Source organism: Streptomyces canus, assembly GCF_030815415.1.
GTDB lineage: Bacteria > Actinomycetota > Actinomycetes > Streptomycetales > Streptomycetaceae > Streptomyces > Streptomyces canus_F.
On the sequence record NZ_JAUSWW010000001.1, the window covers coordinates 4,497,201 to 4,552,300 of the forward strand.

Sequence of the window (55,100 nt, forward strand, 5' to 3'; positions counted from 1 at the left end):
GCACGACCGGCCCTTCGGCCATGACGTGATCCTCGACTTCCAACGGCGGCGGCCGGAGGCGATCGTGGAACTGCTGGAGGCGGCCGGGCTCGCGATGGTCTCGAGGACGGTGCGCGAACCCGGCCACGAGTGGGAGTCCACGCAGCAGGCATTCCTGATCGCCCGCAGACCTGCCTGAGCGCTCCGCTGGAGGTGCCACGAATGCCGTCGGCCGTCTGCGGGTCCGTCGTGGCTGGTCGCGCCCACGCGGCGGTAGCCGCATATCGATACAGCCCCGCGCCCCTTCAGGGCGCTGCCGAACCGCAGTCGACTCCACCCGGCCCGCTTAGAGATCCCTGGCCGCGATGTAGCCGAAGGTCATCGCCGGGCCGATCGTCGAGCCGGCGCCGGCGTAACTGCGGCCCATGACCGCCGCGCTGGCGTTCCCGGCGGCGTACAGGCCGGGGATGACCGAGCCGTCCTCCCTCAGCACCCGCGCCCGGGCGTCCGTGCGCAGGCCGCCCTTCGTGCCGAGGTCGCCGGGGACGATACGGAAGGCGTAGTAGGGAGGCAGCCAGAGGGGGGCGAGGCAGGAGTTGGGGAGGACGGAGGGGTCGGCGTAGTAGTGGTCGTAGGCGCTGTCGCCGCGGTGGAAGTCGGTGTCCGTGCCTTGCCGGGCAAGGGAGTTGAAGCGGTCGACGGTCGTGCGCAGCGCCGTCGGCGGGACGCCGATGGCGGTGGCGAGGGCATCGAGACTCCAGGCCTTCTTGGCGGCGCCCGAGCTGTACCAGTCGTCGGGGAGGACGAAGGTCGGCGCGACGTCCTTGAAGAGGTACCGGTTGCGGTAGTTCTGGTCGGTGATCAGCCAGGCCGGGATGTCCGGGTCGGTGGGGTTGCGCTCGTACATCGTGTGGACGACGTCGCTGTAGGGACCGGCCTCGTTGACGAAGCGACGGCCGGCGGCGTTGACGAGGAGGGTGCCCGGGAGGGTGCGTTCGGCGAGACAGAAGTACGGCCGGCCCGGGAGCCGGATGGCGGGCCCCCACCAGGCGTCGTCCATGAGCGCGACACCCGCGCCGACGCGCTGCCCCGCCCGTATCCCGTCCCCCGTGTTCTCCTTGGCGCCGACGGTCCAGTCGACGCCGATGGGCTGCTGCTGGTACTGGGTGCGCATGGCGAGGTTGTGCTCGAACCCGCCGGAACCGACGATGACGCCTCGGCGCGCCCGGTAGAGACCGCCGGGGACCACCGCCCCGGCCACGGTGCCGTTCTCGACGAGGAGGTCGGTGAGCGGGGTGTTCAGCCTGACCGGCACGCCCGCGTCCAGCAGCCCCTTGCGCAGTCCGGCGGCGAGCGACTGCCCCATGGTGAGGGGCGTCTGCCCGAGCGTGAGCGCCTTGGTGCCGCGGGCCAGACACTCCGTGGCGACGGCGAGGCCCTTGGCGCTCACCGCGGAGAGGGCGAGCCACTTGTAGTCGGCGCTGAAGACCACCATGCCGTCCGGGACGGCCATGTACGGCGGGTTCAGACGGACGAGTTCGGCGCCCAGGATGTTGCCGTCGAGGTAGTCGGGCTCGATGGAACGCCCGTTGGGCAGACCGCCCGGCAGTTCCGGGTAGTAGTCGCTGTACCCCTCCATCCAGCGGAACCGCAGCGGGCTGTTGGCCATGACGAAGGAGATCATGGCGGGGCCGTTGGCGAGGAAGGCCCGCTGCCGGTCCGCGGGGATCTCGGGTCCGACGACCGTGGCGAGGTAGGCGGCGGCCTTCGCGGGGGTGTCCGGTACACCGGCGGCGAGGATCACGGAGTTGTTGGGGATCCAGATCCCGGCACCGGAACGGGCCGCGGACCCGCCGAAGGTGGCCGCCTTCTCCAGGACGACACAGCTCAGACCCCGCTTGGCGGCGGTGAGGGCGGCGGTCATGCCGGCGGCGCCGGAGCCGATGACGACGACGTCGTACGTCCCGAGCAGGGGCAGGTCGGCGGCGCGGGCGCTCTGCTGCACTCCGGCCGCGACGGCCAGTCCGGCGGCCGCGGTGGTACCGAGGAGCTGCCTGCGGGTGGGTCTCGGTCCTGCGGGGTCCGCGCTCGTGGTCGTCATGGTCGCTCCCGCCCGATATCGGGTTTTCTGAGGCTGTGTCAGAAAGGAGAATGTGACGCGGGGACCATGTGAAGTCAAGGGCCGTGCAAGGCGGTTGGGCCGAGCAGTACGGAGAGACAGTCCTCGTGTGCGGGTCGGCTCAGGAGTGCGCGGAAGCGGGTGAAGAGGGCGAGCAGGCCGGGGCCGTGGCGGTTTCGGAAGGCCGGGTCCTCGGCGGCGAGGTCGATTTCGTTGGCGGCGGTGAGTTCGGCGAAGTCCTGGCGCAGGGCGGGGCCGGGGGCGTATGCGCGCCCGGTGAAACGGTCGTGGAACGGCGAGCCGGGAACCGCGAGCGTCGGATACGTGGCCTCGCGGTCGCAGCTCGCGTAGAAGTACACGATCGCCTCCGCCTCCTCCCCGATCGCCGCCACGAGATCGGAACGCCGGTCGAGCGGGAGCAGTACCCGCGGGAAGCCGTCGGTGCCGTAGAAGGCATGGCACAGGCCCGCGAGTTGGAGGGCGGGGCGGGCGTTCCAGGTGGCGAGGCGGGTGCGGACGCGATGGAGGTGGGCGAGGAGCGTACCGCCGGGGTGGGGGATGCTCTCGGCGCCCAACTGCCGGAGAAGTGCGTCGGCTTCAGCCATCGGGTCGTAGGCCATGGGGGCGTCCCTTCAGCCGGGTGGGTCGGCACCCGCTCCGTCCCGGGGTGGAGCGGGTTGCCGCCCGTGGGGCCCTGGGTTGATCGTGGTACACCTGCTGAGTCCAGTCAATCCTTGGGATTTGTCGCTGGACCCCAGTGTTAGCTTGGGTCTCATGACCCTCGACGACCTGCGGGTGTTCGTGGCGGTGTGCCGGGCCGGGAGCCTGAGCGCGGTCGCCCGGGAGCTCGGGTGTACGCAGTCCGCGGTGAGTCAGCATGTGAAGCGGCTCGAGCGGGAGACGGGGGTCGCGCTGCTGGAGCGGCAACCGCGGGGCGTCTCGCCGACACCGGCGGGCCGTCTGCTGGAGGCGGCGGCCGCGGAGGGCATCTCCGGACTGGATCTCGCCGTACGGCAGTTGCGCGACCTGGCCGACGGACAGAGCGGGTTCGTGCGGGTGGCCACGGGTGCGACGACCGTACGGCACTTCATGGGGGCCGCGGTCGTGGAGTACCGGCGCCGGTATCCGCGCGTGAACCTGGAGTTCCGTACGGTGAGTTCGGGGCGCGGCAGCTTCGACGCGCTGGCGGACGGCACGCTGGACCTGGCGTGGATCACGCTCGGACCGCCGGTGCGGGGCATCGAACAGCGCATGGTGGCGGAGCTGCCGTGGGTGCTGGCGGTGCGTTCCGACGATCCGCTGGCGGAGCACGGGCGGGTGAAGGCGGCCGCCGACCTCACGGACGTACGCCTGACAGGGCTGCCGCCGAACTCCGCCTCCGCCGCCCATCTGGACGCGGCCTGCGCGGAGTTGGGGGTGCGGTTCGCCTACGACACGAGCGTCGCCGACTGGGACACGGCCTTGCTGCTGGCCGAGCTGGGGGTGGGGCGGGCGGTCGTGCCGGTGCTGCCGGGGCCGGCGGAGACCGGTTCGGGTGAGCTGAGGCTGATCCCGTTGCCGGATCTGCCTCCGCTGCCCGTGGGGTGGGCCGTACGGCGGTGGGATGCGCTGAGTCCGCCGGCGCGGGCGTTCGCGGACACGGTGGTGGAGTGGCGGGGGCGGCGGGTGAGCGGGGGTTCCTGAGCCGGTCGTGAGGGGGTTCCTGAGCTGACCGTACGGGCGGTGGTGCTCTCGTCCGCGAGAACACCACCGCCGTCAGCCGTCCGCTCCGTTCGTCACTGCGGGAACGCGGCCACCACGTTCAGGTCCTTGGCGCCGGTGGCCGTGATGCCGGTGGCCGTACCGGGCAGCAGGACGCTCGGGTCGTAGTAGTTGCTCGACACCAGCAGGTCCTTGTCGCCGTCGCGGTCGATGTCGCGCAGGCGGACGAGGGAGCCGAAGGTCTCGTACTCGGTGGGGGCACCCGGGACGCCGGCGGAAGCGCGGGTGAACCACTGGGAGTTCGTGCCGGTGAGGCCGGACTTGGAGCCGCGCAGGATGTGGACGCCACCCGCGTACTTCACCGAGCCGACCTGCTCCTCCCGTACGCCCACCGCCAGGTCCGCGTAGCCGTCGCCGTCGGTGTCCGCGGCGGAGAGGTCCGAGCCGAAGTAGTCGTTCTTGGTGGCGGCCGTCGCGACACCCGAAGTGCTCTGGGTCAGCCGGTACTTGGTCGTCGGCCCGGTGCTGCCACCACGCCACACGACCACCGAACCGGCGTAGTTGTTGTACCGGGTGTCGCTGACCGCGAGGTCCCCGTAGCCGTCCTTGTTGAAGTCGGCGATGACGCCGGTCGGGCTGTAGTCGGGCTTGGAGCTGTTGACGACCGTCCGCTTGCCCGGCTTGACCGTGGAGCCGCCGCGCAGGAACCAGGCGTCCTGGGTCATCTTGTCGTCGTGGTAGCCCTGACCGAGGAGGTACAGATCGGTCGCCTTGTCCTTGGTGACCTTGCCGGCGACCATGCCGGTGGGTTCGAGGATGTCGCCCGCGACATGCTTGGTGACCGAGCCCGTGGAGCCCGACTTGGCGAACCCTCCCCGGTAGATGTAGACGGTGTCGATGCCGTTGGCTACCGCCAGGTCGGCCTTGCCGTCGCCGTTGAAGTCGCCGGTCTCGATCTCCTTGCCGAAGCCGTAGCGGGCGTGGGCGGTGACCTTGAGGCGGATGGCGGCGGTGCCGGAGAGACCGGTCTTGGCACCCCACAGGATGGTGACCGCGCCCGCGCCCACCTTGGAACCGATCTTCTCGGTGAAGTCGGTGACGGCGAGGTCGGCGTATCCGTCACGGTTGAGGTCGGCGGTGGCCATGTCCTCGCCGAAGCCGTCGACGTAGCCGCCCGCGTCACCCGGCGTGCCGGGGATCCCGGCGCTCGCCTGGGTGAAGGTCTTCGTCGTGGTGCCGGGGCCGGTCGCCGTCCCGTACGTCACGGCGACTCCGCCGCTGAAGTCGCTGACGGCGAAGTCGCGGTAGCCGTCCCCGTTGAAGTCGTCGGCGTACTTCGCCGGGGTGGCGGCGGTGGCGGCGCCCACGGAGAGGGTGAGCAGCCCGCCGGTCAGGGACACGGCGGTGGCCGTGGCGAGCGCCAGCCGAAGGTTGGTGCGCGTGAACATGCGTCTCCTGCGTGATCTAAGTCAGTGGGTAGGAGACTCACGGTGGCCGCTGATGGTTGTGCCCGAGGTGCCCTTGTGTGACTCGGGTTCCTTGAGGGGGAGTTCCGCCCAGACCGTCTTGCCCACGACCCGTTCCGTGACGCCCCAGGCCCGGCTGAGCAGCGTCACGAGAAGCAGGCCTCGGCCCCCCTCGGCGTCCGGGTCGGTGACGTAGCGGAGTTGGCGGTCGGCTCTGGGGTCGCTCACTTCGATACGGAGCGTGGGCTCGGACTCGGAGTGGCGGAGTCCGAGACGGAGCTCGAAGTCACGGCCGGGGAGTCTGGCGTGGATGACGGCGTTGGCGGCGAGTTCGGCGACGACCTGCTGGGCGGTGACGTTCACGTCGCTGTCGTAGGGGTGGCCCCAGGCGTCGAGTTGCTGCGCGGTGAGTCGGCGGGCGAGACGTGCGCCGCGGGGCGTGGCGCTGAGGCGGGTGGAGATTTCGGCGTTCACGTGACTGAGCGTGGTGGGTTGTCTCTACGCTGACCAGGTACGACCCGGCGACGTTGGGTAACTGTACGGGTGCGGTGAGTTGAGTGTACGGGTTGTCGGGTGGGAGGGGTGAGGCATGTGAGCGAGCGGAGGCCTGAGACGCCTGCGGAGGCGGAGGGGACGGCGGGGTTGTTCGTCGCGCTGGGCAAGATGCTCCGGTTCCTGCGCGAGGGGAAGGGGCTGACCCAGACGGAGTTCGGGGAACTGGTGGGGTACGGCCCGGACGCGATCTCCGCCATGGAACGGGGCGTACGGAGGCTTCGACCCGAGGTCCTGATCAAGGCGGAGGAACTGCTGGACGCCGGGGGTCTGTTCAAGGAGGTGATCCCGGAGGTCGAGGAGGCGTTGGCGAAGGCTCGGACTCGACATCCGGAGTGGTATCGGAGTTATGCGGGGTTGGAGGCGGAGGCGGTCGAGCTGCACTTCTATGCCAACCACGCGGTGCACGGGCTGCTTCAGACCGAGGATCACGCGCGAGCCGTGTTCAGCAGACGGCGACCGTTCCTCGACGAGGAGACAATCGAGAGGCGGGTCACGGATCGACTCTCCCGGCAGCAGGTCTTCGAGCGTTGGCCTGCGCCGGTCGTGAGTTACATCCTCGAAGAGGTCGTACTGGACCGGCCGATCGGCGGGCGGCGCGTGCACGCGGATCAGCTTCGGCGCATGCTGCAAGTTGGACAGATGCAGAACGTCGAGATCCAGGTGATGCCCACCAGGGTGGAGGAACACCCCAGCCTGGGCAGCGCATTCAACCTGTTGGCGCCCAAGGGGCACGGGCAGGTGGCGTACACGGAAGCCCAGGGGTATCCCCGATTGATCACCGAACTGGAAGAGGTCCGGAGGATCGCAGACCGCTATGGGATCATGCGGGCGATGGCACTCTCTCCCTCGGAGTCCCGCAAGTTGATCGAGAGCAAGCTGGAGGAGCTATGAACACCGAGCAGCTCACCTGGTTCAAGTCCAGCTACAGCGACGGCGAGGGCGGCGACTGCCTGGAGGTCGCCCTCACTCCCGCCACGGTCCACCTCCGCGACTCCAAGCACCCCGCCGGACCTCACCTCACCCTCTCCCCCACCACTTGGTCCGCCTTCCTCTCAGGGGAGTTACTCGGCTAGGGGCGCCAGCGCCTCGGCCGCCGCCAAGGCGCGGGCGGCCTCCTCCCGTACGCTCTCGTCCTCGTCCTCCTCCGCGCGGGCCCGCAGCAACGGCATCGTCGCCGGGTCCGCGGGCCAGCCGAAGGCGAGGACCCAGAGCGCGGCGGTACGACCGTCGTGGTGCGGGTCGGTCACCGCAACGCCGCGAGCCAGCTCCGCCGCGGCCTCTTCCGGCTCGTGCAGGGCGCACCACCGCAGCGCGGAGACCCGGGCGCGGACCTCCGGATCGGTGAGCGCCCGGTCCCGGAGCAGGGCGGGGGAAGCCGGTTCCTCGATCCAGTACGTGGCGACCATGTCCAGGGCCGCGCAGCGCACCCGGACCTCGTCGTCCAGCACGGCGCGCTGCCGGATGAAGTCCCTGGTGTCCGGGGACTCGCCCCACTGCCTGGCGAGGATCTGGAGCGCGGAGTGGCGTACGTGGGCGCTGGGGTCGTGCAGACAGCGGTCCACCACCGCCTCCCGAGTTCCGGGAAGGTCGCCGCGGTGGCCGCCGAGCAGCCGTACGGCGACGGCACGGATCGATTCGTCGGGGTCGTCATCGAGGAAGCCCATGACCCGGGTCCAGGTGGCGGGGTCGTCGGCCCGGTCGCGTACGAGTTGCTGGAGACCCTGTCGGCGCAGCTGGACATCGGCGTCCTCGGCCCGGTCCGGGTCGTCCGTGAACGACTCGTCCGGCTCGCTCGGCTCGATGGCCACGCTCTTGTCCCCCGCGTGGTGGCGGAGCAGCAGGGCCGCCGTTCTGCGCACGGCCCGGCTGGGGTCGTCGGCGGCACGTTCCCGAACCAGTTCCCATGTGCTGTCCGAACTGCCGCGGTTCACCAGCCTGCGCAGGGCGAAGTCACGGACCTGGGGGTCGGGATCGCCCACGGCGCGGTCGCGGAGCAGGGGTTCGACGGCCGTCGACTCGGCGAAGTGACCCGTCACGCTGCGCAACGCCAGCACCCGGAACTCCGGGGCGGGGTCGGCCACGGCCTGCTCGAAGGCCAGCCGCCGGGTGCCGGCCCGGCCGGGCCACAGTCGGCACAGCACTTGCAGGGCCCGGCTCCGTACCTCCTCGGCGCTGTCGTTGACCAGGCGGTCGGCGACCAGCTCCCAGAGGCCCTTGGTGCGGTCGCCGTGCTGCCCGAGCAGGTACAAGGCGGCCCGGCGGCAGCCCGCGCTGCGGTCGGCGGTGACCCGTTCCCGCAGCAGTTCCCAGGTGTCGGGCTCGCCGGCCCAGCGCGCGGCCAGCAGTTCCATGGCCTCGGCACGGGCGATCGCCGAGCGGTAGTGGACGACGACGACCCGGGTCAGCTCCCGGGTCTGGTGCAGGGAGTAGGCGAGCGCGGAGGAGGCTGCCACGCTCCAGGTGAACTGGGCCCTCAGATGGAACCACCGCAGCAGCGGGCGCCGGCCGCTCCAGTGGGCGCCGAAGCTGCCCAGGACCGGGTGCACGGTACGGAGTTCCACGGGAAAGCGGCCTTTGGGAGCGCCCTCGGAGAAGAGGGCGATCAGCTCGCCCACCACCTCCCTGCTCTGCCGCGCCAGCACTCCGATCTTGCGCACCTCGCCCAGGGCACGCAACGCGAGGACCAGCTGACCGGTGTCGCCAGGATCGACACGGCGGCGGTGCAGGGCGAGGAAGCGGTCGATGGCGGCACCGGCCTCGCGTTCGCCGATCTGCCCGACGAGGAGGAGCAGCACCTCCCGCCAGGCGGGCTCGGCGGCCCTCCGTACGAAGATCTGGTCGACCAACTCGTCCTGGTTCCACTCGCGTTCACGGGTGTAGCGGCGTTCGATGTCCTCCGCCGCCAGATACTCCAGGAACGCCCGGTGCACGAATCCGTACACGCCGCCGCCGTAGTGGCTCAGGATGAAGTTCCGCTCCCGGAACTGCCGGACCATCGTGCGGGCCGCCGAGACGGCCTGGGCGAGGGGCAGTTCGTACTGTTCGCGCAGGGACTCGGCGAACGTCGACAGGAGTTCGTCGCTGTGGATGTGGTTGCCGCCCAGGCCGCCCCGGCCTTCCTGCATGCGGCGGGCCACCAGTCTGAGCAGTTCGTGCCGGTCCTCGTCCCCGAGGTAGGAGAGAGCCTCCGCGTCAGCCGGAGCCCGCAGATGCTTGGCGTGCTCGTCCCAGTGGGCGACCAGGACCGCGACCGCGTGCCGGTACACCCCGTGCCGGTCACGCGGGAGCTCCCGACGGCGGCCGATGATGGCGAGGATCGTCAACAGCAGCGGGTTGCCGGCGAGTTCGCCGACGGGGCGGGAGTGAGTGACGGCCTCCGTGAGGCGGCGGGTGAGGCGGTCGGCGCGCTCGGGGTCGTGCGGGCAGGCGACCTCGTACCACTGCGTGGCGAACTGGCGGATCTGCGGCCGGCTCAGGTCCTGGATCATGTAGTGCCCGAAGCCGGCGTTCTCCAGGACGCCTCGCCGGTAGCCGATCACCCGTGAGGTGACCACGACCCGGCATCCGGTGGACCGGTATCGGCCCGCGAAGTCCGCTATCCGATGGCCGACCTGCTCGCGCGCGGCCGGGTCGAAGAGTTCGTCGAGGCCGTCGAAGAGAACGATCGCGCGCCCCTCGGCCAGGAGCGCCTCGGTGAGCGCGCGGGGCGGCGCCATGCCCTTCACCGTGTGCAGATGGTCCAGGAAGTCCTCGAAGGTGCGCTCCCGCCACTGGCCCGCCGCGTACTCCCGCAGTTCCACCACCAGGGGCACCCGCCCCCCGAGCGGGTCGAGCCCGTCCAGGGGGCCGCCACCGGCCAGGGCCAGCGCGAGACGTCGTACCAGCGTCGACTTCCCGGCGCCCGGGTCGCCGAGCAGCACGACACGATCCGCGTCCGGTGCCGCCAGCATCTGGAGAACATCGCGCAGCGGCCGCTCCATGTATGCCTGCCGGATCCGCTCCAGGGTGTCCGGCTCCAGCGGCAGCTCGCCGGGCCAGTCCCCGCTGTCCACCAGCCGGTTGAGGATGTCCCGCGGCAGTTCGACGGGTGGCGGGTCCTCCCGGACCTTCGGCGGCACGAACACCTCGTTCAGCTCGACCGGCGGGTGCTCCCCCTCCTCCATGGGGATCAGCACCTCCAGGTCGAGGCGCCCGTAGCACTCGTGGACGCGCCGCGCGTACCGCCGTAAGGCCTCGCCGTCCTCCTCGTCCGAGGACCCGGCCAGCTCGGTCGGCGCCTGCTGCACGTACTGGTTCTCGATGTACGTCGCACTGCTGCCGTCCCCGGTCACCACGGCCCTGGCATCACCCGCCGCCCCGACCGCCCGCACCCCATCCGTCGCGACCCGCTCCGATTCCCGCCCCATGGCAGGACGGTAACGGCGCGCCTCGATCCCGGGTGCGCTCTTGAGAATTCCGCGCTGCGGACCCAGAGTGCGTATACGCCACCGTATACTCCTCCCATGTCCGACGCCATGATCCGAGTCCCCACAGAGGTCCGCGACCGCCTCGCGGTCATCGCCGAGTCGCGCGGCACGTCGATCCGCTCTCTCGTTCAGGAACTCGCGGAGACGACACTCACCGCCGAGGAGCGTCACGAGCGTGCCGAGCGGACCCGGGCCTACCTCGCCGAGCACTTCGGAGTCGACGTGACGGACGAGGAGAGTGCCGCCATGAGGCGCAAGCTGCGTAGCGCCTTCGCGGATCGGCCGGATTCCGCCGCGTGATCCAGCAGCATCTCGTACTGGACACTCCCACGCTTCTCGCTCTATCGGGCAACAGGCAAGTGTCCGCGCTCGTCCACGCGGCGCACTACGAACCCGAGGTCCGGCTGTGGGCGCCCGTGCTGTCCGTCCTGGAAGCCGACGCCGAGTACCTGGGCCTCGCCGAGCACATCGGCCAGCTCGAAGTGATCCACACACTCGACCTGGACTATCCCGCCGCTCTCGCCATCGCCCAGCTGCGCCGGGACGGCGTCCCTCCCGGCGTCGGGGCCGCCATCCATGCCGTACGGCATCTGCCCGACTGGGGCGCGGGCGCACTGGTCGCCACGGTGGCCTCCAAAGCGTACGACGGTAGAGGCGTGCCGGTCCTCGACCTCACTCGCTGAGAGGACCGGCACCCCGAGACACCGGGTCGCGGGAGACCGGCGCGCCGTGCACGGACAAGGAGGCGAACAGTCCCCCCACGGCACGCGTGCTCTGGCCATGGGCCCGGGTGGCTCGGACCCAGGCTGGCCACGCAGCGCTCAGCGGGCGTACAACCCCTCGATCTCCGCCGCGAAATCCCCCATCACCGTCTCCCGCCTCAGTTTCATCGACGGGGTCAAGTGGCCGTCCGTTTCCGTGAAGTCCCTCGGCAGTACCGTGAAGCGGCGGATCGACTCGGGTCTCGAGACGAGTTTGTTCGCCTCGTCCACCGCGCGCTGGAGGATGGCTCGCAACTCCTCGTCGTCGGCGAGGAGTTCCGCCGGGACGGGGTGTTTGCCGTTCATGCGGCGCCAGTGGGTGATGCCCTCCATGTCGAGGGTGATGAGGGCGGCGACGTAGGGGCGGCGGTCGCCGACGACCATGCACTGGGAGACCAGGGGGTGCTGGCGCAGCCAGTTCTCCAGGGGGGCCGGGGCGACCGTCTTGCCGCCCGCTGTGATCAGCAGTTCCTTCTTGCGGCCGGTGATGGTGAGGTAGCCCTCGTCGTCCAGGCTGCCGATGTCGCCGGTCGGGAACCAGCCGTCGGAGGACGCCGGGGTGACGCCGCCCGCGTTCGGGTCCCAGTAGCCCCGGAATATCTGGCCGCCCGCCAGCAGGATCTCGCCGTCCGCGGCGATGCGGACCCGGGTGCCCGGCAGGGGCCAGCCCACCGTGCCCAAGCGGGACTTGAGGGGCGGGGTCACCGTTGCCGCGCCCGTGGACTCGGTCAGGCCGTACCCCTCGTAGATCTCCATGCCCGCGCCCGCGAAGAACGCGTGGAGGCTGCGACCCAGCGGTGAGCCGCCGCTGATGATGTGGCGGACGCGGCCGCCCATGGCGTTGCGGATCCGGCGGTAGACGAGGGGGTCGTAGAAGGTGCGGGCAGCCTTGAGCGCGGTGCCGGGGCCGCTGCCGGTGCCCGCCTGGCGGGCCTCCGTCGCCTCGCCGTAGCGGACGGCGACGTTCACCGCGCGGTCGAAGGCCGAGACCCTGCCGCCGGTCTCCGCCTTGGCCCGGGCGCTGTTGAAGACCTTCTCCAGCATGTACGGGATGACCAGGAGGAAGGTGGGCTTGAAGGTGGCCAGGTCCCCCAGCAGGTCCTCCGACTTCAGACTCGGCGCGTGGCCCAGCCGGACCCGGGCCCGGACGCACGCGATGGCCACCATGCGGCCGAAGACGTGGGACATGGGGAGGAAGAGGAGGGTCGCCAGCTCCTCGTCCGAGCGGGACCTGAAGACCGGGTGGAGGATCTCGATCGCGTTGTCGACCTCCGCCAGGAAGTTGCCGTGCGAGATCGCGCAGCCCTTGGGGCGGCCGGTGGTGCCCGAGGTGTAGACGACCGTGGCCAGGGTGTCGGGGCCCAGCATGCCCCGGCGTACGTCGATCTCCGCTTCGGGGACCAGCCGGCCGAGCTCCGCCAGCCGCTCCACGTGGCCCTTCTCCACGACCCACAGGTGGCGCAGGTCGGGCAGGCGGTTGAGTTCGGGGCCGAGGGCCGAGGCCTGGGCGACGGTCTCCGTCACCAGGGCCACCGCGCCCGAGTCCTGGAGGATCCAGCGGGTCTGGAAGACCGAGGAGGTCGGGTAGACGGGGACCGTCACCAGGCCTGCCGCCCATGCGGCGAAGTCCAGCAGGGTCCACTCGTAGATCGTCCGGGCCATGACGGCGATACGGTCGCCCGGCTGGAGCCCCTCCGCCACCAGGCCCCTGGCCAGCGCCTGGACCTGGGCGGCGAACTCCGCCGTCGTCACATCCGACCAACTGCCGTCCTCGGCACGGCGGCTGAGCACCCGGTCCTCGGGAGCGGCGGCCGCGTTGTCGAAGGGCAGGTCGGCCAGCGAGCCGTGTGTCACGGGCGGCACGACCGGCGGCACGGAGACCTCCCGGACCTCGCCGTCCAGTCGCTTGATCTCCGGCTCCACGAGCACGGGCGCGCCGTCGTAGTCGGTCGCGGAGACATAGGGGATGGACGACGACATGGGGCAGCTCCTGAGGCGCGCAGCTGGATACCGCTCTGCTGCATAGGTACGCGCCGTGCGTACCTGGGCGTTCACCGGTGGTGGGCGGGTATGGGGGGTTACCGGCAGTTAGATCGGCGATCTTAGGAGGTGCAGGTGGCGAGTTCGTGTGGGTTCGGGGATGCTCCGGGGCCGGGTCTGTGCAACCTCTCCCGCAATATGAAGCTTTGTCAGCTATGGGCGGGGGAGCGGATCGGCCATTCGTCGATCACGACGGTCGGCTCCCCGTCACGGCGTCCGGCGCCCCGTCACGGCCGTTCCAGCACCGCCGTCACCCCCTGCCCGCCCGCCGCGCACACCGAGATCAGCCCCCGGCCCGAACCCCCGCGCTCCGCCAGCGACTTCGCCAGCGTCGCGACGATCCGCGCCCCGGTCGCCGCGAAGGGGTGCCCCGTGGCCAGGGACGAACCCGTCACGTTCAGCCGCTCCCGGTCCACCGGGTCCAGCCCGGCCTTCTCCCACGCCTCCAGCGTGGCCAGCACCTGTGACGCGAAGGCCTCGTGGACTTCCACGAGGTCGAAGTCGGCCATGCCCAGACCGGCCCGTTCCAGCATGCGCGGCACCGCGTAGGCCGGCGCCATGAGCAGGCCGTCCTCGCCGTTCACGAAGTCGACGGCCGCCGTCTCGTACGTCGACAGGTACGCCAGCGGCTCCAGCCCGCGCGCCGCCGCCCACTCCTGTGAGGCCAGCAGCACGACCGCCGCTCCGTCGGTGAGCGGGGTCGAGTTCCCTGCGGTCATCGTCGGCTCGGGTGCGTCGAGGCCGAACACCGGCTTCAGGGCGGCCAGTTTCTCCGCAGTCGAGTCCGGGCGCAGGTTCTGGTCGCGGGTCAGGCCCCGGAACGGCACCACCAGGTCCTCGAAGAAGCCGCGTTCGTACGCCGCCGCCAGCCGCTGGTGACTCCGCACCGCCAGTTCGTCCTGGGCCTCGCGCGAGACGCCCCAGGTGCGGGCCGTCACCGCCGCGTGCTCGCCCATCGACAGGCCGGTGCGGGGCTCGGCGTTGCGCGGGATGTCGGGGACCAGATGGCCCGGGCGGATGCGGGCCAGCGCCTTGAGCCGGCCGCCCGGCGACTTCGCCCTGCGCGCCGCCAGCAGGATCCGACGCAGGCCGTCGTTCACGCCCAGGGGTGCGTCGCTCGCGGTGTCCGCGCCGCCCGCGATCGCCGAGTCGGTCTGGCCGAGCGCGATCTTGTTGGCGGCGGCGATGACGGCCTGGAGTCCGGTGCCGCAGGCCTGCTGGATGTCGTACGCCGGGGTCGTGGGGGCCAGCCGGGAGCCGAGGACGGTCTCGCGGGCCAGGTTGAAGTCGCGGCTGTGCTTGAGCACCGCACCGGCGACGAACTCGCCCACCGCGCCCGGCTCCTGGAGGCCGTGGCGCTCCACCAAGGCGTCCACGACCGCCGTCAGCATCTCCTGGTTCGAGGCGGTGGCGTACGGGCCGTCCGAGCGGGCGAAGGGCACGCGCGTGCCGCCGATGATCGCGACCCGCCGGGCCACGGGCACCTGTAGGGGGCTCATCTCGACCTGCTCCTCATGCGTGACATAGGCTTACCTGCGGTAACCTTACTCCAGAGTAAGAAGACTGATAAGAGGTGGGACCGAGTGGGGAGACGGCAATGGCCGACCGTTATCTGAGCTTCACCGGCAGCGCGCCCGGCCGCTTCCTGACCCGCCGGCTGGGACTGCCGCAGCCCTCGGCACTGCGCCGCTGGTCACCCGAGCGGCCCGGGCTCGCGGAGGGCGAGGTCCTTCACCTCACCGCGGGCAAGCCCGCCCCCTCCGCCGCCGGCAGCCCCTGCGCCGTCGTCCTCGACGCCACCGGCGTACGGGACGTCGACGGCCTCGCGGGCGTCCACGCGGCCCTCCACCCCGTGGTGCGGTCGGTCGCCACGAGCGGCCGTGTCGTCGTGCTCGGCGCGCCCCTCGACCTCGCCGACCACCACCAGGCCGCCGCCCAGCAGGCACTGGAGGGCTTCACGCGCTCGCTCGGCAAGGAGATCGGGCGGGGCAGGACCGTGAACCTCGTACGGCTCACCGACCGGGACGCCGCCGAGTCCACCCTGCGCTTCCTCCTCTCCCCCAAGTCCGCCTACGTCAGCGGGCAGGTCATCGAGGTCAGGGGGACGGCTCTGGAGGTGCCCGTCGACCGGGACCGGCCCCTCGCCGGCCGCACCGCCCTCGTCACCGGCGCCGCCCGCGGCATCGGCGCGGCGGTCGCCGAGACGTTGGCCAGGGACGGGGCCCAGGTCGTCGTACTCGACGTACCGCAGGCCGAGGAGGACGCGCGAAAGCTCGCGGAGACGCTCGGCGGCAGGGCCCTCGCGCTCGACATCACCGCCGCCGACGCGGGTGAGCGGATCGCCGCCGAACTCCCGGACGGGCTCGACGTGTTGATCCACAACGCCGGGATCACCCGGGACCGCCGCCTGGTCAACATGCCCGCGGACCGGTGGAGTTCGGTCCTCGACGTGAACCTCGCGAGTGTGCTGCGCACGACGGACGCGCTGCTGGCCGCCGGGACTCTCCGGCCAGGCGGCCGGATCGTCGCCACCGCCTCCATCGCCGGGCTCGCCGGGAACGCGGGGCAGACCAACTACGGCGCCAGCAAGGCGGGAATCGTCGGTCTGGTGCGGTCGCTCGCCCCCCGCGCCCTTGCCGAGCACGGGGTGACCGTGAACGCCGTCGCGCCCGGGTTCATCGAGACGAAGATGACCGCCGCCGTACCGCTCCTCATCCGTGAGGCGGGCCGCCGGATGAACTCCCTCGCCCAGGGCGGGCTGCCCGTCGATGTCGCCGAGACGACCGCGTGGCTCGCGCACCCGGCGTCGGGTGCGGTGAACGGGCAGGTCGTACGGATCTGCGGCCAGAGTCTGCTGGGGGCGTAGTGACCGTCGTCCTCACCCGGTCCCCCGCGCTCGCGCCCCTGTTCGCCCGCGGCGCCCTGCTCTCCGCCGTCAAACGGCCCCGCCCGGACGCCGAGTTCCCGCGCACCCGGCTGCTCCTGCCCGCGCTGCGGGTGGACCTGGCTCGGCTGGCGGCGTACGAGCGGGTGTGCGGGTTCGCCACCGGCGACGACGCGCTGCCGGTGACATATCCGCATGTGCTCGGCTTTCCGCTGGCCATGCGGCTGATGAGCGCGCGGGACTTCCCGCTGCCGCTGCTCGGTCTCGTCCACACGTCGATCGCGATCACCCAGCGCCGGGCGCTCGCCGCCACCGCGGAACACGAACTCACCGTGTACGTCGACGGGTTGGCTCCGCACCGGCGCGGCACGGAGGCGGGGGTCGTCACCGAGGTGCGGGCGGGCGGCGAGGTCGTATGGGAGTCGCGGAGCACGTATCTGGCGCGGCACGGCTCGACGTTCGGTGGAGCCAACAGCCCTGCCGAGAAGGGCGCTTCGCTCCCCTCGGTCGCCGAGTGGCGTCTCGCCGGGGACGTCGGCCGGCGTTACGCGTCCGCGTCCGGTGACCGCAATCCCATCCACCTCCACCCGCTCACCGCCCGCCTCTTCGGCTTCCCGCGGGCCATCGCGCACGGCATGTGGACGGTGGCCCGGTGTCTCGCCGCGCACGGTGTGCCCCGGGCGGCGCTGGTGCGGGCGGAGTTCAGGGCGCCGGTGCTGCTGCCGGGGGCGGTGACGTACGCGGCGGAGGGCGAGCGCTTCGAGCTGCGAGGCGGCGGAGACCGGCTCCACGTCACCGGAAGCGTCTATCCGCTGGCGCCCTGACGGGCCCAGGGCCGGCCCTCCATCAGATCCCCCAGCCCGGCCCACGCGAAGTTCATCAGCGTCGCCGCCGCCTGTTTGGCGGTGACGCCCGGGGTGGCGTTGGCCCACGCGGCGAGGGACTCGGCGGCGCCCACCAGGGCCTCGGCGAGCCCGGCGACCTCGCGTTCGGGCAGGTCGGGGTCGCGGTGGGCCTCCCGCGCGGCGACGACGATCAGCTGCGTCACGAACGCGACGATCTCCTCGCGCATCGCGGCGACCTCGGCGGCGAAGGGTTCGCCGTGCGTACGGGCCTGGAGGTGCAGCACGGACCAGGCGTCCGGCTTCTGCCCGGTGTGCGTGAAGAACGCCAGCAGCCCGTCCCAGAGTTGGCGGTCCGCGGGCTGGTCGGTACGGACCCCGGAGCGCACCGCCTCGGTCAGCGCGGCCGCCTCCCGGCGGATGCAGGCGGTGAAGAGGTCTTCCTTGGAGTTCAGGTACAGATAGACCAACGGCTTGGAGACACCCGCCAGTTCGGCGATCTCATCCATCGAGGCGGCCATGTACCCACGCCGCCCGAAAGTCTCCACGGCAGCGTCCAGCATCTGCTGTTCACGGACCGCGCGCGGCATCCGCTTGGTCTTCACTGCACCCATAGGGGCAAGACTAGGGCCTGCCCGGCGGATCAGGTCGGCTCCAGGAAACGGATACTGGCGACCAAGTCGAGCCCGCGACGCCGACATGGTCCGCTGGGCAGGCCCTAAGTCGTCTGCCCCTGCGCACGTGCCGTGTCGTCGGCTACGTCTTCCTGGTTGCGGTTGGCTTCCAGGTTCGCCTTGGCGCGGTCGACCTTCTGGACGATCTGGACGGAGGCCCGGTCGCGCTCCTTGCGGAGGGCGACGAAGCTGATGGGCGCGGAGATCACCAGGGAGAGCAGGACGATCCACATGCCGTTGGAGTCGCCGAGGCCGCGCGGGGCGACACCGGCGTAGACGAGGCCCCAGATGACCACGAGGCAGCCCACGAAGATCCCGAGGCGCATCAGTGTGTAGCGGAGCATCTCAATCCACTCTTCCGTTCCGGCTGAAAGTTCCCCAAAGGTGCCTTCCAGTGAAGCACGCCCGGTACCCGATCTTGCAGGGGGTGTCAGGTCAGCGGGAGCCACATCATGATGTCGTCCCGGTAGTCGTCCGCGGACACCCGCAGCCCGCCCGGCACCCGGCCGACCTCCTTGTACCCGGCGGACGCGTAGAACCGCTCGAGGCCGAGGCCGCCCCGGCAGGTCAGCTTCAGCGCCTCCAGGCCGAAACCGCGGGCGTGCGTCTCGACCTCCGCCAGCAGGGACCGGCCGTGGCCGCCGCCCTGGAGAGCCGGGTCGATCATGACCGTGTAGAGCCAGGCGTAGTGGCTCTGGAGCCGGTGCGCGTTGAAGCCGAAGAAGGCGGTCGCCCGCAGCCGGCCCGCCGGGTCGAACCCGGCGAGAAGACGGTGGCGTCCCGCCGCGGTCGACTCCGCGTAACGCTCCACGTCCGGACGTACGTCGTCATACGTCGTCGTACCGACGAACCCGACCGCCCCACCCGTGTTGTTCACGGCCACCCACAGGTGGGTCAGCTCGTCGAGGAGGCCGGGGGTGAGGTCGGGGTCCAGGCGGTACGTGAGCTCCATGGGCCACGAGTCTAAAACGGCGGCCGGTCACCCCAGAGCGCGGGCCGCCACCCGCAGATCGGAGACGAGCCCCTGGTAGGCGGCCTCGCGATCATCGGAGCGCAAGACGGAGGAGGGGTGCACGGTGGCGACCAGCCGCTCCTCGCGGCCGTGGATCTCCCGCTCCAGCACGGCCCCCCGCTCCTGCGTGACCCGGAACGACGAACCGAGCAGCGCCTTGCCCGCGGTGGCGCCGAGAACCACGATCAACTCCGGTTCCACAAGGCTCAGTTCGGCTTTCAGCCACGGGCCGCAGGCGGTCATCTCGCGGAGGGTGGGGGCCTTGTGGATACGCCGCTTGCGGGGCTCGGCCTGCGTGAACTTGAAGTGCTTCACGGCGTTGGTGACATACGCGTCCGCCGGGTCGATACCGGCTTCCGCGAGGGCCCGGTCCAGGAGTTTCCCGGCAGGGCCGACGAAGGGCCTGCCCTGGAGGTCCTCCTGGTCGCCGGGTTGTTCGCCCACGAGCATGACGCGGGCGTCCGCGGTGCCCTCGCCGAAGACGGTCTGGGTGGCGTCCCGGTGCAGGGGGCAGCCTTGGCAGTCGGCTGCCGCCCGGCGCAGGGCGGTGAGCGTCGCCTTCTCCGGGTTCTCAGGGAGGAAGGGCTCGGCGGTGAATTTGTCCTCGGACGCCATGAGGGCCGGGTACCCGTCGGGGGGCGATCGGACTCATGCCGGGTGCGGGTGCGCGGGGGCCGGTCGCGCAGTTCCCGCGCCCCCAGGTCGGTACAGCTGATCGCGCTTCGACTGTTCCCACCCCAGGGGCGCGGGGAACTGCGCGACCAGCCACCCACCACCCGCAGCCGACGGTCACACCCGCATCGCCTGCGGCGACTCCCTGCGTGCCGGGTCCGGACCCTCGTACTCCCGGATGATCTCGTACCGCGTGTTCCGCTCCACCGGCCGGAACCCGGCGTCCCGGATCAGGTCCAGGAGATCCTCACGCGTCAGCTTGTTCGGCGTGCCGTAGTTGTCCGCGTCGTGGGTGATCTTGTACTCGACGACCGAGCCGTCCATGTCGTCCGCACCGTGCTGGAGGGCCAGCTGGGCGGTCTGGACGCCGTGCATGACCCAGAAGACCTTGACGTGCGGAACGTTGTCGAAGAGCAGCCGGGAGACCGCGAACGTCTTCAGGGCCTCCGCGCCGGTCGCCATCTGCGTGCGTGCCTGGAGGCGGTTCCTGACCTTGCCGTCCTTCACGTCGACGAAGTCGTGCTGGTAGCGCAGCGGGATGAAGACCTGGAAGCCGCCGGTCTCGTCCTGGAGCTCACGCAGCCGCAGGACGTGGTCCACCCGGTGCCTGGGCTCCTCGATGTGGCCGTAGAGCATGGTGGACGGGGTCTTGAGCCCCTTCTCGTGCGCCAGGCGGTGGATGCGCGACCAGTCCTCCCAGTGCGTCCGGTGGTCCACGATGTGCTGGCGGACCTCCCAGTCGAAGATCTCCGCGCCACCGCCGGTGAGGGACTCGAGGCCGGCGTCGATGAGCTCGTCGAGGATCTCGCTCGCGCTCAGCCCGCTGATCGTCTCGAAGTGGTGGATCTCGGTCGCCGTGAACGCCTTCAGCGAGACGTTCGGCAGAGCGGCCTTCAGCTCCCGCAGGGACCGCGGGTAGTAGCGCCACGGCAGGTTCGGGTGCAGCCCGTTGACGATGTGGAGCTCGGTGAGGTTCTCGCCCTCCATCGCCTTGGCGAGCTTCACCGCCTCCTCGATGCGCATCGTGTACGCGTCCTTCTCGCCCGGCTTGCGCTGGAAGGAGCAGTAGGCGCAGGACGCCGTGCACACGTTGGTCATGTTGAGGTGGCGGTTGACGTTGAAGTGGACGACGTCACCGTTCTTCCGCGTCCGCACCTCGTGCGCGAGTCCGCCGAGCCAGGCCAGGTCGTCCGACTCGTAGAGCGCGATGCCGTCCTCCCGGCTCAGGCGAACGCCCGCCCGTACCTTCTCCTCCAGCTCGCGCCTGAGCCCGACGTCCATGCCACAACCTTTCTACGACGACCTGTCCCACCGTACGTCTACGCCTCTTCGGGAAGCTCTCCGACCCGGTTCTCCCACTTCGTGGAGAGCACGATGGTGGTACGGGTCCGCGAGACGCCCTGCGTGCCGCTGAGCCGCCGGATGGTCTTCTCCAGGCCGTCGACGTCGGCGGCCCGCACCTTGAGCATGTACGAGTCGTCGCCGGCGATGAACCAGCAGTCCTCGATCTCGCCGAGGTCCTTGAGCCGGCGGGCCACGTCCTCGTGGTCGACGGCATCGGAGAGGGAGATGCCGATCAGCGCGGTGACGCCGAGGCCGAGCGAGGCGGAGTCGACGGTGGCGCGGTAACCGGTGATGACGCCGGCCGCCTCCAGCCGGTTGATGCGGTCGGTGACGCTGGGTCCCGACAGACCGACGAGGCGCCCCAGCTCCGCGTAGGAGGCCCGGCCGTTCTCCCTCAGGGCCTGGATGAGCTGCCTGTCCACCGCGTCCATGCGATCGAAGCCTTCCGCTGAAAAGTTCCCGAAGTGATGAGAGGTACTGCTGATGTACTGCGACGTGCTCGGACGGCGTTCACGTCGTGCGGGTTCCGCCGCCGAGTTCGCCCTTCCAGCGGCGGTAGAGCCGGTGCTCGACGCCCGCCGCGTCGAGGACCCGTCCGGCGACGAAGTCCACCAGGTCCTGGATGTGCGTCGCCCCCGCGTAGAAGGCGGGCGAGGCGGGGACCACGGTGGCGCCCGCGTCGTCCAGGGTCACCAGGTGCCGGAGCGTCTGACCGTTCAGCGGGGTCTCCCGAACGGCTACCACCAGCTTGCGGCCCTCCTTGAGGGTCACGCTCGCCGCACGCTGCAGCAGGTCCTTGGAGAGCCCGAGGGCGACACCGGCGACACAGGCGGTCGAGGCGGGCACGATCAGCATCCCCTTGACGGGATACGACCCCGAGGACGGCCCCGCGGCCAGGTCCCCGGCGGGCCAGTACCGCACCCGCTCGATGCCGGCGCCGATGCCAAAGCTGCCCGGCTTGCCGTCGGCCCCCCTGGCCAGCCATTCCCGCAGGTCGTCCTGCCAGTGCGCGTCCCTGAAGGAGATCCCCGTCTCGTCCAGCAGTGTGAGCCGCGAGGCCCGGCTGACGACCAGGTCGACGCTCTCCCCGGCATCGAGGAGCGCGCGCAGCACGGACGCGGCATACGGGGTGCCGGAAGCGCCGGACACCCCTACGATCCAAGGCGCACGCCGTGTCTCTCCTGGCTTGACTGGGTTCACATCCCCGAGCCTATCCGGCGTCGCAGGGTGGGAACCGGCCAAGGGGGTCCGGGCGTTCTCCGGAGGGGAAGGGGGGTTGCCATGTCCGGTGCCGGGCTGGAGCAGTCACGAGGCGACCGTGCGCGGGCCGCGGCCAAGCTGATGCTGGGCTGGGTCGCGCTGCTGTGGCTGCTGGAAGTGGTGGACGCGGTGAGCGGCCACGCGCTGGACGACTTCGGCATCGTGCCGCGCGAACCCTCGGAACTGATCGACGTGGTCCCGGCCGCGTTCATCCACTTCGGCTGGGCCCATGTCGCCGCGAACACCGTCCCGCTGCTGGTCATGGGCTTCCTCGCGGCCCTCGGCGGCATCCGCCGCTTCCTCGCGGTCTGCGCGCTGGTCATCGTGGCCGACGGGCTGGGCGTCTGGCTCATAGCCCCCGACCGCACCAACACCGCCGGCGCCTCGGGCCTGATCTTCGGCCTCTTCGGCTTCCTGCTGGTCAGCGGTTTCGTGGAGCGGCGGCTGCTGGGCGTCATGGCCGGCCTGCTCGTCGGCGCCGTCTGGGGCAGTTCGATCCTGACGGGCCTGGCGCCGACGCAGACGGGCGTCAGCTGGCAGGGACACCTGCTGGGCCTGGTCGCGGGGGTGGCGGCGGCGTTCGTGTTCCGCCGCCGGGTCGCGAGTGGTGTCGCTCAGCTCTGAGGGCGGGCCTTCGGGCCGACGGGGAGGTGGGCGGTGGGGATCGTCAGCGACCCGGGCCGCGACACCATCCCGTACGGCACCGAACTGACCGTCGACTCCCCGTGGACCGTACTCAGACCGTCAGTCCCCGAACCAGAAGATCCAGCAGCGCACAGACGAACAGGGCGATCCCGATGAACCCGTTGACGCTGAAGAAGGCCCTGTTCAGCCGGGACAGATCGGTCGGCCGGACGATGTTGTGCTCGTACACGAACGCGGCCGCGACGATCATCAGGCCGACCCAGAAGAACCCGCCCGCGTCCGTGGCCACCGCGTACCAGAGCAGCAGCGCCGTCGTCAGCGCGTGGCACACCCGGGCGCCCCAGATCGACGCCGGGATGCCGAAGCGGGCCGGGACCGACCTGACACCGGTCTCGCGGTCGGTCTCCACGTCCTGGCAGGCGTAGATCAGGTCGAAGCCGCCGATCCAGATGCCGACCGCGAGGCCGAGGATCACCGCGTCCCAGGACCACTCGCCGGTGATGGCCAGCCAGCCGCCGATCGGACCCATGGCCTGGGCGAGGCCCAGGATGGCCTGCGGGAAGTTCGTGAACCGTTTGCCGTAGGGGTAGACCACCATCGGGATCACCGCGACGGGGGCCAGGGCCAGGCAGAGCGGGTTCAGCAGGGCCGCCGAGCCCAGGAAGACCACGACCGCGACCAGCGCGCCCGTCCAGGCGTGGCGCACCGACATCGCGCCGGTCACCAGCTCACGGTGGGCCGTCCGGGGGTTCCGCGCGTCGATCTCGCGATCGATGATCCGGTTCACGGCCATCGCGAAGGTGCGCAGGCCCACCATGCAGATCGTCACCAGGAGCAGCCGGCCCCAGTGGATGTTCCTGTCCATCTGGAACATCGCGGTGAGCGCGGCGATGTACGCGAAGGGCAGCGCGAAGACCGAGTGCTCGATCATCACGAGGCGCAGGAACGCCTTGGTGCGTCCCGGCTGCGGGATCGCGGCTGAAGCTGAACTCACAGGCCGTATTCCTTCCAGCGTCGGTCGACCGTCGCCGCCGTCTCCGGGTCGGACAACACCATGTCGGGCCAGCCTCCGTCACGGGTGTAGCCCTCCTCGGGCCACTTCTTCGTCGCGTCGATCCCCGCCTTGCCGCCCCAGAACTGCTGGTAGGAGGCGTGGTCGAGATGGTCGACGGGGCCCTCGACGACGGAGAGGTCGCGCGCGTAGTCGGTGTTGCCGAGCGCGCGCCACGCGACCTCGTGGAGGTCGTGGACATCGCAGTCGGAGTCGACCACCACGATCAGCTTGGTGAGGGACATCATGTGGGCACCCCAGATCGCGTGCATCACCTTCTGGGCGTGCTTGGGGTACTTCTTGTCGATCGAGACGATCGCGCAGTTGTGGAAGCCGCCCGCCTCGGGCAGGTGGTAGTCCACGATGTCCGGGACGATGATCTTCAGCAGGGGGAGGAAGAAGCGCTCCGTCGCCTTGCCCAGCGGGCCGTCCTCCGTCGGAGGCCTGCCCACCACGATCGACTGGAGCAACGGCCGCTTCCGCATCGTCACGCAGTCGATCTTCAGCGCCGGGAACGGCTCCTGCGGGGTGTAGAACCCCGTGTGGTCGCCGAAGGGGCCCTCGGGCAGCATCTCGCCCGGCTCCAGCCAGCCCTCGATCACGACCTCCGCCTGCGCCGGCACCTGGAGCGGCACCGTCTTGCAGTCGACCATCTCGATCCGCTTGCCCGCGAGGAAGCCGGCGAAGAGGTACTCGTCGATGTCGCCGGGCAGCGGCGCGGTGGAGGCGTACGACACGGCCGGCGGGCACCCGAAGGCGATCGCGACCGGGAGGCGCTCGCCCCGCCTCGCCGCGACCTGGTAGTGGTTGCGGCTGTCCTTGTGGATCTGCCAGTGCATGCCGATCGTGCGCTTGTCGTGGCGCTGGAGCCGGTACAGACCGAGGTTGCGGATCCCGGACTCCGGGTCCTTGGTGTGGGTCAGGCCGAGGTTGAAGAAGGAGCCGCCGTCCTGGGGCCAGGTGAAGAGGGCGGGGAGCTGGTAGAGGTCGACGTCGTCGCCGGTGAGGACGACCTCCTGCACCGGCGCGTCCCCGGACTTCACCTTCTTCGGCGGGACGTGCGTCATCGCGCCGAGCTTCCCGAAGGCCTCGCGCACGCCCACGAAGCCGTGCGGCAGCTCGGGCCGCAGCAGGCCGCCGATCTTCTCCGAGATCTCGGCGTACGACTTCAGACCCAGCGCCTTCAGCAGCCGGCGGTCGGTCCCGAAGACGTTCATCGCGAGGGGCATCGCGGAGCCCTTCACGTTCTCGAAGAGCAGCGCCGGACCCCCGGACTTCTGCACCCGGTCGACGATCTCCCCGACCTCCAAGTACGGATCCACCTCGGCCTTGATGCGCTTGAGGTCGCCCTCGCGCTCCAGGGCCCTGAGCAGCGAGCGAAGATCGTCGTAAGCCATGGGGTCAAGTATCCCCGAGCGGCTACCCTGGGCCTGAACCCGGGGGCCGTGCCTCCGGCCCGTCGACCGTTTCGCTGGAGAGGACCCATGCTCCGGGTGCTGATGTTCCTCGTCCCACTGGCGCTGAGCGTGTATACGTTCATCGACTGCATCAGCACGAAGGAGGAGGACGTCCGCCACATGCCCAAGCCGCTGTGGGCCATCCTCGTGCTGCTGTTCCCCCTCGTCGGCTCGATCTCGTGGCTGATCGCGGGCAAGAAGCGCAGTCCTGCGGCCGAGGGCTGGTCCGGTGTGCGGGAGCGCGGCGGGCGCGGCCAGTGGGTCGCCCCCGACGACAACCCCGACTTCCTGAAGTCCCTCAACGAGGACAAGAAGGAGCGCGGCGAGGACGGCCCCAAGGAGGGCTGATGGAGCTGCGGCTGCTCGTCACCTTCGAGAAGGTCGCGACCGTCCTGAGCTTCACCCGGGCCGCGGCCGAGCTGAGCTACGCGCAGTCCAGCGTGACCAGCCAGATCCGCGCCCTGGAGGACTCCCTGGGCACCCCGCTGTTCGACCGGCTCGGCAGCCGCATCCGGCTGACGGAGGCCGGGGAGCGGCTGCTGCCGTACGCGCGGCAGATCATCGAGCTGAGCGCGGAGGCCCGCGCGGCGGTCGTCGACGCGGAGGAACCCTCGGGCACGCTCGCCGTCGGCACGATGGAGTCGCTGACCTCCTACCGGCTGCCGCCGCTCCTGGAGCTCTTCCACCACCGCCATCCCAAGGTCCGGCTCTCGCTGCGCACGACGCTGGGCGACGAGACCCGGCAAGCGCTGCGGCAGGGCACGTACGACGTGGGCTTCCTGATGGAGCCGGAGACCGAGCATCCGGGGCTGGAGAGCAGGGTGCTCGCGCCGGAGCCGCTGGTCCTGGTCGCCGCGCCCGGTCATCCCCTCGCCGTGAAGAGCCCCGCGCTCAAGACGGAGGACCTCACCGAGGTCCAGCTCGTCGGCACCGAACCCGGTTGCCCCTACCGCGACCTCTTCGAGTCCGAGCTCGTCCACCGCACCGGATCGCCGCCGCCCTTCATGGAGTTCGGCACGATCGAGGCGACCAAGCGGGGTGTGGCGGGCGGTCTCGGCGTGGCGCTGCTGCCCCGGGTGACGGTGGGCGCGGAGCTGGCGTCGGGGGTCTTGGTGGAGCTGCCGTGGGAGCCGCCGTTCCAGCTGTACACGCAGGTGGCGTGGCGGGCGGGGAAGCGCCTGCCACGCCATCTGACGCTGTTCATCGAGGCTGCGGTGCGACTGGTGCGGGAGCAGACGTCGTACGACGGGACGTGACGACCCGGGGGTTGCGGGCCAGCGTCACCTTGAGGCTCGCCAGCACGATCAGCGGGACGCCCAGCGCCTGCACGAGGCCGATGTGGTGGCCGTACACCGCCCAGTCCATGATCATCGCGACGGCCGGGTAGACGAAGGCGAGTACGGCGATCTTCGAGACCGGCAGCTGGGCGTAGGCGGCGTACATCAGGACGTACATGACGCCCGTGTGGATGAACCCGAGCCCGACCAGCCAGCCCCAGTCCGCGCCCGTGCCGGCCATCGCGCCGAAGTCGGCGAAGGGGAGCAACAGAGGGATGCCGACGAGGACCTGGACCAGGGCGATGAGGTGGGGGCGGACGCCGGTGATCCGCTTGGTGACCAGGGTGGACAGCCCGTAGAGGAGCGCGGCGAGCAACGCCTGCCCGACACCGAGGAGATAGGTGCCGCCGCTGGTGAAGTCCCCTGGCGTCACGCCGGATACGAGGGTCAGGCCCGCGAAGGCCAGGGCGATCCAGCCGACCTTGGCGGCCGTCAGCCGCTCGCGGAAGAGCAGGGCGCCCAGCAGCACGACGTAGAACGGCTGGGTGTGGTAAACCACCGTCGCGACGGAGATCGACGTGTTCTCGTACGACTGGAAGAGGAACACCCAGTTGAAGACGATGAACACCCCGCCCAGGACGGCGAGTCCGAGGGTGCGCGGGGTGAAGCCGTGGTCGCGGAGCCAGCCGCGGGCGATGACATAGCCGCCGAGCGCGAGGGCGCCGAACAGGACGCGGAAGAAGACGACGTTGAACGGCGAGGCGCCCGACTCGACGACGAAGACGCCGAGGGTGCCGGACAGCACCATCGCGGTCGTCAGCTGGGCGATGCCCCTGGTCTCTGTGCCCTTGCTCTCTGAGGTCATGTCCCCGACGCTACGAGCGGGCATCGGTGCTGGTCCACGCGCCAGTGGGGCGTCCTGCCGATGCCCCCATCGGTCCCGCCGATGCGTGCAGGTTGTACGCCGGTGAGGCTTCCGAAGCGGACAGTGCGCCTCTGGGCCGCGACCGCCCGGAACCGGACACTTGGCTCGCATGACGACTGCTCCGGCCGGGTCCGCCACGGCCATCGCCCCCGCATACGGTGACAAGGTCATCGCCGTCGAGACGGCCGGCTCGGAACCGATCCCGGACTCCGAGCGCCACGGCGGCCCGCTCCAGCTGCTGTGGACGTGGGCCTCTCCGAACATCGAGTTCGCGACCGTCTACATCGGCGTGATCTCGGTCCTCTTCTTCGGCCTGAGCTTCTGGCAGGCAACCGCGGCCCTGCTCCTGGGCACGGCGCTGGGCGCGCTGACGCACGGGATCCTGTCGCTGGACGGTCCGCGGTTCGGTGTTCCGCAGATGGCGATCGGCCGCTTCTCCTTCGGTTACCGGGGGAATCTGCTGCCGTCGGGGGTCAACGCCCTTGTCGCGGGCGTCGGTTGGTTCGCGGTGAACAGTGTGAGCGCGGCCTTCGCCCTGAACACGCTGACGGATCTGCGGCCGCTCCCCTCGCTGTTGATCGTGGTCGCGGCCGAGGTCGTGATCGGTTTCATCGGCCACAACTTCGTCCACGCCTTCGAGAAGTACGCCTTCCCGGCCCTGGCGGTGGTCTTCCTGCTGGCCGGGGTGTGGACCTTCAAGGAGGCCGACCTGGGCGGCTCCGGCGCGGGCGGCGGCATCGGCGGCTTCCTGCTGGCCTTCAGCACGGCCTGGGGTTACGCGGCGGGCTGGAACCCGGGCGCCTCGGACTACTCCCGCTATCTGCCGCGCACGGCGAACCGCTTCAAGACGGTCCTGTACCCGGCGGTCGGTCTCTTCGTGTCGATCGCGATCGTGTCGGTGATCGGCGCGGCCTCGGCGACGGTCGTCACCCCCGAGGGCGCCACCCCGACGGCCGCCTTCACCGGCCATCTCCCGGGCTGGCTCAGTGACTTGGTGCTGCTGGCCATCATCCTGGGCGCGGTCTCCGCGAACGCCCTGAACGTCTACTCCTCGGCCATGTCGATCACCTCGCTGGGTCTGAAGCTCCCGCCGTGGCTCGGCCGCAGCGCCATCGTCGTGCTGTGCGGTCTCGCCGGTACGGCGGCGGCGTGGGCGTCGCTGGCGGACGCGGGGCACGCCTACGAGGCGTTCCTGCTGGTGATCGCGTACTGGGTGGGGCCGTGGCTCGGGGTGGTGCTGGTCGAGCGGTGGCGGCAGGCGCGGACGCCGGACGAGGTGCTGTCCGCGAGGATCGCCGACCGCACCTTCGCCAACTGGCCGGGTATCGCCGCCCTGTTGACCGGCATCGTGGTGTCCGTGCCGCTCTTCTCCAACCAGGAGAAGTACATCGGCTGGGTGCCGGAACGGTGGCCGTCGTTCGGTGACATCACCTGCCTGGTCGGGTTCGCGGTGAGCGCGGGGCTGTACGCGGTGCTGCGGCGGGCGGATCAGCCGACGTCGGCGTGAGCCTGCTCAACGTGCTCCACCTTGATGTACCGGGGGCCGAACTCCTTCTTGACGAGCGGTTCGGCCTTTTTCGGGTCGTCGACGCCCACATGCACGAACCCCCGCTCGTCGACGCCGACTTCACGCAGCTGGAAGGTGCCGTCCCAGCGGTACATGTCCTCGCTGATCCGGTCGGCGAGGGCGTCGAGGGTCTTGCGGTCGACGTCTGCGGAGTGCAGCCGTAGCTTCACGCCCTTCTCGGCGGCGTCGCAGGCGGCCTTGTCGAAGGCGTCGGAGGGGATGCGCCAGATGTCGGCGGCGTTCTTGTCCTCGTCGACACCCATGCCGGTGTAGACGGCGGAGTGCTTGCCCGCGGCCAGCTTGTCGAGGCGGGCGAGGGTGCGCTCCAGCGGGGTCTCCTCGGCATCGGCGTCCGGGGGCGCCGGGACCGTGCCGACACACCGGTCCTCGGCCGGAGCGCCCGCCTTCTTGACCGAGACGCTTTCCCGGGGGGCGGCCGGCAGGCCGCCGTCGGTGTGCCCGGTCTCCATCTCGTCGATGTACAGGGCCGCCCCCACCACCACACCGGCAGTGGCGACGGCCGCCGCGATCCACCTGCGATTCGTCATGCCACTCTGACGCCGGAGCGGCCCAAATGGTTCACAACGGGTCAGGAAACGACATCCTCGCGCAGAACCAGCGCCAGCAGCCCCGGGAACCGGGCGTCGAACTCCTCCCGCCGCAGCCGGTTGACCCGCCTGGGCCCCTCGTCGCGCTGCTCCACGAGCCCGGCCGCGCGCAGCACCGCGAAGTGGTGGCTCTTGGCCGCCTTGCCGACGGGCACGTCGAAGGTGCCGCAGCTGCGCGACCAGTCGGCGGAGGCGGCGAGCTCCCGCACCAGTTGCACGCGTACGGGGTCGGCGAGCGCCGCGAGGGCGGTCAGGACGGGCACGTCGTCGGGGTGGGTGTGCTCGGGGGCGGCGCGATGACTGGTGGTGGCCATGGTGAGTGGTCCTTCCGTGCGCCCCTTGCCGCTTGGCTGCTTGCCGAGTGGGTGCTTGCCGAGTGGGTGCTTGCAGAGTGTTCGATGAAAACCATACACTCGTGAGTGTTCGCTTTTCATTGAACACTCTCCGGACGAGGTGTGGCATGCGCGCGGTCGAGATCCAGGAACACGGCGGTCCCGAGGTCCTCGAGGTCGTCGAGGTGGACGTCCCCGAGCCCGGCCCCGGGCAGGTGAGCGTCGACGTGGCGTACGCCGGGATCAACTTCGCCGACCTGAAGGCGAGGGAGACCGGGTACCGGGTGCCGTCGCTGCCCTTCCGGCCAGGCCTCGAGATCTCCGGACACGTGCGGGCCCTCGGCGCGGGCGTCACGGGGCTCACCGTCGGCCAGGAGGTCGCCGCACTGACCGCCGGCGGCGCCTACGCCGAGGTCGCCGTCGCGGAGGCGGCCACCGTCTTCCCGGTCCCCTCCGGCGTCGGCCTGCGCACCGCCGCGACCCTGCCGACCGTACTGCCGACGTCGTACGCGCTCATCCACTCCGCGGGCCGGCTCCAGCCCGGCGAGACGGTCCTCGCGCAGGGCGCCGCCGGGGGCGTCGGAACGGTCGCGGGCCGACTGGCGAAGGCGGCCGGGGCCACCGTCCTGGGGGTCGTGTCGAGCGCGGGGAAGGCCGCGTTCGCGAAGGAGCACGGCTCCTACGACGAGGTCTTCGTCGGCGACTTCGAGAAGGCCGTACAGGAATCCACCCACGGCCGCGGCGTCGACCTCGCCCTCGACCCCGTCGGCGGCGACACCTTCCGCGCCTCACTCGCCGCCCTCGCCCCCTTCGGGCGCCTCGTCTCCTTCGGCAACGCAAGCGGCGCGGCGCCATGGAGCGTCGGGCAGCCCGAACTGTTCCCGTACGGCGTGAGCGTCGGCGGCTTCTCCATCCTCACCCTCGCCCGGACCGCACCCGACGAGCTGCGGACACTCACCGAGCGGGCCTTCGCGAAGGTCGCCGACGGGACCGTCACGCTCCCCGTCACCGCCGAGTTCGACCTGGCCGAGGCGGCGGAGGCGCACCGGCTGATGGGGGCACGGACGAGCACGGGCAAGCTGCTACTGCGGGTGAACGGCTAGATCCTGGCGGAGCGCTGGGAGCTTCGCCCCGCGCAGGCCGTCGCCGCCACCCCGTTGAACGGCAGGACCTGCGCGACCGCCGCGACATGGCCAACGGCCAGGAACTCCGTGACGCCCAGCAGGCGACGAGGCTGCGCGAATCCTGCCGGAACGGATCTGGCGCCCGGCGACGGGAGAGTGACGGGCGCCACTCACCACCAGGGTTTGCATGACCATGCGTTCCGATGCATAATCTTCCTATGTCCAAGGTCCTCACCTCCCTGCCCGCCGGCGAGCGCGTCGGCATCGCCTTCTCGGGCGGCCTCGACACCTCCGTCGCGGTCGCGTGGATGCGTGACAAGGGCGCCGTCCCGTGCACCTACACCGCCGACATCGGCCAGTACGACGAGCCCGACATCGCCTCGGTGCCCGGCCGCGCCCAGACCTACGGCGCCGAGATCGCGCGCCTGGTCGACTGCCGCGCCGCGCTGGTCGAGGAGGGCCTGGCCGCACTCACCTGCGGCGCGTTCCACATCCGCTCCGGCGGGCGCGCGTACTTCAACACCACCCCCCTCGGCCGTGCCGTCACCGGCACGCTGCTGGTCCGGGCGATGCTCGAGGACGACGTCCAGATCTGGGGCGACGGCTCGACGTACAAGGGCAACGACATCGAGCGGTTCTACCGCTACGGCCTGCTCGCCAACCCGCACCTGCGGATCTACAAGCCCTGGCTGGACGCGGCGTTCGTGACCGAGCTCGGCGGCCGCAAGGAGATGTCCGAGTGGCTGGTCGCCCACCAGCTGCCCTACCGGGACTCCACGGAGAAGGCGTACTCCACCGACGCCAACATCTGGGGCGCCACCCACGAGGCCAAGACCCTGGAGCACCTGGACACCAGCCTCGAGACCGTCGAGCCGATCATGGGCGTCAAGTTCTGGGACCCGTCGGTCGAGATCGCCACCGAGGACGTGACGATCGGCTTCGAGCAGGGCCGCCCGGTCACGATCAACGGCAAGGAGTTCGCCTCCGCCGTGGACCTGGTCCTGGAGGCCAACGCCATCGGCGGCCGCCACGGCCTGGGCATGTCCGACCAGATCGAGAACCGGATCATCGAGGCCAAGAGCCGCGGCATCTACGAGGCGCCCGGCATGGCCCTCCTGCACGCCGCGTACGAGCGTCTCGTCAACGCCATCCACAACGAGGACACCCTCGCCCAGTACCACAACGAGGGCCGTCGCCTCGGCCGGCTCATGTACGAGGGCCGCTGGCTGGACCCGCAGGCGCTGATGATCCGCGAGTCGCTCCAGCGCTGGGTCGGCGCGGCCGTCACCGGCGAGGTCACCCTGCGCCTGCGCCGGGGCGAGGACTACTCGATCCTCGACACCACGGGCCCGGCGTTCAGCTACCACCCCGACAAGCTCTCCATGGAGCGCACCGAGGACTCGGCCTTCGGCCCCGTCGACCGCATCGGCCAGCTGACCATGCGCAACCTCGACATCGCCGACTCCCGCGCCAAGCTGGAGCAGTACGCGGTCCTCGGCCTCATCGGCACCGGAAGCCCCACCATCGGCGCCTCCCAGGCGGCGGCGACGGGTCTGATCGGCACGATGCCGGAACTGTCGGAGGGCGGCGCCGAGGTCATCGCCTCTCGCGGCGAGGTCTCCGAGGGGGACGCGCTGCTGGACAGGGCGGCGATGGAGATGGGCACGGACTGAGCACACCCCGCACGACAGAGGCCGGCCCGACGCCCACAGCGTCGGGCCGGCCTCTTTGCCTGCCCCGCCGGCCGGCAACCGTCCGCGGGGTGCGGTCGATCTCAACTCTCCACAACAGACTCACAGTTGCTCGCGCATTCCGACTTGCATCACGGACCACATGGAGTAGTTAATAACCACCAGTCAGTGATGAAGTCGATGACGTCAGTGATGAACCGTCATCACCCATGCGCAGGGGGACCGTTGGAGAGAACCGAACCACCAGGACACCACGACATCCCGCCCCCGCCCCTGGTCCCGCCGCAGGCGTTACACGGCATCGATCTGCGGGTCGGCAAGCACCTCCTCTGGGTCGGCGGCGGCGCGTATCCACTGGCGAACATCACCCGCGTCTACACCTTCATGCTCACGCCCCGCCGCAAGGACGCCACCGTGCTCTTCCTCAAGCGCGTGGCGATCATCCTGTCGGTGGCGTTCACCATGACGATCCTCGGCGGTCTCACCAGCCTCGCGAGCGAGAGCATGGCCGGCGGGATCCTCACCTTCGTCTGGCTGGGCGCGATCGCCGCGCTGGTATTCAGCCTGGTGGAGCTGGTGGCCGTACTGTCCTCACCCACCCTGTACGTGCTGGCCGTCGAGACGTCGGGCCCGTCCATCGCCATGGTCACCAGCTCCGACCCGCACCAACTGGACCAGCTCGTCGGCAACATCGTGCACGCCATCGAGCACCCCGAGACCGAGTTCCACGTCAGGGTCGACCGCCTCACGGTCAACCCCAGGAACTACTACTTCGGCGACAACGTCAACATGTACGGCGGCACGGGCAACGTGGGGATGGCGAACCGATGAGCGGCGACCACTACTACTTCGGCGACAACGTGAACATGCACGGCGGCATGGGCAACACCGGCATCGTCAAACACCAGGTTCCGGCAGCCGACACGGCGTCGCTGGTGGATGCCGTAGCGGAACTGCGCGGCCTGATCGAATCGCTCCGCGACCAGGTCCCGGCGGCAAGCGCCCAGGCCCTCGACGACTCCCTCCCGGCCATCAGAGCCGACGCGAGCGCGCTCCCGCAGGACCGTCACCGCGCACTGATGGCGGTGGCAGGCATCGCGGCAACGATCGGCGCGGTGGGCCAGCCGGTCCTGGAGGCAGTGAACAGGGTCCTGGGCCTGATCGGCGGCCAGTAAGGCTCCCGACGGCCCATCTGGACAATCCGTGCCGCATTTTGGCACGGTCGGACCCATGCCCGAGACCAAGGAAGCCCTCGCCTTCTACGCCGCCCACAGCCCGTACTCCGACCCGGGCGCACTCGCCGGTGTCTACGCCGGTCTGCCGCACGACCCGGCCGAACTGGCCCGCATCGCACGGGACTTGCTCATCCACCGCGTCGAGGGCGACCTCTTCGGCCACACCCACCCGACCGACCGCCTCCACAACGACGCCGAGTCCCGGTACATCGACGACACCCTGAGCATCCTCGTCGACCGCAACGCCGCCCCGCTGTCGGTAAGACGTGATCCCGCCGACCGTTTCGTCGGCACCTGCCGGGACTTCACCCTGCTGCACTGCTCGTTCCTGCGCCACGCGGGCATCCCGGCCCGGGTCCGGATCGGCTTCGCCGACTACTGGGGGTCCAGCTTCCACGGCGACCACGTCGTCACCGAGTACTGGGACGCCGAACGCGGCTGGCTGCTCGCCGACGCCCAGCTCGCCGACCCCTTCGTCAGCGGCCACTGGAAGGTGGGCTTCGACCCGATGGACGTCCCCCGCGACCGCTTCCTCGTCGCGGGCGAGGCATGGCGGGCGATCCGCGAACAGGGCGCCGACGAGAGGACGTTCGGCCTCCATGGCCCCCAGGAGGGACCGTTCTGGGGCGAGCGGTACGTGGCCGGCAGCATCCGTCTCGACCTAGCCGCCCTCAACAAGGTCGAGACACTGCTGTGGGACGTGTGGGGAGAGGACGAGGGCGAACCGGGTACTCCACTGCCGGAGCCGTCGCGTGAGCTCTACGACGGGGTAGCCCCGGTGATCTCGGGCGAGGTCAGCTTCGAGGCAGCGAGAAACCTCTTCGCCGAGAACGACACCCTGCGCACCCCACGAACGGTGACGTGTTACGCCCCCTTCAACGGCCCGAGCGTAATAACCCTCCGCTAGGCCGACCCCCTTAGGGGCGCGGGGAACTGCGCGACCAGCCACGACGGCGCAGCAGTCAACCGACCACCTGACTCGGCCACCCCCGCAGACCGCCCCCGAACAACCCGATGCGCACACGCCGCCGCCAACAACTCCCCCAGCAGATCCGGATCCCCGATCTCCAGCCCCAACAGCGACTCGATCCGCTCCAGCCGCTGATAAAGCGACTGCCGACCTATATGCAGCAGAGCCGCCGTCCGCGTAGGCGAGCACCCGTTCCGCAGATGCACCTCCAACGTCCGCACAAGATCACTCGCGTGGGCGGCCTCCCACTCCAACAGCGGCCCAAGCGCATGCTGCACCAACCGAGCCAGCCGATCCCGGTTCGCGTCGACCCCGCCCCGCGTCAGCTCCCGTTCCAGCGCAAGCGCCCGAGAGGACGTCACCAACGGCCCCTCGGGCGCCCCCGGCTCCGCGGCCGGGACGGTCAGCGCCAGCTCCAGGGTCGTACGGGCCGCCCGCAACGTATCGCTCCACCGCAGCCAGCCGCTCCCGACGGCGACGGCATGCCCGACGGCCACGGTCAGGCCGGGTTCCGCGGCGGAGCGGAACGCGTCCTGGACCCCTCGCACGGGGTCACCGGACCGGGTTCCGGGCAACGCCAGCAGCGCCAGCACGTCCCCCGGAAACGCCGCCCGCAGGACACTCGCCCCGCCCAGCACCCGTACCGCCCGGTCCACCACCCCCGTCTCCCGGGTCCCGTGCACCGACACCCCGATCAGTCGCGCCCCCGGCCCCGGATGGAACCCCGCGAGCGCCGCCCGCGCCTCCACCTCGGGCTGGTTCAGTGCCGCCCGGTCGGCGAGGTCGGCCAGCAGGGCCGCCGTGTGGTCGTCGCCCCAGGGCCGTACGACCGACCGCCCGGACAGCCCCCGTGCCACGATCGCCCGATTGGCGGCCTCCGTGATCCGTACGAAGGGCACGACGCGGTGCATGGCCAGCAGCGGCAGCTCCAGGCGGCGGGCCTCGTCGACCACCTCGGGCGGCATGGCGGGCAAGGACCTCCCCACCTCCACCGCGAGCCCGGCCGCACCGCGCGCGGCCAGCTCCCGGACGTAGCGGCGGCGGACCTCCTCGTCGGGGTCGGTGAGGCCGAAGCCGTTGGTGAGGAGCAGTTCGCCGCCGTCGAGGAAGTTGGCGCCCTCGTAGACCTCACTGGAGTGCACCCAGCGGACCGGGCGGTCCAGGGCGCCCTCTCCGGCCAGCAGCTCGGGCTCGGTGGCGCGGACGGGCCCGAGGACAAGGACTTCGCGGAGGGTGAGTGCGGGCACGGGAACCTCCAGGGCGCTGACGGTCCCGCCGACAGAACGTCCGGCTGCGGGATGCCCGGAGAGTACTTTTCGCACGTTGCTTTCGTGTTTCGCCCACAGGAGATTGGAACCTCCCCTCCCTGAAGGGGAGGAGATTCCTCACCTTCAGGGCTGATCGGGGTTTTCTGGCTCACGCTGCCAGATGAGGCAGCGCCCCACCTGGTCTTACGCGATCAGCACCAGCCGGGTCGAGACCTGCCCGGGCCAGCATGACGCGGGCGGAGTTCTTGTCCCTGGGGGACACGGCTCCGCACGAGGTGCAGGCATATGTTCGTTCTGAGAGGGGGAGTGCGTGCTTGGTTCTCGCTCCGCACCGTGCGCAGTCCATCGTGGTGTGCGCGGGGTGTACCAGGTGCACGGCACGGCCGTGCTTGTGGCCCATCTCGATCAGGGCCTGCTTAGTGGTGCCGATCGCCGCGTCGGCGGCCTTGCGCGCCATGGTGGTCTTGGCCAGGAACTTCGGCCGGAAGTCCTCCACGGCGATGGCGTCGTGGTCACGGACTACGCGCTTGGCCCACTTGCGGCCGCTGTCCCGCCGCTGCCGGGCCACCTTCTTGCACGCCTTGGACCGCAGCTTCTTCGCTTCGCGGTAGCCCTGCGATCCGGCCTGCCCCTTCTTCGGCCTGCGCCGGGCCATCATCCGGTCGTACCGGGTCAGCTTCGCCTGGGCCTTCTTGCCGTGCTCAGCGTGGGGCAGGTCGTGCGCGTCGCTGGTGGTGGTCGCGATCTCCTTCACGCCCCAGTCGATGCCGATCACCGCGCCCGTTTCGGGCAGCGGCTGGACCTCGGCAGGGACAACGAAGCTGACGTACCAGTGCCCGACACCGTCCTGATGGACACGGACGCTGGACGGTTCGGCAGGCAGTTCCCGCGACCACACAGGCGTCAGCGCGATCCCGCCCGCGAGGTGCAGCCTGCCGTCTTTGAGGCGGAAGCCACGCTTGGTGTAGTTGAGCGTGGGCAGCGCCTCGCGCTTCTTCTTGCACTTCGGCATCCCGGCCCGGCGGTGCATTGGCAGCCGTTCCCTGATGTCCTTCTGCGCCTTGGCCTTGGACTTGCCGAAGTCACGGATCACCTGCTGCTGCGGGACGCTGGAGCCCTCGCGCAGCCACGCGTTCGACCTCCGGGCTTCGGTCAGCATCTTGTCAAGCTGAGCCGGACCGCAGGTCTGCCTGGCCACGCCTTCAGGCCGGTTCCGGTTCGAGAGGTGCGCCTGCTTCGACTTCGCGCAGCACTCGTTCCAGATCCACCGGCACCGGTCCCACTCCGCCATCAGCGCGGTGCGGGCTGTGGACGACACACGCAGACGGAAGGTGTACCGCACGTGCCCCGCTCCGCCGCCCCCTGCTGCTTCCGCCACGCCCTCACCCCCGTCCACATTCCGGCCACCCGAGCCCTGCCGGACGACCATACGTACGAGATCCACACACCCGCACCCCTCTCCCGCCGCAGCCACCCCCATCGGCGAACACGGGCACACACGTACGCCTCCACCCGGCCGCGGCGGGACCGGGAAGCAGGATCCGGCGACGCTCCGCGTCGCTGTCACACGAGATGCGATTCCTCCCCAGCGTGATCGCCAGAGCCTCCTCACAAGAGACCAGGTGAAAACATGGACCCAATCGACCTGAACCAGGCAGCCGCACGCACCCAGCTCGCCACCGCCGTCGCCGAGGCCCGCGCCGGTCTCGCCGAGGGCGGCATCCCGATCGGCGCCGCGCTCTACGGAGCCGACGGCACCCTGCTGGGCCGCGGCCACAACCGGCGCGTCCAGGACGACGACCCGTCCATGCACGCGGAGACGGCGGCGTTCCGGGCGGCGGGGCGGCAGCGGTCGTATCGCGATACGACGATGGTGACGACCCTCTCGCCCTGCTGGTACTGCTCCGGCCTCGTCCGGCAGTTCGGTATCTCGCGGGTGGTGATCGGCGAGGCGACCACCTTCCACGGCGGCCACGACTGGCTCGCCGAACACGGCGTGGAGATCGTCCTTCTGGACGACCCCGAGTGCGTCGCGATGATGCGCGACTTCATCAAGAACAACCCGGCACTGTGGAATGAGGACATCGGTGACTGAGCAGCCGCGCATCCCCACGATCGACCTGAGGCCCTGGGTGGACGGTGACACGGACACCCGGGCCGCCATCGCCCGTACCGTCGACGAGGCCCTGCAGACCGCAGGGTTCCTGCTGGTCACCGGGCACGGGGTGGACCCGGAGCTGCGGGCCGCCATCCGGGAGGCCGCGCGGAACTTCTTCCGGATGCCCGTCGACGTCAAGGAGCCCTACACCGCGAAGGTCGGCGGGCGGGGGTGGCTCGGTCCGGGTGCGGAGGCCAACGGCTACTCGGAGGGCACGGAGACCCCGCCGGACCTGAAGGAGTCGCTGACCTTCGCGACGCACGAGCCCTTCGAGGACCCGGAGATCAACGCGGAGTGGTACGCGCCCAACGTCTGGCCGGACGAGGTGCCGGAGCTCCAGACCCTGTGCGAGGAGTACCTGGCGCGGATGGCCGACCTGGAGAAGCAGCTCCTCGACCTGCTGGGTGTGGCCCTCGGGCTCGAACACGACTTCTTCTCCCGGCACATGGACCACCCCACGTACGGCTTCAACATCAACTGGTACCCCGGGACCGAGGTCATCGGCGAACCCCAGCCCGGCCAGTTCCGCATCGGCCCGCACACCGACTTCGGCACGGTGACCATCCTCGACCGGCAGGCGGGCAAGGGCGGGCTCCAGGTCTGGACGGACGAGGGCGGCTGGGAGGACGCCCCCTTCGACCCGGACGCCTTCACCATCAACATCGGCGACCTGATGGCCCGCTGGACCGGCGACCGCTGGCGCTCGGGCCGACACCGCGTACTGCCCCCACCGGCGGACGCCCCCGCCGAGGAGCTCATGTCCCTCGTCTACTTCGGCGAGTGCACACCCGGCACGTTGGTGGAGTCGGTACCGGCACCGGTGGGACGGGTGGCGTACGAGCCGGTCGACTCGCATGCGTATCTGCGGGAGAAGCTGGACTCGATCACGGTCGACTAACCCTCGATCTGCTCGATCGGCTTCTCGAAGCGGGCCCGCCAGCGCGGCTCGGTCTCCGTCTCGCCCTGGAACTCGTGGGTGAGGCGGAGGGCCGAGCCGTCGTCACCCTCGCGCTCCAGGTGGAACCTGATCCGGCCGCCGCCCTCCATCGTGTACTCGGCGACCCGCTCCACGTCCCAGGCGGTGACATGCCCGGCCCCCAGCCCGCGCAGCGCGACCGCGCCACCGAGCCGGGGTTCGAGCACCTCGGCTTCCGTGAACCAGCCCGCGAGCCCGCCCGTCGTGGCCAGCGCCGGCCAGACCACCTCCATGGACCTCGGCAGCCGCACCAGAAAGTGCAGGATGTGCGTGTTCCCGTGCGTCTGGCTGGTGCCCTGCTCGATGGAACCGCTCATGACACCAGCCTGGCCCGTGGGGCGAGGTTCCGCACGTGGTCAGGGGCGCTGGTCCTTCTTGTCGACGATGGCGCGCTCCAGGACCGCGGTGATGGCCACGACCGATCCGGCCTTGATCACGCCGTTGCAGCCCACGTCGAGCTCGCTCTTAACGTCCTTGAGCTGCACGAACCGGGTGCCGAGGGGAAGCCAGGTCTTGCTGTTGAAGATCAGCTCCTGTCGGTAGGTCCCCTTACCGTGGACGAACGCGACGGCGGTGCCGTGCCGCCCGACGGCGTCCACGGAGTCCTTCACCAGGACGACCCCGGGGATCTTGGCGACCGCCCGGTAGAGCGCGGCGCCGACCTCAGGGGGCAGGATGCTCTGCAGGGCCAGCCCGGTCGCTGTTTTGAAGGCGTAGTACGCGTCGCTGTATCCCTCCTTGCTGGTGTTCTGCTTGTAGAGCCAGGCGAGCATCTTGTCGGGGTCGGTGGGCAGCTTCTCCCAACCACGGTAGAAGTTCTCGGAGTCCGGGTCGGGGTGGACAGGCAGGGTGCCGACCCCGGTGCTCCGCAGCAGCCCCTCGCGTCGGCCGTCGACGGACGTCCAGATCTCCCTGTTCTGCAGCGGCCCGGCCGTCGCGGCCTTGCAGGTGCGCTCCGAAACGCCCCACGCCTCCTTGGACTTGATGTAGGTGAACTGGTCGTCGCGCACCTTGGGCACGTCCTGGTGCTCGGCGACGAGGGCCGCGTCCTCCAGGAGTTGGGTGACGCCCGGGGAGCCCTTCGCGGCGGGCGGAACGGGGGAGTCTCCGTCGGACGACGGTACGGCGAGCGTGAGGGTCACGGCGGTGACCGCCGCGACGGCGCCGGCGACGAGGGCGGGGCGCAGCCAGGGGCGGCGTGTCCGGGTCTCGTCGTCCTGCTGTGTCTCCTGCCGGATCTCGGTCATCAGATGCTCCTTGAGCAGTCGGTGACGGCCCGGCGGAAGGTCCTTCTCGGGAAGCTGGTTCATCGGTTTCCCTCCCTCAGGGGCCTGACCGCGGTGATGCGGTCATCTCTCACCTGTCCGACCGTTTGGGACAGTTCCATGTGTTCCGAGAGTTTTGTTCTCGCGCGTGAGAGCCGAGACCGTACGGTCCCTACCGGCACGCCGAGCGCCTCGGCGGCCGCCGCGTAGTCGAGGCCCGCCCACACGCACAGCGCCAGCACCTCCCGCTCGGCCCGCCGCAGCCGCGCCAACGCGGCCCGTACGACGACCAGTTGCGCCGCGTCGTCAAGGCGCCCCGCGACCTCGTCGGCGAAGTCCCGGACCGTCTCGTCACGCGGCAGCCGGGCGACTGCGGCGGCATGACGACGGGCCGCGCGGCGGGTGTTGCGCGTGACGTTGGTGGCGATGCCCAGCAGCCAGGGCCGCAGCGAGCCGCCCTCCTCGTCGATCTTCGCCCGCAGCCGCCACGCATCGAGGAAGGTCAGAGAGACGACGTCCTCGGCGGTCGTCCACTCCCCGGTGAGACGGTAAGCATGGTTGTAGACGGAGCGTGCGTACGCGTCGAAGAGGTCGCCGAAGGCGTCATGGTCCCCCGCGCGAATCCGTTTCCGCAGATTCGTATCCACACCCCTCTGTCTGTCCGTACGACGAAGGCCGGTTCCCGTGACTCAGGTCAGGGGGGAACCGGCCTTCTCCGTGCGGCGGTTGCGTGCTCGGGTTACACGCCCGCGTAGGAGTGCTTGCCGGAGACGAAGATGTTGACGCCGTAGTAGTTGAACAGCCAGCAGCCGAACGCCAGGAGGGCGAGGTACGCGGCCTTGCGGCCCTTCCAGCCGGCCGTGGCGCGGGCGTGCAGGTAGCAGGCGTAGGCGACCCAGGTGATGAACGCCCAGGTCTCCTTCGGGTCCCAGCCCCAGTAGCGGCCCCAGGCGTCACCCGCCCAGATCGCGCCCGCGATGATCGTGAACGTCCACAGCGGGAAGACGGCCGCGTTGACGCGGTAGGAGAACTTGTCGAGGGACGCCGAGGCGGGCAGCCGCTCCAGGAAGGAGGTGGCGAAGCTGCCGGGCTTGCCGCCGTTCGCGAGCTTGTTCTCGTACGAGTCCTTGAACAGGTAGAGGATCGTGCTGACCGCACCCACGTAGAAGACCGCGCCGCACAGGATCGCCGTGGAGACGTGGATGTAGAGCCAGTACGAGTGAAGGGCGGGAACCAACTGGTCGCTGGCGGTGTACAAGACAGTGACGGCGATGCCGAGATCGAGGAGGACCGACGTGATCAGGAACAGCCCGAGCCAGCGCACGTTCTTCCTCAGCGCGAGCAGCGCGAGGTACACACCGACGGCCACCGTGGAGAAGGTGATGTTGAACTCGTACATATTGCCCCACGGCGCCCGCTCCACCGAGGCCGCGCGGGCGATGACCCCGGCGAGCTCGATGAGAAAGGCGAGCACGGTGAGGGACACGGCGATACGCCCGTAGAGGTCCCCCTGCTCGTCCCCACCGTGCGCCCCGGGCCCGTCCGGCACATCCCGCTGACCGGCGGCGGCCCGCACCACGACCTTCGGCCGTTCCAGTACGGCGGTGGAGCCGCCCTTCTTCACCGTCACGGCCGGCGCCTTCGCCTTGGCGTCCGCCCCCTCGGTGAGCGCGGCGGCGGTACGGCCGATCTTGCTGCGGCTACCGAAGATCCACTCGGTGATGTAGGCGAAGAAGGCCAGGGTGTAGACGGCCATCGCGGAGTAGATCAGCGTGTTGCTGAGATTCGCGAGGTGTTCGTTGGTGGCGGCGGCCAACTCGGTTGTGGCGGCGAGAGTCATTTCTCGGCCCCTTCGGCAGGTACGGCTTGGGGGTTGGGGGAGGTGGTGGAGTCTTCGTCAGGATCCGGCGCCCCGGGCGCCTGGTCGTAGAGGATCCCCGCGAGGTCGCCCAGTTCCTCCGGCACCTTCGCGGACTCGCTGCGGCCCAGGCCGGCCATCTCGACGACCGTCACACCGTCGGCGCCCCTGACCGCCCGCACCCACACCCGGCGGCGGGAGATGAACAGGGAGCCGGCGAGGCCGAAGATCGCGACGATCGAGCCGGTCAGTGCCCAGCTGCTGGCGGGCTGGCGGGTGACCTGGAAGTTGGCCCACTCCGCCGTGGAGTCGTAGGTGATCGAACCGGCGCCGCCCGGGAGCTTCATGGTCTCGCCCGGCTTGAGGTTCTCCCGCTGCTGCTTGCCCTTGGAGTCCTTGAACTCCTTCAGATGGGACTTGTCGAGCTGGTAGACGCTCTGCGGGATGCCCGCGTCGACCCCGAGGTCGCCGTAGTAGCCCGCGATGTTCAGCACCGGATTGTTCAGCGCGGGGAAGGTGGAGGCCGTCTCGCTGCCGGGCGTGTACGTCGGCAGGAAGAAGGCCTCGAAGCCGAGCTGCTCCCGCACGCCCTTGGTGTTGCGGTAGCCGTCCATGACCTTGATGACACCCGAGGAGGTGATGTTGTTGTCGAGCGGCAGCAGCGGTACGGCGTCGCGGTAGACGACATTGCCCTTGCCGTCGCGGACGGTGATGACGGGGGCGTAGCCGTGGGCGGTGAGGTAGACCTTGGAGTCGCCGATCTCCAGGGGCTTGTTGACCTTGACGACCGTCCGCTTGGCCTTGCCGTAGGCGCCCAGGCGGTAGCTGAGGTCGGCCTGGAAGGTGCGCGCGGTGCCCCGGTTGGGGCCGGTCTTCTCGTAGCTGCCCTGGAAGTCGTGGAGGGTGAAGCTGAAAGGGTCCAGCTCGTCCTGGGTGAAGAGGGTCCCGGACTTGAAGTCGTCGTACTGCGTGAGGGTGTTGGAGAACCCGTCGCCCTCGACGACCAGCTTGTTGCCCTCCATCTTGAACAGCTGGCCCCAGGCGAAGGCGATCAGCATCACGATGAGCGCGATGTGGAAGGCGAGGTTGCCGACCTCGCGCAGATAGCCCTTCTCGGCGGCGACATTGTCACCGGCGAGGTGGGCGCGGAAGTGGCGCTTCTTCAGCAAGGTGAGCGCGGCCTCGCGGACCTGTTCGGGCTCGGCCTCGGTGCGCCAGGTGGTGTAGGCGGGCAGCCGCGTCAGCCGCTTCGGGGCGCCCGGCGGGCGGCCGCGCAGCTGGCCGACGAACTGCCAGGTGCGGGGCACGATGCAGCCGATGAGGGAGACGAACAGCAGGAGGTAGATCGAGGAGAACCACACCGAGCTGTAGACGTGGAAGAGGCCGAGCTTGTCGTAGACGTCCCCGAGGGTGGGGTTGGCGTTACGGAAGTCGGCGACCTTCGTCTCGTCGGTGCCGGTCTGCGGGATCAGCGAGCCGGGGATCGCGCCCAGCGACAGCAGCAGGAGCAGCAGCAGCGCGACCCGCATGGAGGTCAGCTGCCGCCAGAACCAGCGGACCCAGCCGATGAGGCCCAGCGAGGGCAGGTTGGGGGCGTCCTCCACGGGGGCGGTGGACAGCTGGGAGGCCGCCGCGCCCAGGTCCTCGTCGCCGGTGGGCGGGGTCGAGTCGGTTGTGGTCTTGCTCATCGATCAGATCCCCACAGTGAAGCCGCTGGACCAGACCTGCATCTCCTGCACGATGCGGTCCCACGCGCCGGTGAGCAGCAGCACCCCGGTCACGATCATCATGGTGCCGCCGATGCGCATCACCCAGACGTAGTGCCGCTTGACCCAGGCAAAGGCGCCGAGCGCCTTGCGGAAGGCTACGGCAGCTACCACGAAGGGGACACCGAGGCCGAGGCAGTAGGCGACGGTCAGTATGGCGCCGCGCACCGCGCTGCCGTCCTGCATGGCGAGTGTCTGCACCGAGGACAGCGTCGGCCCGATGCAGGGCGTCCAGCCGATGCCGAACAGGGCACCGAGGAGGGGGGCGCCGGCGAGCCCGGTGGCGGGCTTGGTGTGGAAGCGGAACTCCCGCTGGGTGAGCCAGGGCATCATGCCCATGAAGAAGATGCCCATGAGGATCATGAGCACGCCGAGCACCTTGGACAGGACGCCCCGCTCCTCCTGGAGCGTCTGTCCGAAGAACCCGAACAGCGCCCCGCCGGAGACGAACACGACGGTGAAACCGAGCACGAAGAGCGAGGCACCGGCGGCCATCCGGCCGCGCCGCGCCTCCGCGAGGTCGGTGCCGCTGACGCCCGTGACGTACGACAGATAACCGGGCACGAGCGGCAGGACGCACGGAGAGAAGAAGGAGATGAGGCCACCGAGCACGGCGATGGGCAGCGCGAGCAGCAGGGCGCCGCTCATCACGGTCTCGTTGCCGCCCACCGCCTCGGCGAGCGTGAGCGTCGCGCTCACGTCACTTCTCCGCGAGGACGGGCTTGATCATCCCGGTCAGCGTGTCCTCGCTGAGTGCCATCAGCGCCCGCGCCGCGATCTTGCCGCTGCGGTCGATGACGAGCGTGGAGGGGATCAGCTGCGGGTTGAGCGTGCCCTTCTTGAAGCGGAGCATCTGCCTGCCCGTGGGGTCGTACAGGCTCGGGAAGGTGACCCCGAACTCCTTCTCGAAGTTGATCGCCGAGGTGGTGTTGGTGTCCCGGGTGTTGATGCCGACGAACTGGACGCCCTGGCCCTTGAGCTTCTCGGAGACGGCCTGGAGGTTCTTCGCCTCCGCCCGGCAGGGGGTGCACCAGGAGCCCCACACATTGACGACGAGGACCTGGCCCTTGTAGTCGGCGGTGGAGAGCTGCTTGCCGTCGATGGTCTTGCCGGACAGCAGCGGGGCGGCGTCCCGCTTGCCCTGGGCGACCGTGTCGACGCCGTCGTTCCCGGTGATGAAGTTGGTGTCACCGCTGCCGCCCACCTTGCCGCCGGAACTGCACGCGGTGAGGGTCAGCGCGGCTGCGGCGGCCGTGGCGGTGAACAGGACGGCTCGACGGTTGGTGCGGGTCAGGGCACTCATGTGAAAAGTTTCGCATGCCCGTTCCGGGGATCTTGCGCACCCCCCTTGCGGGCGGAAATCCGCATTTCAGGCGGCGTTCGCGGAGCTCCCGGCAGTGCTGTCCGAGCTGGCTGGGCCGGCCTTCATGAACGTGTTCCAGCCACCGACCGGTGCCTGTCCGACGTCCAGCGTCCGCAGCTTGGCCAGCACCTGCGGCTTCTGGACGTCCATCCAGTCGACGAACTGCCGGAAGGAGACCAGCCGTACGTCCTCGCCCTTCTCCTTCTCCGCCGCGATGTGCTTCAGGGCTTCCTCGACGGCGTCCATGTAGATGCCGCCGTTCCACTGCTCGAAGTGGTTGCCGACGAAGAACGGGGCGCGGTTGGACTCGTAGGCGCGCTGGAAGCCGGCGATGTAGGCCCCGGCGGACTGCTCGCGCCAGGCCGGGTAGTTGTGGGCGGGCGCGTTGGTGGAGTTGATCGACTGGTTGGCGAGCATGTTGTAGTCCATCGAGAGCACCTCGAAGCTGCGCCCGGGGAACGGGATCGCCTGGAGCGGCAGGTCCCACAGCCCGCCCTTCTTCTCCGGCCAGACCTGGCGGCCGCCGGGCGAGGAGGCGTCGTAGCGCCAGCCGAGCTCGCGCGCGGTGGGCAGCAGGTTGTCCTGGCCGAGGAGGCAGGGTGTGCGACCGCCGACGAGTTCCTTGTCGTAGTCGAAGGGCAGGGCGGGCAGATCGGTCCACCCGGTGTTGGTCCGCCACTCCTTCACGAAGCCCTTGGCCTGGTCGATCTCGCTGCGCCACTGCTGGGGCGTCCAGTTGCCGACGGTGCCGGAGCCGGCGCAGAAGTGGCCGTTGAAGTGGGTGCCTATCTCGTGACCCTCGAGCCAGGCCCGCCGGACGTTGGTCAGGGTGGCCTTGACGTGGTCGTCGGTGAGATAGCCGATGTCGGAGGCGCCGAGGGGGTTGTTGGGCGGGTCGTAGAGCCGCTTCTTCGACTCGGGCAGCAGATAGAGCCCGGAGAGGAAGAAGGTCATGTGGACGCCGTGCTCCTTGGCGAGGTCCAGGAAGCGCGGGAAGAGTCCGTTGCCGACCTCGCCGGCGCCGTCCCAGGAGAAGACGACGAACTGCGGCGGCTTCTGGCCCGGCTCCAGCGGTTCCGGCCTGGCCGGCTGGTGGGGCTGCTTGCCCGTGTACGACGTGGAACCGTCACCAAGGGGGCGGGCGCGGTGGGTCTGGGCACTGGGCTTGCCGCCGGGGGAACCTCCGGAATGGCTCGGCCCCTCTGACGAGGTGAGGGTGCCGCAGCCCGCGAGTCCGAGGGCGGCCGCACCACCCACACCGAGTCCGAGTGCTCCCCTGCGGGTGAGAGCGCGCATTGCATCCCCGTTCGTCACGTCCTGCGAAGTGGTCACCCATTCAGAGGACGCGACGAACGAGGAGGTTCCCCCTGATCACAGCGATTCAGCAACAAATGTAACGAGCGGGCATCAAAGCGTCCCTTACGCCCCGAACGCCTTGTCCTTGCCCTTCACCGGCTTGGCACCGGCACGGAGATGCGCGGGCACGAGATCGATCGCGGGCTCGCTGTACCCCACGGACACGATCTTGTCGCCCTGGTACGTGAACGTCGTCAGCGACGCCAGCGTGCACTGCCGCCGCCGCGGGTCGTGCCACAGCCGCCGCTTCTCGACGTAGGACCGCACGATCCAGATCGGCAGCTGATGGCTGACCAGCACCGCCTCATGGCCGCGCGCCGCGTCCTTCGCGGCGTCCAGCGCCCCCATCATGCGGACGACCTGGTCGACGTAGGCCTCACCCCACGACGGCTTGAAGGGGTTGACGAGGTGCTTCCAGTTCTCGGGCCGCTTCAGGGCGCCGTCGCCGACGCCGAAGGTCTTGCCCTGGAAGACGTTGTCGGCCTCGATGAGCCGCCCGTCGGTCGCGAGATCGAGGCCGTGCGCCTTGGCGATCGGCGTGGCCGTCTCCTGCGCGCGCTCCAGCGGGGAGGAGCAGACGTAGGTGACGTCCCGGGGGGCCAGGTGCTCGGCCACCCGGTCGGCCATCTGCCGCCCCAGCTCGGACAGGTGGTAGCCGGCGAGACGGCCGTAGAGGACCCCGTCGGGGTTGGCCACCTCACCGTGCCGCATGAGGTGTACGACGGTGATGTCGGGGTGGGCCGGGGTGCTCACGCGGTCGCCTCCGCTGCCGCTCGGGCCGCCGCCGGGAGGGCGTCGGCGATGCGCTGGACCGCCTGGTCGTCATGGGCCGTGGAGACGAACCAGGACTCGAAGGAGGACGGCGGCAGATAGACGCCGTCGGCCAGCAGCGAGTGGAAGAAGGCGGTGAAGCGGAAGGACTCCTGCTTCTTGGCGTCCTCGTAGTCCCGCACCTCACGGTCGGTGAAGAAGACGGAGAACATGTTGGAGGCGTTCTGCACCCGGTGGGCGACGCCTTCCTTGGTGAGCGCCTCGGTGACCAGCGACTGGATCCGCGCGGACACGGCGTCGACCTTGTCGTACGCGGCGTCGTCGAGCAGCCGCAGCTGGGCGAGGCCCGCGGCGGTGGCGACCGGGTTCCCGGAGAGGGTTCCGGCCTGGTAGACGGGCCCGGCGGGCGCGAGGTGCGCCATGACGTCGGCGCGACCGCCGAAGGCCGCGGCCGGGAAGCCGCCGCCCATGACCTTGCCGAAGGTCATGAGGTCGGGCTTGACCCCGTCGATCCCGTACCAGCCGGCGCGGCTCGTCCGGAAGCCGGTCATGACCTCGTCGGAGATGTAGAGGGCGCCGTTCTTGGAGCACGCGTCCTTGAGGCCCTGGTTGAACCCGGGCCGCGGCGGCACGACGCCCATGTTGCCGGGCGAGGCCTCGGTGATCACACAGGCGATCTCGCCGGGGTGCCGGTGGAAGGCCTCGTGCACGGCCTCGAGGTCGTTGTACGGCAGGACGATGGTGTCGCCGGCCTGGGCGCCGGTGACGCCGGGCGTGTCGGGAAGGGCGAAGGTGGCGACACCGGACCCGGCCGCGGCGAGGAGCGAGTCGACGTGACCGTGGTAACACCCGGCGAACTTGATGACCTTGGTCCGCCGGGTGAACCCGCGGGCGAGCCGGATGGCCGACATGGTGGCCTCGGTGCCGCTGGACACCAGCCGCACCTGCTCCAGCGGCTCGATCCGGGCGACCATCTCCTCGGCGAGCGCGACCTCGCCCTCGCCGGGCGTGCCGAAGGACGTACCGCGCGATACGGCGTCCTGGACGGCGGCGATGACCTCGGGGTGTGCGTGCCCGAGGATCATGGGTCCCCAGGAGCAGACGAGGTCGACGTACTCACGCCCGTCGGCGTCGGTCAGATACGGGCCGGTGCCGGACACCATGAACCGGGGCGTTCCGCCCACGGCGCGGAAGGCGCGCACCGGGGAGTTCACGCCGCCCGGTGTGACGGTGGCCGCACGGTCGAACAGGGCCTGTGAGGCAGGCGCATCGTATGAATAGGGCGTTTCGCTCATGACCTGCGACTTCTCCGACTTCTCGGACTCCGGTTGCCGACTTTCCTCCTCAGGGTAGGCCAGCGGCCCTGGGCGACAGCGGTCCGTGGTCCGACGGCATCTGCGAAACTGAGAGCTGATAGACACAGCTCGTGCGGCCCTTGGTGTTCGGGTGCTGCGATGATCCTGCGGACAGGTGTTTCAACGCACGTTTCGGCGGGCGGCCGTGGGGGAGGTCACTGACACGATGATCGGGTTGCGCGGCGGGGGCCACGCCTCCTAGAAAAGCAGTCGGGTGGAGATATGCATCGCGGTGGCGGACTGGGCGAGGGGACTGATGACCTGGGTCCTCGACGTGCCCGGCGGGGAAGGCACCGGCGCGACGCGGAGGAAGCCGCAGAATCACGTCAAGGACATGCGGTCCCGAGTGAGTCGGAGCGGGACGACCGACGTATCGAACGTCGGATCGAGCAGCTGGGGGCGGGGAGCAGGAATGGTGGTCGGGTGGGGGTGACGTACAAGTACTTCGGCGCGCCGGACGGTGCGACCGCGGCCCGCGTCCCGATCTCGATGCGCCCCGAGGAGCTCGGCGGCGACGAGCTCGGGATGAACGGCATGTTCACCAAGATCAAGCCGGAGACCATGGCGGCCATGGTCCTCACCGGCATAGAAGGCGTCCCGCTGCACAAGGTCCCCCCGCTCGAACTGGTCGTCCTGCACCCCGACTACGCGGTCGTGAAGCTCCCCATGACGGTCGTCGACCCGCTGCGCGGCATCGGCGAGGAAGCGGTGGGCGCGGCGGCGTTCATCTGGTCGACGGTCCCGGACCGGGGCGGTCCGCGGGACGCGTTCAACGTGTACCAACTGCTGCACGAATGGCAGGACTTCAGCCACCGCCTGCATGAGGCGGGGCATCAGCCGTACTGCCTGGTGTGGCCCTGATCCGGGGCTTCGGTCAGTAGGCCCGTCGGGCGGCCGGCCGCATCGGCTCGCGCCGCCGTCGTCGGTCACGGTCAGGCGGCCGGGTGCGGCTCCCGGCCCGTCAGCCTGCGGGCGAGCAGACCCAGCAGGGCGGCGTTGAACAGCCCGCACAGGACGGTCCCCGCGGAGAAGAGCAACGGGGTCAGCCAGGCGAGCGGGGAGTCCCCGTCGGGTGAAAGCGCCATCAGGGGGATGCTGACGATCATGCTGAGCGGAGCTGTGGTCATGAGCGGCCAGATCCCGGCGAACCCGGGGTCCGGGGACAGGTACACGGCCCACAGGAAGAACCCCAGCGACGCCGCGACCACCGCGAGATAGCCCCGCGCGAGCCAGTTGTCCACGGCGGGCGCCAACAGGGCCCGGATCCTCGGGAATCGGGGGTGTGCGGAACGGGCCATGTCGGTGCCTTTCTCTTCGAGGTGATGTTCGAGGTGGTGTTCAAGGCGAAGGGGAGAGATTCACGCGTGCCGGACATCGGCACGGACATCCCGGACGTGGTGGGCGAACGCGCCGACCACGGCCGCGTTCACCAGAGCGCACGCGAGCAGCCAGACCCCCATGCCGACCGAGGCGGCCACGACAGCTGCCCCACCGCTGCCCTCGGCGCTACCGGCCCCGAAGGGCACGACCGCGCCCAGCATCGACAGAGGCTCCGTGAGCAGCACCGGTGCCATCGCGTACGCACTGTCCGAAAACAGGAAGGCCACCGGCACGGAAGCGGCGAAGGCCGCCAGATACCCCCGGCCGCCCCAGTTGTCCGTGGCAAGCGCGAGCAGCCGCCGCAACCGCACAAGGCGGCCCGGCCGCGAGACGTTCGACATCGCGGATCCCTTCGGTTGGTCCGTTGTCGCTGTGTGTTCCCACGGTGTCCCGACACCCCGCACCGAGGCATGAGTACGGATGCTCATCTCCGCCTGGGTCTTCGGCCGCGGACCCCAGGCCACATCCCGGGTCAGGCTCGCGATCTTGGCTCAAATGCGCCATCCAGCCTGGGGGGATTGTGGGTATTTCCGCTGTTGTTTCGGTGTCCAGCAGAGTGCGGATCGCGGCGTTCACGGCCCTGGTCCTCGCCGGGGGATCGGTTGCCTGCGGAGGGAGCGCCACGAGCGATCCCGCGGCGGCCGTGGCGAAGGCGGCGGAGAACTCCGAGAACATCACGTCGCTCCGCTATCGGATCAGCGGAACCCTGGCGGGGAAGGGCCGTCTGGAGGCCGAGGCCTCCATGACCACGAAACCCTCGGCGATGAGCCTGAAAATGAACCAGACGGAAGACCGGGGCGGGGACGGCCGACTGGAGGTCCGGTTTGTCGACGGGGTCATGTACGTCGGTGGCAGCGCGCTCCGTTCCGAGAAGCTGAACGGCAAGAGCTGGCTGAGCGCCGCGCCGGCCGTATGGGGCCGCGGCAACACGGAGAACCAGTCCTACGGCGTGCTCCCCCGTCAGCTGGAGCAGAACCTGCTCGTGCAGTCCACGCTCCTGGTCGGCTCGAAGGATCTGCGGGTGATCGGGACCGAGACGGTCGACGGCACCAGGGCCACGCACTACAAGGGCACGGTCGACGTCGACAGCCTGAGGGGCGAGCGCCTTGATCAGATCTTCGGTCTTGAGGCTTCCGACCCGCTCACCATGGACCTGTGGGTCGACGGCGACGACCGCCCCAAGCAGTTCCGCTTTCGGGCCAGGCATCTCGACCTGATGACCAACACCGAAGACGGGCGGCTCGAGCTGACCGTCACTTTCCTCGACATCGACCAGCCCGTCACCATCAAAGCCCCGCGGGCCGAGGACACCAGGCCGCTCGGAGACGACACAGCGGACGGGTGAGCATCACCCGGGCAACAGCCCGTTCCGTACGGCACGACCCCATCGAGCGCACCAGCCGTAACCGCTCACCGCGCGGGCCCGAGAACAGGCGGCACCCGACCGTCCCCGGCCGGCTCGGTGTCGCCGTCCTCCCAGTCGGGGTCGTAGGCGCAGGGCAGGCCGGCGCTGCCGGTGAAGTACTCGCGGTCCGCGTCCCAGCGGAAGGACATCCGCTCGTCGCCGTCGGCCCGTTCGACGCGCAGCTCCCAGTCCTGGACCTGGCCGCCCTCGACGTAGGACGTGATCTCCCAGCCGTCGTCCGCGAGGTGCCGGTGCAGGCGCCGCAGGCCGGGCGCGGCCTGGCTCGCGGGTACGTGGTCCAGGGCCCACCCGTGGCTCATCCGGTAGGCACCGTCGACGGTCTTGTCGTCCATCCCCAGCAGACCGCCGTCCCAGCAGAAGTCGCTCCCGTACCCGTTCTCCGGACCGGCGCCGGTGCCCTCGCCGCCCGGTTCCACGGTCCGCTCGAACCCCAGGACGTCGTACGCCTCCCGCGACCGCTCGAAGGCACGGCTCGCCATCTCCTCGGGTGCGACGCGAGGGAAGTCCGCAGAGCCCCGGGAGTCCCAGGCGACCAGGACGAACGGCATGAGCACGGCGGCGAGCAGCCCGCCGACCAGCACCAGGCAGCCACACCCGACGGCCTGCGGCGTTGACACGGACCCGGGCTGCGCCGGTGCGGTCTCTTGGGACATGCGGGGACCGTACGGCGGCGAGGGGGTACGGCGAATGGGCGCGATCACCTGGGGCGGGGTGCGTACACGTACTCAACTCGGTTGGCCGGAGCGGTGATCGACAGTTTCGTGACAGTGCGGAGCGGACTCCTGTTCCCCTGCGCGGGGTGTGCGTACGGTGATCACCGCGGCGCCAGTGGATCTTGACCGGATCCGCATCCGCTGCCGCACAGTCAGCAGGCGAACGGGGGACACCGTCGCCGCTCACGGGGGATCAGGGGGAGTAGTTCGCCATGCCGTGGAACCGGCCTCACGGCGGCCGCACAGCGAGCCGTCCTGTCATTGCGTTCGTGGCCTTCGCGGGACTGACCGCGGGGGTCTTGGTCGGCTGGGGCGGCTTGGACACCGTCCCCGGCTGCGGGTACGTCAGCGACGCCCACCCCTCCCGTACCGCGCGGGACTGGGTCACGCACGCCGATCATGTCGTCGTCGCCACGCCCGAGCGGGAGCGGGACACCGGGCGGCGCGACTTCGCCTCGGGCCCGTTCCGGTACCGGACCGACCGTATGGTGACCTTCCGCACCGACAAGGTCCTGTGGACCTCGGCCGACCGGCCCGGCCGCCCCGTGGACAAGGGCTTCGACATGGTCGCCCCCGGCTGGCAGGTGTACCGGCAGAGCGGCACCCGTATCAAACGGACCGCCCCCGACGCTCCCCGACTGGAGACCGGCCACACCTACCTCCTCGCCCTGCGCTGGAGCTCCGAGGGCTGGACCGTTCTGGGCGAGGGCGCCGCCGTCCCCTTCGACGACGGGGTCGCCGGTCAGGGCGAGTGGTGCGGGCGGGTCCTGTCGAAGGAGGACGTCGCCCGCGGTGAACTCTTCTCCCGCAAGGACGACGACAGTCTCGAGGAGACGATCCTCGGCCAGGACGAACAGGCGGTACGGCGTGAGCTGGACCGTGCGGTCAGGAAGTGAGCGCCGCGTTCCCCGGCCCAACCCGCGCGAGAAGATCGCCGAACGGCCCGCCCGTTCCCGTCACTTCGTCCCCACCGTCCGCAGCACCGTCAGCGCCAGCGTGCGCGCCACCGCCACCACCTCCCGCACGGACACCCGCTCCCGCGCGCTGTGGGCGACCTGGATGTCCCCCGGCCCGAACTGGAGCGTCGGAATCCCGGCCCCGGCGTACAGGCGCAGATCGCTCCCGTACGACGCCCCGCGCTCCCTGAGCGGCCCGCCCCCGGCGTCCGCGTGCGCGCCGCGGATCACGCCGGGCAGCGGATGCCCCTCCGGCAGCCGACCGCTCGCGAACTGCCCACCGGGCCACGTCACGGTGACCGGATGGTCGGCCAACCAGGCGTCCCGGGCGCACACTTCGGCCACGCACCGCTCGAACGCGGCCCGCGCCGCCGCCGGCTCCTCCCCCAGCCGTACGCCCAACCGCCCCTCCGCGACCAGCAGATCGGGCACACTGCTCGCCCAGTCCCCGGCACGCAGGGTCCCCACCGACAGGGCGTACGGGATCGGATACTCCGCCATCAGGGGGTGCGGCTCCCGGTTCCGCTCGGCCTCCAGCCGCCCCAGCGCCCGGTGCAGCGGCAGATAGGCGTCGATCGCGCTGACCCCCTCGCCGCGTGAACTGCCGTGCGCGGACTTCCCGTTGACGGCGAGCCGGAACGTCAGCGCGCCCGCGTTGGCGGTGACCAGGGTGCCGGCGGTCGGCTCGGCGATGACACAGACATCCCCGCCGTACCCTCGCTGCAACGTCCCGAACGCACCGAGCCCCCCGTCCTCCTCCCCCACGACGAAGTGCACGGCGACCCGCCCCCGCAGCCGCGCCCCACTGGCCCGCACCGCCTCCAGCGCGACCAGCTCCGCCACCAGCCCGGCCTTCATGTCACAGGCCCCGCGCCCGTGCACGACGTCCCCGACGACCCTGGGCACAAAGGGATCCCCCTCCCAGGCACCGAGATCCCCGGGCGGTACGACGTCCACATGCCCCTGAAGGATCAGCGTCGGCCCGTCCCCGCCCTCCCCGGTCCGCCCGACGAGCCCCCACGCCTCGTCCCGGGCCGCCTCCGCACCGGGAAAGCCGGGATGGGCACGCAACGCGTCCAGATCCATCGCCCACAGATCGACATCGAGCCCGAGCCGCTCCAGCCGCCCGGCGAGGTGATGCTGCAACTCCGACTCGGCGGCACTCCCGGTGATGCTGGGAATGGCCACGAGCTCGGCGAGCATCCGTCCGACGGCGCCTTCGTCGATACGTTCCAGCGCGGCGGCTTCCTCGGCACCCAGCATGTACGCCTCCCCATCCCGATCGGAGCCATACCTGCTCACCGTAGACGCTTCGTAAGCCAGTGACTGGCAGATGTGTCCCACGCCGGGCGACGGCGACCTGGGGTTTTGCCGTCAGGTGTGGGACAGATCTGCCGATCCCCCCTGCCCCTGCCCCGCCCTGCCCCCGCCCTCAGTCCCCGCCCACCGTGAAGCCGATCGCCGAGCCGCCGCCGTCCCTCCGGAGCGCGAACGGGGCTCCGCCGTGGGCCAGGGCCACCTCGCGGACGATCGACAGGCCCAGGCCCGAGCCGGGGAGGGAGCGGGCGTCGGCGGCCCGGTAGAAGCGGTCGAAGATGCGGATCAGGTCCGCTTCGGTGATTCCCGGGCCCCGGTCCAGGACCTCCACCCGGACGGTGCCCGGGCGGGCGGGGCCGGTCACCGTGATCTCGATCGGGGCGCGGCCCGCGCGGTCGAACTTCGCCGCGTTCTCCACGAGGTTCGACACCGCGCGCGTCAGCATGCCCGGCCTGCCGTCGGTCGTCGTGTCCCCGCTCACCCGGACCACCACCTCACGCCCGGTGCGGCGCCGC

At 70.3% G+C, this 55,100-nt stretch carries 58 protein-coding genes (2 of these 58 cut by a window edge); 22 read left to right on the forward strand and 36 right to left on the reverse strand.

The window, feature by feature from the left end; all coding sequences use genetic code 11:
- A protein-coding gene (locus QF037_RS20730) for a class I SAM-dependent methyltransferase (RefSeq protein WP_307027377.1) crosses the window boundary here: on the forward strand, positions 1-178 show its 3' portion. It extends 467 nt beyond the left edge of the window; the window shows 178 of its 645 coding nt (coding positions 468-645); its start codon lies beyond the left edge, outside the window; it ends in the stop codon at positions 176-178.
- Positions 179-325: 147 nt separating this feature from the next.
- Here the strand turns inward: QF037_RS20730 and kstD are convergent, their stop codons facing one another.
- A complete protein-coding gene (gene kstD, locus QF037_RS20735; protein WP_307027379.1) occupies positions 326-2,080 on the reverse strand; it encodes a 3-oxosteroid 1-dehydrogenase in 1,755 nt (584 codons plus the stop codon).
- Positions 2,081-2,154: 74 nt separating this feature from the next.
- Positions 2,155-2,718 (reverse strand): DUF6817 domain-containing protein, encoded by a 564-nt coding sequence (locus QF037_RS20740; RefSeq protein ID WP_307027381.1) that lies wholly within the window; start codon positions 2,716-2,718, stop codon positions 2,155-2,157.
- A gap of 154 nt (positions 2,719-2,872) precedes the next feature.
- On the opposite strand from QF037_RS20740, the gene QF037_RS20745 reads away from it, so the two are divergent.
- Positions 2,873-3,781: a LysR family transcriptional regulator gene (locus QF037_RS20745; RefSeq protein WP_307027383.1), complete on the forward strand. Its 909-nt coding sequence runs from the start codon at positions 2,873-2,875 to the stop codon at positions 3,779-3,781.
- Positions 3,782-3,873: 92 nt separating this feature from the next.
- Here the strand turns inward: QF037_RS20745 and QF037_RS20750 are convergent, their stop codons facing one another.
- Positions 3,874-5,247: an FG-GAP and VCBS repeat-containing protein gene (locus QF037_RS20750; protein WP_307027384.1), complete on the reverse strand. Its 1,374-nt coding sequence runs from the start codon at positions 5,245-5,247 to the stop codon at positions 3,874-3,876.
- Positions 5,248-5,268: 21 nt separating this feature from the next.
- A complete protein-coding gene (locus QF037_RS20755; protein ID WP_307027386.1) occupies positions 5,269-5,739 on the reverse strand; it encodes an ATP-binding protein in 471 nt (156 codons plus the stop codon).
- A 117-nt stretch (positions 5,740-5,856) separates the two neighbouring features.
- Between QF037_RS20755 and QF037_RS20760 the strand changes: the two genes are divergently transcribed.
- Complete coding sequence (locus tag QF037_RS20760; protein ID WP_307027388.1) at positions 5,857-6,711, forward strand: helix-turn-helix domain-containing protein; 855 nt, start codon at positions 5,857-5,859, stop codon at positions 6,709-6,711.
- Positions 6,708-6,893: a DUF397 domain-containing protein gene (locus QF037_RS20765; RefSeq protein ID WP_307027390.1), complete on the forward strand. Its 186-nt coding sequence runs from the start codon at positions 6,708-6,710 to the stop codon at positions 6,891-6,893. The genes QF037_RS20760 and QF037_RS20765 overlap by 4 nt, the downstream gene beginning before the upstream one ends.
- On the opposite strand, the gene QF037_RS20770 is transcribed toward QF037_RS20765, so the two are convergent.
- Positions 6,882-10,226 (reverse strand): NACHT domain-containing protein, encoded by a 3,345-nt coding sequence (locus QF037_RS20770; protein ID WP_307027393.1) that lies wholly within the window; start codon positions 10,224-10,226, stop codon positions 6,882-6,884. The two genes, QF037_RS20765 and QF037_RS20770, sit on opposite strands and share 12 nt — an antisense overlap.
- A 96-nt stretch (positions 10,227-10,322) precedes the next feature.
- Here QF037_RS20770 and QF037_RS20775 point away from each other — a divergent pair, with 96 nt between their 5' ends.
- Complete coding sequence (locus QF037_RS20775; RefSeq protein WP_307027397.1) at positions 10,323-10,586, forward strand: hypothetical protein; 264 nt, start codon at positions 10,323-10,325, stop codon at positions 10,584-10,586.
- Entirely contained in the window at positions 10,583-10,969 is a 387-nt protein-coding gene (locus tag QF037_RS20780; RefSeq protein ID WP_171141181.1) for a hypothetical protein, read from the forward strand. Before QF037_RS20775 ends, QF037_RS20780 begins: the two co-directional genes overlap by 4 nt.
- 138 nt (positions 10,970-11,107) lie before the next feature.
- Here QF037_RS20780 and QF037_RS20785 read toward each other — a convergent pair whose 3' ends face one another.
- Positions 11,108-13,027, reverse strand: a complete 1,920-nt coding sequence (locus tag QF037_RS20785) for an AMP-dependent synthetase/ligase (protein WP_307027401.1) — start codon at positions 13,025-13,027, stop codon at positions 11,108-11,110.
- A gap of 287 nt (positions 13,028-13,314) precedes the next feature.
- On the reverse strand, positions 13,315-14,586 hold the full coding sequence (locus QF037_RS20790; protein ID WP_307027403.1) for an acetyl-CoA C-acetyltransferase: 1,272 nt from the start codon (positions 14,584-14,586) through the stop codon (positions 13,315-13,317).
- A 98-nt stretch (positions 14,587-14,684) separates the two neighbouring features.
- Here QF037_RS20790 and QF037_RS20795 point away from each other — a divergent pair, with 98 nt between their 5' ends.
- A complete protein-coding gene (locus tag QF037_RS20795; protein ID WP_307027405.1) occupies positions 14,685-15,953 on the forward strand; it encodes a 3-oxoacyl-ACP reductase in 1,269 nt (422 codons plus the stop codon).
- Complete coding sequence (locus QF037_RS20800) at positions 15,953-16,795, forward strand: MaoC family dehydratase (RefSeq protein ID WP_307027407.1); 843 nt, start codon at positions 15,953-15,955, stop codon at positions 16,793-16,795. Before QF037_RS20795 ends, QF037_RS20800 begins: the two co-directional genes overlap by 1 nt.
- On the opposite strand, the gene QF037_RS20805 is transcribed toward QF037_RS20800, so the two are convergent.
- From QF037_RS20805 to QF037_RS20835, 7 genes are all read right to left on the reverse strand, one after another.
- The gene (locus tag QF037_RS20805; RefSeq protein WP_307027410.1) at positions 16,777-17,427 is read right to left on the reverse strand and encodes a TetR/AcrR family transcriptional regulator; all 651 of its coding nucleotides are present in this window, start codon (positions 17,425-17,427) and stop codon (positions 16,777-16,779) included. The genes QF037_RS20800 and QF037_RS20805 overlap by 19 nt on opposite strands.
- A gap of 104 nt (positions 17,428-17,531) precedes the next feature.
- A complete protein-coding gene (locus QF037_RS20810; protein ID WP_307027412.1) occupies positions 17,532-17,831 on the reverse strand; it encodes a DUF4229 domain-containing protein in 300 nt (99 codons plus the stop codon).
- An 86-nt stretch (positions 17,832-17,917) separates the two neighbouring features.
- Positions 17,918-18,439 (reverse strand): GNAT family N-acetyltransferase, encoded by a 522-nt coding sequence (locus QF037_RS20815; protein ID WP_307027414.1) that lies wholly within the window; start codon positions 18,437-18,439, stop codon positions 17,918-17,920.
- Positions 18,440-18,466: 27 nt separating this feature from the next.
- Positions 18,467-19,114, reverse strand: a complete 648-nt coding sequence (locus QF037_RS20820; protein ID WP_307027416.1) for a UdgX family uracil-DNA binding protein — start codon at positions 19,112-19,114, stop codon at positions 18,467-18,469.
- A gap of 174 nt (positions 19,115-19,288) precedes the next feature.
- The gene (mqnE, locus tag QF037_RS20825; protein WP_307027418.1) at positions 19,289-20,452 is read right to left on the reverse strand and encodes an aminofutalosine synthase MqnE; all 1,164 of its coding nucleotides are present in this window, start codon (positions 20,450-20,452) and stop codon (positions 19,289-19,291) included.
- Between the two features lie 38 nt (positions 20,453-20,490).
- A complete protein-coding gene (locus QF037_RS20830) occupies positions 20,491-20,946 on the reverse strand; it encodes an Lrp/AsnC family transcriptional regulator (RefSeq protein ID WP_266889154.1) in 456 nt (151 codons plus the stop codon).
- A gap of 79 nt (positions 20,947-21,025) precedes the next feature.
- Positions 21,026-21,715, reverse strand: coding sequence for a UbiX family flavin prenyltransferase (locus QF037_RS20835; protein WP_307027422.1), 690 nt, complete (start codon positions 21,713-21,715; stop codon positions 21,026-21,028).
- 81 nt (positions 21,716-21,796) lie between these two features.
- On the opposite strand from QF037_RS20835, the gene QF037_RS20840 reads away from it, so the two are divergent.
- The gene (locus tag QF037_RS20840) at positions 21,797-22,399 is read left to right on the forward strand and encodes a rhomboid family intramembrane serine protease (protein ID WP_307027424.1); all 603 of its coding nucleotides are present in this window, start codon (positions 21,797-21,799) and stop codon (positions 22,397-22,399) included.
- Between the two features lie 112 nt (positions 22,400-22,511).
- Here QF037_RS20840 and mqnP read toward each other — a convergent pair whose 3' ends face one another.
- Both mqnP and QF037_RS20850 read right to left on the reverse strand, forming a co-directional pair.
- Complete coding sequence (gene mqnP / locus QF037_RS20845; protein ID WP_307027426.1) at positions 22,512-23,414, reverse strand: menaquinone biosynthesis prenyltransferase MqnP; 903 nt, start codon at positions 23,412-23,414, stop codon at positions 22,512-22,514.
- Positions 23,411-24,868 carry a menaquinone biosynthesis decarboxylase gene (locus QF037_RS20850; RefSeq protein ID WP_307027428.1) on the reverse strand — a complete coding sequence of 486 codons (1,458 nt, stop codon included), beginning with the start codon at positions 24,866-24,868 and terminating at the stop codon, positions 23,411-23,413. The genes mqnP and QF037_RS20850 overlap by 4 nt, the downstream gene beginning before the upstream one ends.
- A gap of 87 nt (positions 24,869-24,955) precedes the next feature.
- On the opposite strand from QF037_RS20850, the gene QF037_RS20855 reads away from it, so the two are divergent.
- Positions 24,956-25,276: a PLD nuclease N-terminal domain-containing protein gene (locus QF037_RS20855; protein WP_307027430.1), complete on the forward strand. Its 321-nt coding sequence runs from the start codon at positions 24,956-24,958 to the stop codon at positions 25,274-25,276.
- The gene (locus QF037_RS20860) at positions 25,276-26,184 is read left to right on the forward strand and encodes a LysR family transcriptional regulator (RefSeq protein ID WP_307027432.1); all 909 of its coding nucleotides are present in this window, start codon (positions 25,276-25,278) and stop codon (positions 26,182-26,184) included. The genes QF037_RS20855 and QF037_RS20860 overlap by 1 nt, the downstream gene beginning before the upstream one ends.
- Here QF037_RS20860 and QF037_RS20865 read toward each other — a convergent pair.
- Entirely contained in the window at positions 26,129-27,070 is a 942-nt protein-coding gene (locus QF037_RS20865; protein ID WP_307027435.1) for a DMT family transporter, read from the reverse strand. The two genes, QF037_RS20860 and QF037_RS20865, sit on opposite strands and share 56 nt — an antisense overlap.
- A gap of 169 nt (positions 27,071-27,239) precedes the next feature.
- Here QF037_RS20865 and QF037_RS20870 point away from each other — a divergent pair, with 169 nt between their 5' ends.
- Positions 27,240-28,637, forward strand: coding sequence for a purine-cytosine permease family protein (locus QF037_RS20870; protein ID WP_307027438.1), 1,398 nt, complete (start codon positions 27,240-27,242; stop codon positions 28,635-28,637).
- Here the strand turns inward: QF037_RS20870 and QF037_RS20875 are convergent.
- Positions 28,619-29,245 (reverse strand): hypothetical protein, encoded by a 627-nt coding sequence (locus QF037_RS20875; RefSeq protein ID WP_307027440.1) that lies wholly within the window; start codon positions 29,243-29,245, stop codon positions 28,619-28,621. The genes QF037_RS20870 and QF037_RS20875 overlap by 19 nt on opposite strands.
- A gap of 41 nt (positions 29,246-29,286) precedes the next feature.
- The gene (locus QF037_RS20880; protein ID WP_266823636.1) at positions 29,287-29,619 is read right to left on the reverse strand and encodes an ArsR/SmtB family transcription factor; all 333 of its coding nucleotides are present in this window, start codon (positions 29,617-29,619) and stop codon (positions 29,287-29,289) included.
- A 146-nt stretch (positions 29,620-29,765) separates the two neighbouring features.
- Here QF037_RS20880 and QF037_RS20885 point away from each other — a divergent pair, with 146 nt between their 5' ends.
- The 5 genes from QF037_RS20885 (at position 29,766) to QF037_RS20905 (ending at position 34,594) form a co-directional block, all read left to right on the forward strand.
- Positions 29,766-30,740 carry a quinone oxidoreductase family protein gene (locus tag QF037_RS20885; protein WP_307027443.1) on the forward strand — a complete coding sequence of 325 codons (975 nt, stop codon included), beginning with the start codon at positions 29,766-29,768 and terminating at the stop codon, positions 30,738-30,740.
- A gap of 239 nt (positions 30,741-30,979) precedes the next feature.
- A complete protein-coding gene (gene argG / locus QF037_RS20890; protein ID WP_307027445.1) occupies positions 30,980-32,434 on the forward strand; it encodes an argininosuccinate synthase in 1,455 nt (484 codons plus the stop codon).
- A gap of 243 nt (positions 32,435-32,677) precedes the next feature.
- Complete coding sequence (locus QF037_RS20895; RefSeq protein ID WP_307027447.1) at positions 32,678-33,283, forward strand: DUF6232 family protein; 606 nt, start codon at positions 32,678-32,680, stop codon at positions 33,281-33,283.
- A complete protein-coding gene (locus QF037_RS20900; protein ID WP_307027449.1) occupies positions 33,280-33,627 on the forward strand; it encodes a hypothetical protein in 348 nt (115 codons plus the stop codon). Before QF037_RS20895 ends, QF037_RS20900 begins: the two co-directional genes overlap by 4 nt.
- Before the next feature lie 55 nt (positions 33,628-33,682).
- Positions 33,683-34,594: a transglutaminase-like domain-containing protein gene (locus QF037_RS20905; protein WP_307027452.1), complete on the forward strand. Its 912-nt coding sequence runs from the start codon at positions 33,683-33,685 to the stop codon at positions 34,592-34,594.
- Here the strand turns inward: QF037_RS20905 and QF037_RS20910 are convergent.
- Entirely contained in the window at positions 34,591-35,904 is a 1,314-nt protein-coding gene (locus tag QF037_RS20910; RefSeq protein WP_307027454.1) for a PucR family transcriptional regulator, read from the reverse strand. The genes QF037_RS20905 and QF037_RS20910 overlap by 4 nt on opposite strands.
- Before the next feature lie 169 nt (positions 35,905-36,073).
- Positions 36,074-37,303 carry an RNA-guided endonuclease InsQ/TnpB family protein gene (locus QF037_RS20915; protein WP_307037278.1) on the reverse strand — a complete coding sequence of 410 codons (1,230 nt, stop codon included), beginning with the start codon at positions 37,301-37,303 and terminating at the stop codon, positions 36,074-36,076.
- Positions 37,304-37,555: 252 nt separating this feature from the next.
- Here QF037_RS20915 and QF037_RS20920 point away from each other — a divergent pair, with 252 nt between their 5' ends.
- Both QF037_RS20920 and QF037_RS20925 read left to right on the forward strand, forming a co-directional pair.
- A complete protein-coding gene (locus QF037_RS20920; protein ID WP_307027456.1) occupies positions 37,556-38,020 on the forward strand; it encodes a nucleoside deaminase in 465 nt (154 codons plus the stop codon).
- Positions 38,001-38,981, forward strand: coding sequence for an isopenicillin N synthase family dioxygenase (locus QF037_RS20925; protein WP_307027458.1), 981 nt, complete (start codon positions 38,001-38,003; stop codon positions 38,979-38,981). The genes QF037_RS20920 and QF037_RS20925 overlap by 20 nt, the downstream gene beginning before the upstream one ends.
- On the opposite strand, the gene QF037_RS20930 is transcribed toward QF037_RS20925, so the two are convergent.
- The 10 genes from QF037_RS20930 to hemL all read right to left on the reverse strand — a co-directional run bounded on the left by QF037_RS20930 (position 38,978) and on the right by hemL (position 48,733).
- Complete coding sequence (locus QF037_RS20930; protein ID WP_307027460.1) at positions 38,978-39,376, reverse strand: hypothetical protein; 399 nt, start codon at positions 39,374-39,376, stop codon at positions 38,978-38,980. The genes QF037_RS20925 and QF037_RS20930 overlap by 4 nt on opposite strands.
- 39 nt (positions 39,377-39,415) lie before the next feature.
- Positions 39,416-40,369 carry a CU044_5270 family protein gene (locus QF037_RS20935; protein ID WP_307027462.1) on the reverse strand — a complete coding sequence of 318 codons (954 nt, stop codon included), beginning with the start codon at positions 40,367-40,369 and terminating at the stop codon, positions 39,416-39,418.
- Positions 40,366-40,971, reverse strand: coding sequence for an RNA polymerase sigma factor (locus QF037_RS20940; protein ID WP_307027464.1), 606 nt, complete (start codon positions 40,969-40,971; stop codon positions 40,366-40,368). Before QF037_RS20940 ends, QF037_RS20935 begins: the two co-directional genes overlap by 4 nt.
- Positions 40,972-41,063: 92 nt before the next feature.
- Complete coding sequence (gene ccsB / locus QF037_RS20945) at positions 41,064-42,164, reverse strand: c-type cytochrome biogenesis protein CcsB (protein WP_307027467.1); 1,101 nt, start codon at positions 42,162-42,164, stop codon at positions 41,064-41,066.
- Positions 42,161-43,870, reverse strand: a complete 1,710-nt coding sequence (gene resB / locus QF037_RS20950; protein ID WP_307027469.1) for a cytochrome c biogenesis protein ResB — start codon at positions 43,868-43,870, stop codon at positions 42,161-42,163. Before resB ends, ccsB begins: the two co-directional genes overlap by 4 nt.
- 3 nt (positions 43,871-43,873) lie before the next feature.
- Positions 43,874-44,647, reverse strand: coding sequence for a cytochrome c biogenesis CcdA family protein (locus QF037_RS20955; RefSeq protein ID WP_373463774.1), 774 nt, complete (start codon positions 44,645-44,647; stop codon positions 43,874-43,876).
- A 1-nt stretch (position 44,648) separates the two neighbouring features.
- Positions 44,649-45,251: a TlpA family protein disulfide reductase gene (locus QF037_RS20960; protein ID WP_307027472.1), complete on the reverse strand. Its 603-nt coding sequence runs from the start codon at positions 45,249-45,251 to the stop codon at positions 44,649-44,651.
- 66 nt (positions 45,252-45,317) lie between these two features.
- Positions 45,318-46,607, reverse strand: a complete 1,290-nt coding sequence (locus tag QF037_RS20965; RefSeq protein ID WP_307027474.1) for a hypothetical protein — start codon at positions 46,605-46,607, stop codon at positions 45,318-45,320.
- Between the two features lie 123 nt (positions 46,608-46,730).
- Positions 46,731-47,378, reverse strand: coding sequence for a histidine phosphatase family protein (locus QF037_RS20970; protein ID WP_266899394.1), 648 nt, complete (start codon positions 47,376-47,378; stop codon positions 46,731-46,733).
- Between the two features lie 38 nt (positions 47,379-47,416).
- Positions 47,417-48,733, reverse strand: coding sequence for a glutamate-1-semialdehyde 2,1-aminomutase (hemL, locus tag QF037_RS20975; RefSeq protein WP_307027476.1), 1,317 nt, complete (start codon positions 48,731-48,733; stop codon positions 47,417-47,419).
- Positions 48,734-49,216: 483 nt separating this feature from the next.
- Here hemL and QF037_RS20980 point away from each other — a divergent pair, with 483 nt between their 5' ends.
- Positions 49,217-49,654 (forward strand): hypothetical protein, encoded by a 438-nt coding sequence (locus QF037_RS20980; protein WP_003974483.1) that lies wholly within the window; start codon positions 49,217-49,219, stop codon positions 49,652-49,654.
- Between the two features lie 71 nt (positions 49,655-49,725).
- On the opposite strand, the gene QF037_RS20985 is transcribed toward QF037_RS20980, so the two are convergent.
- Both QF037_RS20985 and QF037_RS20990 read right to left on the reverse strand, forming a co-directional pair.
- Positions 49,726-50,091 (reverse strand): SCO4225 family membrane protein, encoded by a 366-nt coding sequence (locus QF037_RS20985; RefSeq protein ID WP_307027478.1) that lies wholly within the window; start codon positions 50,089-50,091, stop codon positions 49,726-49,728.
- Positions 50,092-50,151: 60 nt separating this feature from the next.
- Positions 50,152-50,514: an SCO4225 family membrane protein gene (locus tag QF037_RS20990; RefSeq protein ID WP_307027480.1), complete on the reverse strand. Its 363-nt coding sequence runs from the start codon at positions 50,512-50,514 to the stop codon at positions 50,152-50,154.
- 203 nt (positions 50,515-50,717) lie between these two features.
- Here QF037_RS20990 and QF037_RS20995 point away from each other — a divergent pair, with 203 nt between their 5' ends.
- Positions 50,718-51,518 (forward strand): LppX_LprAFG lipoprotein, encoded by an 801-nt coding sequence (locus QF037_RS20995; protein ID WP_307027482.1) that lies wholly within the window; start codon positions 50,718-50,720, stop codon positions 51,516-51,518.
- 65 nt (positions 51,519-51,583) lie between these two features.
- On the opposite strand, the gene QF037_RS21000 is transcribed toward QF037_RS20995, so the two are convergent.
- The gene (locus QF037_RS21000; protein ID WP_307027483.1) at positions 51,584-52,252 is read right to left on the reverse strand and encodes a hypothetical protein; all 669 of its coding nucleotides are present in this window, start codon (positions 52,250-52,252) and stop codon (positions 51,584-51,586) included.
- 329 nt (positions 52,253-52,581) lie between these two features.
- Here QF037_RS21000 and QF037_RS21005 point away from each other — a divergent pair, with 329 nt between their 5' ends.
- Positions 52,582-53,208: a hypothetical protein gene (locus QF037_RS21005; protein ID WP_307027485.1), complete on the forward strand. Its 627-nt coding sequence runs from the start codon at positions 52,582-52,584 to the stop codon at positions 53,206-53,208.
- Between the two features lie 60 nt (positions 53,209-53,268).
- Here QF037_RS21005 and QF037_RS21010 read toward each other — a convergent pair whose 3' ends face one another.
- Positions 53,269-54,531: an ArgE/DapE family deacylase gene (locus QF037_RS21010; RefSeq protein WP_307027487.1), complete on the reverse strand. Its 1,263-nt coding sequence runs from the start codon at positions 54,529-54,531 to the stop codon at positions 53,269-53,271.
- 169 nt (positions 54,532-54,700) lie between these two features.
- A protein-coding gene (locus QF037_RS21015) for a HAMP domain-containing sensor histidine kinase (protein ID WP_307027489.1) crosses the window boundary here: on the reverse strand, positions 54,701-55,100 show its 3' end. 1,013 nt of this gene lie beyond the right edge of the window; only the last 400 of its 1,413 coding nucleotides appear in the window; its start codon lies off the right edge, out of view — the gene reads right to left on this strand; it ends in the stop codon at positions 54,701-54,703.

Bases quoted from the DNA above. Each gene is read 5' to 3' on its own strand.
- QF037_RS20860 (WP_307027432.1), top strand. From the start codon at position 25,276: ATGGAGCTGCGGCTGCTCGTCACCTTCGAGAAGGTCGCGACCGTCCTG.
- QF037_RS20840 (WP_307027424.1), top strand. From the start codon at position 21,797: ATGTCCGGTGCCGGGCTGGAGCAGTCACGAGGCGACCGTGCGCGGGCC.
- QF037_RS20985 (WP_307027478.1), bottom strand. From the start codon at position 50,091: ATGGCCCGTTCCGCACACCCCCGATTCCCGAGGATCCGGGCCCTGTTG.
- QF037_RS20815 (WP_307027414.1), bottom strand. From the start codon at position 18,439: ATGGAGCTCACGTACCGCCTGGACCCCGACCTCACCCCCGGCCTCCTC.
- QF037_RS20795 (WP_307027405.1), top strand. From the start codon at position 14,685: ATGGCCGACCGTTATCTGAGCTTCACCGGCAGCGCGCCCGGCCGCTTC.
- QF037_RS21010 (WP_307027487.1), bottom strand. From the start codon at position 54,531: ATGCTGGGTGCCGAGGAAGCCGCCGCGCTGGAACGTATCGACGAAGGC.
- mqnE (WP_307027418.1), bottom strand. From the start codon at position 20,452: ATGGACGTCGGGCTCAGGCGCGAGCTGGAGGAGAAGGTACGGGCGGGC.
- QF037_RS20820 (WP_307027416.1), bottom strand. From the start codon at position 19,114: ATGGCGTCCGAGGACAAATTCACCGCCGAGCCCTTCCTCCCTGAGAAC.
- QF037_RS20920 (WP_307027456.1), top strand. From the start codon at position 37,556: ATGGACCCAATCGACCTGAACCAGGCAGCCGCACGCACCCAGCTCGCC.
- QF037_RS20805 (WP_307027410.1), bottom strand. From the start codon at position 17,427: ATGGGTGCAGTGAAGACCAAGCGGATGCCGCGCGCGGTCCGTGAACAG.
- QF037_RS20750 (WP_307027384.1), bottom strand. From the start codon at position 5,247: ATGTTCACGCGCACCAACCTTCGGCTGGCGCTCGCCACGGCCACCGCC.
- QF037_RS20830 (WP_266889154.1), bottom strand. From the start codon at position 20,946: ATGGACGCGGTGGACAGGCAGCTCATCCAGGCCCTGAGGGAGAACGGC.
- hemL (WP_307027476.1), bottom strand. From the start codon at position 48,733: ATGAGCGAAACGCCCTATTCATACGATGCGCCTGCCTCACAGGCCCTG.
- QF037_RS20990 (WP_307027480.1), bottom strand. From the start codon at position 50,514: ATGTCGAACGTCTCGCGGCCGGGCCGCCTTGTGCGGTTGCGGCGGCTG.
- argG (WP_307027445.1), top strand. From the start codon at position 30,980: ATGTCCAAGGTCCTCACCTCCCTGCCCGCCGGCGAGCGCGTCGGCATC.
- QF037_RS20870 (WP_307027438.1), top strand. From the start codon at position 27,240: ATGACGACTGCTCCGGCCGGGTCCGCCACGGCCATCGCCCCCGCATAC.
- QF037_RS20880 (WP_266823636.1), bottom strand. From the start codon at position 29,619: ATGGCCACCACCAGTCATCGCGCCGCCCCCGAGCACACCCACCCCGAC.
- QF037_RS20850 (WP_307027428.1), bottom strand. From the start codon at position 24,868: ATGGCTTACGACGATCTTCGCTCGCTGCTCAGGGCCCTGGAGCGCGAG.
- QF037_RS20960 (WP_307027472.1), bottom strand. From the start codon at position 45,251: ATGAGTGCCCTGACCCGCACCAACCGTCGAGCCGTCCTGTTCACCGCC.
- QF037_RS20775 (WP_307027397.1), top strand. From the start codon at position 10,323: ATGTCCGACGCCATGATCCGAGTCCCCACAGAGGTCCGCGACCGCCTC.
- QF037_RS20885 (WP_307027443.1), top strand. From the start codon at position 29,766: ATGCGCGCGGTCGAGATCCAGGAACACGGCGGTCCCGAGGTCCTCGAG.
- QF037_RS20855 (WP_307027430.1), top strand. From the start codon at position 24,956: ATGCTCCGGGTGCTGATGTTCCTCGTCCCACTGGCGCTGAGCGTGTAT.
- QF037_RS20770 (WP_307027393.1), bottom strand. From the start codon at position 10,226: ATGGGGCGGGAATCGGAGCGGGTCGCGACGGATGGGGTGCGGGCGGTC.
- QF037_RS20785 (WP_307027401.1), bottom strand. From the start codon at position 13,027: ATGTCGTCGTCCATCCCCTATGTCTCCGCGACCGACTACGACGGCGCG.
- QF037_RS20810 (WP_307027412.1), bottom strand. From the start codon at position 17,831: ATGCTCCGCTACACACTGATGCGCCTCGGGATCTTCGTGGGCTGCCTC.
- QF037_RS21000 (WP_307027483.1), bottom strand. From the start codon at position 52,252: ATGTCCCAAGAGACCGCACCGGCGCAGCCCGGGTCCGTGTCAACGCCG.
- QF037_RS20935 (WP_307027462.1), bottom strand. From the start codon at position 40,369: ATGAACCAGCTTCCCGAGAAGGACCTTCCGCCGGGCCGTCACCGACTG.
- QF037_RS20970 (WP_266899394.1), bottom strand. From the start codon at position 47,378: ATGCGGCACGGTGAGGTGGCCAACCCCGACGGGGTCCTCTACGGCCGT.
- QF037_RS20900 (WP_307027449.1), top strand. From the start codon at position 33,280: ATGAGCGGCGACCACTACTACTTCGGCGACAACGTGAACATGCACGGC.
- QF037_RS20875 (WP_307027440.1), bottom strand. From the start codon at position 29,245: ATGACGAATCGCAGGTGGATCGCGGCGGCCGTCGCCACTGCCGGTGTG.
- QF037_RS20740 (WP_307027381.1), bottom strand. From the start codon at position 2,718: ATGGCCTACGACCCGATGGCTGAAGCCGACGCACTTCTCCGGCAGTTG.
- QF037_RS20865 (WP_307027435.1), bottom strand. From the start codon at position 27,070: ATGACCTCAGAGAGCAAGGGCACAGAGACCAGGGGCATCGCCCAGCTG.
- QF037_RS20905 (WP_307027452.1), top strand. From the start codon at position 33,683: ATGCCCGAGACCAAGGAAGCCCTCGCCTTCTACGCCGCCCACAGCCCG.
- ccsB (WP_307027467.1), bottom strand. From the start codon at position 42,164: ATGACTCTCGCCGCCACAACCGAGTTGGCCGCCGCCACCAACGAACAC.
- QF037_RS20925 (WP_307027458.1), top strand. From the start codon at position 38,001: ATGAGGACATCGGTGACTGAGCAGCCGCGCATCCCCACGATCGACCTG.
- QF037_RS20765 (WP_307027390.1), top strand. From the start codon at position 6,708: ATGAACACCGAGCAGCTCACCTGGTTCAAGTCCAGCTACAGCGACGGC.
- QF037_RS20745 (WP_307027383.1), top strand. From the start codon at position 2,873: ATGACCCTCGACGACCTGCGGGTGTTCGTGGCGGTGTGCCGGGCCGGG.
- kstD (WP_307027379.1), bottom strand. From the start codon at position 2,080: ATGACGACCACGAGCGCGGACCCCGCAGGACCGAGACCCACCCGCAGG.
- QF037_RS20790 (WP_307027403.1), bottom strand. From the start codon at position 14,586: ATGAGCCCCCTACAGGTGCCCGTGGCCCGGCGGGTCGCGATCATCGGC.
- QF037_RS20930 (WP_307027460.1), bottom strand. From the start codon at position 39,376: ATGAGCGGTTCCATCGAGCAGGGCACCAGCCAGACGCACGGGAACACG.
- resB (WP_307027469.1), bottom strand. From the start codon at position 43,870: ATGAGCAAGACCACAACCGACTCGACCCCGCCCACCGGCGACGAGGAC.
- QF037_RS20965 (WP_307027474.1), bottom strand. From the start codon at position 46,607: ATGCGCGCTCTCACCCGCAGGGGAGCACTCGGACTCGGTGTGGGTGGT.